Genomic DNA, 57,671 nt, shown 5'->3' with positions numbered 1-57,671 from the left:
TCGCGCTGGCGATGTACCGATGTGCGCGCCAAAGCGACGCGTTGGCGGTGCTGCGCCGGGTACGCACCGCGCTGCGGGAGGAGTTGGGGGTCGAGCCGGGGGCGCGATTGCAGCGCCTGGAGGCGGACATCCTGGCGCACGCCGTGGAGTTGGACGCGCCGGTGGCGGTGCCGAGCGCGGCCGGGGTCGGGGTGGGGGTCGCGGCAGGGGCCACGGCGGAGGCCGCAGTGGGGGTCGCGGTACCGCCGCTTCGGGAGGCGCCGGGTGTGGCGCGGATCCACCCCTCGACTTCGTCCGACCCGGTCGGCGGGCAGATTTCCGCGGATGGGTCCGACCCGGTCTACGGGCAGGTTTCCGCGGATGGATCCGATCGGGCCTACGGCCGGGTTCCCGCGGATGGGTCCGACCCGGCCTTCGGTCGGGTCCACGGCCAGGTTTCCGAGCATGTTTCCGGTGCTGCGACGGGAGGCGGATTCGTGGCGCGCACGACCACCTTGATCGGCCGGGCCGAGGAGACCGCGACGCTGTTGGCCGCGGCGAAGCGCGTCGACGGGCGGCTCGCGGTCGCCTTGGTCAGCGGCGATCCGGGCGAGGGCAAGACCGCGTTGACCGAGCACGTACGGGAGTTGCTGGCGGCCGAGGGTTGGCGGGCCGCATGGGGACGCTGCCCCGAGTCCGGCGGCGCGCCGGCCGGGTGGCCGTGGACCCAGATGTTGCGCACGCTCGCGGCGGTGAGCCCGCCGGACGAGGAGACCGCCCGGGTGCTGGCCCCGCTGCTCGCCGACTCGTTCGTCCCGGTGGGCGATCAGGCGGCGGCGAAGCTGAGGCTGCATCAGGCGGTGGTGGGGTACCTGGCCCGAGCCGGCGCCGAGACGCCGTGGCTGCTGGTCCTGGACGACGTGCACCGCGCGGACGAGGAGACGTTGGCGCTGCTGTGCCACCTGGCCACCGACCGGGACGCGGCCGGGCGGGTGCTGCTCGTGGTCACGTACCGGCACAACGAGGTCGGTGACCTGCTCGCCGACGCACTCGCCCGGTTGGCGCGCTGCGGCCCGGAACGCATCGAACTCACCGGCCTGGCCCCGGAGGCGGTCGCCGACCTGGTGCGCGGCGCGGTCTCGGCGCCGATCGACGCGGACACCGTGCGGGCGATCGTGGACCGCACGGCGGGCAACCCGTTCTACGTCCTGGAGACGGCGCGGGTGCTCGCGGCGGAAGGGGCACACGCGGCGGTGTCCGAGGTCCCGGTCGGGGTGCGGGACGTGATCCGGCGGCATGTCGCGGGATTGCCGAAGGCCGCCCAGGAGGTGCTCAAGCAGGCGTGCGTACTGGGTCGGGACGTCGACGTCGACGTACTGCTGGCGCAGGGCGGCACGGACGAGGACACGGTGCTCGACGCGGTCGAGTCGGCGCTGCTGACCGGCCTGCTCGTCGAGCCGGAGGCGGGCCAACTGCGGTTCACCCACGCGCTGGTCCGGGACACGCTGTACGAGGACCTGTCCCAGCTGCGCCGAGCCCGGATGCACGCCCGCACGGCCGAGGCGATCGAGGCCGTGCGGCCGCGGGACGTGGCGGCGCTGGCCCACCACTACCTGGCATCGGCATCGCGCGCCACGGCGGCGAAGGCCACCCACTTCGCGCGTCTTGCCGCACTCGACGCGGAAATCCACTTCGCGTACCGCGAGGCGGCCGAGCTGTGGCGCGGCGCCCTCGTGGCCTTCGACCGCTCGGGCGTCGCGGACGAGGCGGCCCGCAAGGAGATGGAAGCGGGAGTGGAACGCTCCCTCGCCCAGTCGGGCGACCACGGGTACGAGGCGGGCGCGTAGCGCGGGCGGGTGGTTGCGCGGTGGGTGGCGTGCGCGGGCGGGGGTGGTTCCGGCCCGGGTGCGGGTGGTGCGTCGGTAGGTGTGGTGCGGGTGGGCGGTCGCCTGGGTGGGTGTGGCGCGCCGGCGGTGTGGTGCTCGGGCGGGTGTGGTGCGTCGGTCGGTGTGTGGCGACGCTTGCCCGGGCGGGTGTGTGGCGCCGGTGGTGCGTGGTTCGGGTGGGCAGCGGGATTCGTGGGGCTTTCGGGTTGTCCGCCGGATCCCAGGGGTCGGCCGCGCGCCTCCGGAGGTCGGTGGCGCGCGGCGTGGGTGTGCCGGGGCGGGGGGTCAGGCGGGGATGTGGGTGGCGATGATCGTGGCGTAGTTGGCTTCGCCGCGGCGGTTGGGGTGCAGGGGGGCGGCCAGGTCGGTGGGCACGTAGCCCTCCACCCACTTGGCGGCGGGGGCCTGGCACGCATCGTGGCCTGCGCTGGGGCCCGCCACGTCCACGTAGTCGGCGCCGTGTGCCCCGGCCTGGGCGGCGATCGTCGCGTTGAGGCGGTTCACGCTGCCCTGGAGATAGTCCGCGTCGACTCCGAGGACCGGCTGGTACGGCCAGCAGCCGCCGGGCTTGATGTACAGGCCGTAGCCGGTGACCACGACCCGGGCGTGCGGTGCGCGCTGGTGGATGCCGGTCAGGACCGCGCCGAGTTTGGGCGCGAACGCGTCGATGCGCTGGGCGATTCGGTCGACCCCGCCGGCCGTCCACTCGTCCCGGCACGGGGTCGCGAACGGGTTGAGCGTCGCACAGCCCTGGGCCACGCCCACCAGACCCACATCGTTGCCGCCGATGGTCAGGGTGACGAGCGTGGTGTCCGTACCGAGCGCGTCGAACTGCGGCGGCGCCTCACCCATGTCGACGCCGGCCAGGGACAGGTGCTGCGGCGACGTCATGTCGTTGCTGTCCGCGCCGCTGCACGTAACATCCCGCAACTCGGCGACGTTCAGGCGCGCCGCGAGCAGGTGTGCGTAGTTGTTGGTGGACCGGCCGCACGCAAGCGGCCCGGTGACGTCCGGGATCAGCGGACCCGAGGCCATCGAGTCCCCGAGCGCGACGTAGACCTGACGATCCGCCGCGCCCGCCGGCGCAGTCCCGGCGACCAGGCCGGCCAGGACCAGTGCGCCGGCCGCGATCGCCGCCGCGGCGCCGCGAGCGAATCCGCGCAGACGACGGCTTGGCTTCCGGGGACTGCTGTGCAGCCGACTCCTCGTGCGTGCAGCAGAGTTCATGACGACTCCCGCCGGTCGTGGAATGTCCCACGCGTCATCATGCAGACTCGGACAGAGCGGCTTAACTGGTGAGTAACACAGACTTTCCGGAGGGTCCCTGTGACACGTGACAACTCGCCGCGTGACCGGACGCCCACCACACACGGCGCTCGGGCCGCGGCCGGCGCAAGGGCCTTGGCCGACGCGGCGGATGGGGCCGGTACGGCCGGTGGGCCGGGTAGGGCTGGTGAGCCGGGTACGGCCGGTGGGCAGGGTACGGCCGTTGGGCCCGGCGCGGCCCAAGCTCCCGGCGCAGCGGGCGCTTCGGCCGCTGCGCCCGCGTCCGCCACGTTCGCCGCTTCCGGTGCGCCCGCCGTGCGCTCGTGCTCGGATCGAACGCGCCCCGCTCCGCTGCGGATCGGCGGTCGGCCGGTGGCGGCCCGATTGCGGGCCGGCGCGCCCCGGTTGACCAGGGAGGTGCTGGATCGGCTGCCCGCCGAGTTGCCCGCGTACGCGGCGCTGCCCGCCGAGGAACTGGCCGGGGACATCGCCGAGATCGTGCAGCACACGGTGCGGCTGTTCGCCGACGTGGTCGAGGGCCGGCTGGCGGCGGGCGAGGCGAACCTCGCACCGCAGCGCGCCTCGGCAGCCCAGCGGGCGGAGGAGGGCGTACCGCTCGACGCGATCCTGACCGCGTATCAGATCGGCGTCGAGATGTGCTGGCGGGAGACCACCGGCCAGGCACGTCCGGAGGAACTCGCCGACGTACTCGCCCTGTTCGCGGATCTGCTCGGACTCCAGCGGGCCATCGTCGCAGCGGTCAGTTCGGCCTACCTGGAGACCCGCCGACTGCTGGAGGGGCCGGAACAGAGCGGCCGACACGCACTGTTGGCGGCCCTGCTCGCCGGCGAATCCGCAGACACGGTCGCCGGCCGGACGGGGGTACGGCCGGCCGCCCGCTACCTGGTCCTGACCCTCGTCCTGGCCGCGCATCCGGACGAGGCCCGCCCGGGCCCGTGCGCCGCCATCGCCGCGCGGCGCAAGCTACGCCGGATCCGGCAGGCCCTGGACGGCTTCACCGGCCGCCCCGCGCTGACCGCGCTCGACCCCGGCGGCGGGACCGCGCTGCTGCCGGCGGACGCCGCGCCCGACTGGCCCGACGTACGCGCCCTGATCGCGCACGCCGCCGACGCGGCCGACACCCCGATCACCGCCGCTGCCGCGCTCACCGAGCCGACCGGCATCCCGGACGCGGTGGACCGCAATACCGAGGTGCTCCGACTGATCCGCAGCAGTGGCCGCGGCCCCGGCCTGTACCTGCTCGCCGACGTCCTGCTCGACTACCAACTCAGCCGCCCCAGCGCCGCGTTGGCCGGTCTGGCCGGTCTCCTCGCGCCGCTCGACCGCAGACCCGAGCTGCTGCTGACGCTGGAGACGTACCTCACCCACGGCCGCGACCGCCGGGCCACCGCCGCCACCCTGCACCTGCACCCGAACTCCGTCGACTACCGCATCCGCCGGGTGACGGGCCTCACCGGCCTGTCCCCGAACCGTGCCGAGGACCTGCATCGACTGAACGCGGCCTTGGTGGCCCGACGCACGTTGGCACCGGGGCCGGTGGCCTGAGGGGGAGTTGGGCGGGGGCGAGTCGGGTCGCCTCGCCTCGCCTCGGGTCGGGTCGGGCGGGTGTCGGGCCGGGGCAGGGCAGCCCGGGCCGGGGCGGAGGTGCGCGATCCGGCCTCCGTCCGAGGGCTCGGCCGGGGGAGCGCGGTTTCATGCGCGGTCCTCCAACCCGCCGTGCCACCCCGCCCGGTCGTCGACTTCGCCGACCCCACCCCGCCCGGCGTCGCCTCCCGCTTGACCCTGACACCGTGTAAGGCTCTGCGCTGGGAGGCGTCATGTTCAGCATCGGAGACTTCGCCAGGCACGGTCGCGTATCGGTTCGCATGTTGCGGCACTACGACGCGATCGGGCTGCTGCGGCCCGCCCGGGTCGACCCGGACAGCGGCTATCGCTTCTACGAGGCCGGCCAACTTGCCCGGCTCAACCGGGTGATCGCGCTGAAGGACCTTGGCTTCACCCTTCACCAGGTCCGGAGCATCCTGGACGAGCGGGTGAGCGTCGAGGAATTGCGCGGGATGTTGCGTCTGCGGCGGGCCGAACTCGCCGCCACGGTGGCGGCGGACGCGCTGCGGCTGGCCCGGGTCGAGGCGAGGCTCCGGACGATCGAGGCCGAGGGACGAATGTCTGCCGACGACATCGTGGTCAAGCGCATCCCCGCAGTCCGGGTGGCCGAGTTGACCGCCACCACCCCTGCGAATGCCGACGGGCCGGAGGGGATCGGGCCGATCATCGACCCGCTGTACGACGAACTGTGTCGCCGATTGGAGGCCGCCGGAGTTGCTCCGACCGGGCCGGGCATCGCCTACTACGAGGCCGCGCCGGACCAGGACGACACCGTCGTCATCCACGCCGGAATGACGGTGGCGACGGGGCCCCGAGCCGAATTCGGCTTTGCGATCGTGGACCTGCCCGAGATCGAGTGTGCCGCGACGTACGTCCATCGGGGCTCCATGGACAACGTGATGGCCGGCGTCCAGGCGATGGCCAGGTGGATCGATGCCAACGGGTATCGCTCCCTGGGGTACGCCCGGGAGCTCTACCTCGAATGCCCGGACGATCCGGAAGAGTGGGTTACGGAACTCCAGGAGCCGATCGCCGCCGGTTGAACCGGGATGCCGGCCGGATGCGCGCACGGCGGCGGTGGTCGCGCGGGTGGCGAGTGGTGGTGCCGGCACGCCCAGGGTCGTCTCACAGGGGGCGGAACAGGCGGGCCAGGTCCGGGCCGGTGGATGTGGCGACCATCGCGGTCAATACCCGGCGTACGGCCGCTACTTCGTCTGCGCCGACTTCCTGCGTCAACCTGGCCTCGTACTCGGCGTGGAACTCGCGTACCACCGCCAACATCGCAGCCCCGCCCGGCGCCAGGTGCAATTGCTTCGCGCGTTTGTCCGCGGGGTCCGGGCGGCGTTCGACGTAGCCGAGGGCGACCATCTCATCGATTACCTTCGCCGCGCCCTGTGCCGTGATCCCGAGTCTTTCGCCGAGTTGTGTCGCGGTCACCGCCTCCCGGTCCAGAGTGCGGAGCACGAAGCCGTACGACGATCCCACCGCCGGGAATCCGCGTTCCGCCAAGTGTGCGTGCAGCTCTTGGACGAAGGCCTGGTAGGCGTGCCCCAACAGCAGTCCGAAATCCATGCTTGACGCTCTCCCGTCAGATATGCTCAACTCTGGTTGCACACTTCAGTTGTACACCCTGGTTTTCTACCTTGGTTGGGTACTCTAACGGAGGAACCTTGATGCCTCTCATCAAAGCGGCCGACGCGCCGGTCTTCGAAGCCCCGCTGATGACCGCCATCGGACTCGCCGCCCCAAGCCGCGGCTCGAAGGAGAACAGCCTCTGGCGCTTCACCATGCAGCCGGGCAACCCCGGCCGCGAACACGCCGTTACCCGCGAGGAGATCTTCATCGCGATCAGTGGCAAGGCCGTTGTCACTCTCGACGGCGAAACCCGCGACTTCCACACGGGTGACGCCCTCGTCGTCCCGGCACACGTGCTCTTCGGCATCGCCGTCTCGGGCGACGAGCCGTTCGAGGCGGTCGCGATCCTGCCCGTCGGCGGTCAGGCGGAGGTGGGCGGGGACCTGATCGATCCGCCGTGGGCCCAGTAGAGCCGTTGCGTCCGGATCCGCCCTGCCGTGGGCCCGGTAGGGCAGTCAGGTCTGGATTTGCCGTGGGTCCGAGACCGCAACACCTGCTTCTTTCCGCCTTTGCTCTGCCTCCGGGAGACGATTGCCATGCCGTTCATCGCCGCCGCCGAAGCGCCTGTCTTCGACAACCCGCACGCGACCTTCGTCGGCCTCGCCGCCCCGAGCCGTGGTTCCACCGAGAACGCCGCATGGCGGCTGACCCTCAAACCGGGTACGTCGTCCCCACCGCATGCGCTCACGCGCGAAGAGATCTTCGTCGCGCTGTCGGGTCGGCTCACCGTCACCATGGACGGCGACACGTTCGAGGTCGAACCGGGCGATGCGCTGATCGTCCCGGCCGACACTCCGTTCGCCCTGGCCAACCACGGCACCGACCCGTTCGAGGCCGTCGTGGTCCTTCCGGTCGGCGGCCAGGGACTCATCCCGGGCCAGGAGCCCTTCGTCGCCCCGTGGGCCCGGTAGCGCCGTGCGGTCCCAAGGATCGCGCTGACCTCGGCTTCATCCGTCTCCGGGTGCGGAGCATCGTGGACGATCGGGTGAGCGCCGAGGGCTGCGCGGGATGCTGTGGGGCCTGCCGCCGACCGGGACGAGGGTCGCCGATTGCGAGGCCGCACCGGACGAGGACGAGGCCGTGGACGACACCACCGTCACCCACGCCGGCATGAGCCGATTACGCCGACCTGGGCCGGGCGGACGGCCGGCCGGACGGCCCGGGCGCGCGTTGCGTCGGACGGTGGTCGTGGGGCGCTGTGCTCCAGTTCCTTCAGTCGGCGGGATTCGCCAAGCGCAGCGGTCGAGTTCGAGCGTCTCGACCCCTCGAAGTCTCGATCGCTCGCCCGGCACGCCGACTCGGGGGAATGGTCCCTCCAGGGAATGGCCCCGTCCAGGAACAATCCCGCCCGCGCCCCCGGCTGCCGAACGCCGACAGCGCCGGCCGAGGGGCCAATGACCGACGGGCCGACGGGTCGGCGAAAACGCCGATCCGCCGACCTCGACACTCAGCCCGGCCGGCTCCCACCGCACCGACACTCACCCGCGACCCGTATGTAAGTGCACACCCGCGCGCGTGAGAGCCGTCGGGACGATCGTGCTCACCCGAGCCGGCGGCCTCGTTCTCGTCCCCGCGTACCGGTCGAACGCCACAGTGCGGCCCATTGGGTCGCTGTCAGATCCTTGGGCAGTGCGTGTGCCGGGACGCGCTGCTCCCGGAACCACTCGCGCAGCGCCGGGCCTGCGAACCGACCCGTCCGGGGCAGGATTTCGCGCAAACCCCGACCCGGGCCGGTGAACACCTTTCGCACCAACTCCTGGTACGAGTCGCGGCGTTCCTCGATCAATGGCGCGTCTCGGCGGGTCATCGACAGCAGCCCGCCGTCCACCGACGGCATCGGTCGGAACGCCCGAGCCGGCACCCGTGCGTGCAGGGTGAACTCGTACCAGGGCCACCAGGCCGCCGTCAGCATCGTGGCCCCGCCCACCCCCGCCCGCCGCCGAGCCACCTCCCACTGCACCAGCAATACCGCGTGCTGCCAATGGTCGGTTTCCAACAACCGCCGCAGCAGCGGCGTGGTCAGGTGAAACGGCAGATTGCCCACCACGGTGTGCCGCTCGCGCGGAAACCGAAACCGCAGCACATCGGCGGCGACGACGTCGACATGGGCGGGCACTCGTCGCGCCAACCGTCGAGCCCGCTGCGGATCGAGTTCCACCGCGGTGATGGGTCGCCCGGCTCGGCTCAGCGGCAACGTGATGGCGCCGTCCCCGGGGCCGATCTCGACGATCGGCCCGGTGGTACGGGCGACAAGGTCCTCGAAGTGTGCGATCACCGCACGATCGACAAGGAAGTTCTGACCGAGCTCATGACGTCCACCATGAGTGGGATTGGGATAAGGCACGAGGGGGCTCCGCAAAGGCAGTTCGGAGCCGGGCAGCACGAAGGGCCGCACCGGCGAAGGGACCCGAAGTGCGGCGGAACCAGGAGGGAAAGGTTCTCGGCCCGCCGCTAGAAGCGGCGAGTCCTCGTGAAAGCGGAAGCGAACATCCCACAACCCTAGCCGGCCCACCCGACTCCCTTCACCTCATTTCCACTCCGCCGACGCCACGCGCCACGGCGCCAGGCACCGACCTCACCCAAGAGCCTCACCCCGAGCCCACACCCCGACCGCTTGCCCACACCCCGACCCCGCGCCCCGACCCCTGCGCACGGAGCCACGGCCCTGGCAACCACGCCCCTCGCACCACGCCCACGGTGCGAATGAACGAGGTCCTGGGATGTTGACGGTCCGGCCGCGGGATCTTCCCCTCGGCCGGTGGGCTGTTCGGCCGGCCTGCGCCGGTCATCCGGAGTGCCCACCAGTAGCGTGCGGGATCCGAGGGCGCGGGCGGCGGGGGCTGCGGGGCGGTGCTCATGGGCGGAATGCTCACGCGTCACCGCGCGGCGGACGAGCCAGGGAGTTCGGTCCCCCTCCAGGGGTGAGCGGGATTCGGGTGAGCCGACCTGCCGGGCGCTCCGATCAGGATGCGCCGACCAACGCCACGGACTGGAGGATGACGCCGATGGCCAGGACCGGCAGGCCGACTCGCCAACGGATGTGGCGGGGGAGGACCGCGGTGAGGAAGAGGCTCAGGAGGGCTGCGGCGCCGCTGAGTTTGGCCAGGAGGACCAAGCGGTCACTGCGAGCGGTGGTGTCAGTCGGGCACGAGTGCTCGCAGGTGTCGGCGTCGACGGCGAGGGTCAACAGTACGAACGCGTCGACCACGGCCATGGTGAGGATCGCGGCGACCACCAGGACGACGAACGCGACGATCGGCCCGCGGCCCGCCTTGTGGTCTTCGTATGTGGCTTGGGACATGGCTCGACGCTAGGGAGGGACGGGCTGCGCCGGCATGAGCGTCCGTACTCATTTTCGGCGGGATGAGTAGCGCAGGTGGCAGTGGTGGAGGTGTCCACCCGTTGACCGTGTGGGTGGTCGGACTCGGGTATCGGTGCCCCCCTTCAGGCCTGGCGCAGCTACAGGCCATGGCGCCGCCTGCACGACACATGTGCGATTGCTGTGGTGGATGGGGGAGTTGGTGCAGATGGGTAGGGCAGGCCGCGCTACCCACCTCTCGACTCGGGCCGGCACGAACCGGAACCCACGATCGCCCCCCGGTTCCCCGCCGCCCCGGCCCCACCCCACCCGGCCCCACCCCGGCCCCTTCGCGGCCGCTGCGCACCCGGCGACACCCGGCGCGTCAGCGCCCACGACTTGATCGTCGACAAGTGATCGACGAGCGGCAGCGAGGAGAGCGGCCGGAGGCCGCCGGCGGCGCAGCCGCCACCGCCCGAAGGGCGGTTTTCCAGTGACGCTCCGTGTGCAACCAGGCGGATCGATTATCACAACCGATCATGCTCGGCCAAATTTGGTACCCCTCCGGAACGGGTGGTATAGGCGGATCCCATGATCAACATCGTCAGTGAGCGGCGGATCGTTTAGTCGGCCGAATTTCTCACCCTGTGTGATTTTTGTCGGCACGCAACCGTTTCTGATCGATCATCAGGTGGGGAAGATCACACCATGATCGTTCCCTACCCGTGTCGCAGATCACATCGGAAGGGGCCTAGGATGGGCGCCGTTCCGGCAGCTTGTGAACCCGGTCACATGCGTGACTTCGGGGGACTGAGAAGGGAGATGGGAGCGCGGTGAACCTGTACGCGCCGATCCTCGTGCTCGGGGGCATTGCCCTGGCCTTCGGAGTGGTCTCCCTCGTAATGGGGGCGCTCACCGGGCCCAAGCGCTACAACCGGGCCAAGCTCGAAGCCTACGAATGCGGCATCGAGCCGACCCCGCAGCCGATCGGCGGCGGGCGATTCCCGGTCAAGTACTACCTGACGGCGATGCTCTTCATCGTCTTCGACATCGAGATCGTCTTCCTCTACCCGTGGGCCGTGTACTTCGACTCCCTCGGGATGTTCGGTCTCGTCGAGATGGTCATGTTCGTTGCCGCGGTCTTTGTCGCCTACGCCTACCTGTGGCGGCGCGGCGGCCTGGAGTGGGACTGACATGGGACCGATCAACACCGTGGGACCGATGAGCCGAGACGCCCAGGCTTCCCCACAGGCTTCCCCCAACGACTGACGGAGAGAGGGCATCCGCGTGGGTATCGAGGAGAAGCTGCCCAGCGGCTTCCTGTTGAGCACCGTGGAAGGGCTGGCCGGCTACTTCCGCAAGGGATCCTTCTGGCCGGCCACGTTCGGACTCGCGTGCTGCGCGATCGAGATGATGGCGACCGGCGCCGGCCGCTACGACCTGGCCCGGTTCGGCATGGAGGTGTTCCGGGCCTCGCCCCGCCAGGCGGACCTGATGATCGTCGCCGGCCGGGTCAGCCAGAAGATGGCGCCGGTCCTGCGGCAGATCTACGACCAGATGCCCAACCCCAAGTGGGTGCTGTCGATGGGCGTGTGCGCGTCCTCGGGCGGCATGTTCAACAACTACGCGATCGTTCAGGGCGTCGACCACGTGGTGCCGGTGGACATCTACCTCCCCGGCTGCCCGCCCCGGCCCGAGATGCTGATGGACGCGATCATCAAGCTCCGCGAGGAGATCCAGGCGATGCCGCTGGGCGTCAACCGCGAGAAGGCGGCCCGCGCCGCCGAACAGGCCGCCCTGAAGGCGCTGCCCACCATCGAGATGCTGCCCGCGAGCGCGCGCCGAGGCGCGCACGAACTCAACCCCGGCATCCCGGTCGGCCACGGACCCGAGGGAGGCGCCCGGTGACCACCCCCGGCAACAACACCCCGAGCCCCAAGCCCGACTCGAGCCCCAAGCCCGACTCGAGCCCCACGGCCACCCCGAGCCCCACGCCCGAGGAGAAGGCGCAACTGCCCGCCCCGCGCGACACGCACGGCGAACCGAGCGGCGAACCCATCGAGGTCCGGCACGGCATGTTCGGTGCGAGCGGATCGGGCGACACCTCCGGCTACGGCAAGCTGGTCCGCACCATCGCCTTCCCCGGCGCCGCCACCCGCCCGTACGGCGGCCCGCGCGGAACCGCGGAGGGCGAGGGCGAATTCGACCTGGTCGCCGACGAACTCTCCGGCGCCCTCGCGGAAGCCGGCATCGAGTTCGACGAGGCGATCGAGAAGGTCGTGGTCGACCGCGGCGAAATCACCTTCCACGTGCGGCGCGAGTCGTTGCCGCGGATCGCGCTGACCCTGCGCAACGACCCGGCACTGCGCTTCGAGCTGTGCACCGGCGTCTCCGGTACGCACTACCCCCAGGAGACCGGCCGCGAGCTGCACGCGGTCTACCACCTGCGCTCGATCACCCACAATCGGGCCGTCCGGCTCGAAGTCTCGGTCCCGGACGCGGATCCGCACCTGCCGTCCCTGGTGAGCGTGTATCCCGCGCTGGACTGGCACGAGCGGGAGACCTACGACTTCTTCGGCCTCGTCTTCGACGGCCACCCCGCGCTCACGCGCATCCTCATGCCGGACGACTGGCCCGGCCACCCGCAGCGGAAGGACTACCCGCTCGGCGGCGTGCCCGTCGAGTACAAGGGCGCCCAGATCCCGCCGCCCGACCAGCGGAGGTCGTACAACTGATGAGCGATCAGACAACGACACCCCCATCCGCCGCGCACGCGCGGGAGACCACCGAGGGCCGGGTCTACACGGTCACCGGCTCCGACTGGGACGAAGTGGTCCAGGCCGCGGCGGACGCCGAAGAGCGCATCGTCGTCAACATGGGTCCGCAACACCCGTCCACGCACGGCGTGTTGCGGTTGATCCTGGAGATCGACGGCGAAAGCGTCACCGAGGCCCGGTGCGGAATCGGTTACCTGCACACCGGCATCGAGAAGAACCTGGAGTTCCGCAACTGGACCCAGGGCGTCACCTTCGTGACGCGCATGGACTACCTGATGCCGCTGCACAACGAGACCGCGTACTGCCTCGCGGTGGAGAAGCTGCTCGGCATCACCGACGACATCCCCGAGCGCGCGCAGGTGATCCGGGTCCTGCTGATGGAGCTCAACCGGATCTCCTCGCACATGGTCTGCCTGGCCACCGGTGGCATGGAGATCGGCGCGCTCACCGTGATGACCTTCGGGTTCCGCGACCGCGAACTGATCCTCGACGTGTTCGAGATGATCACCGGGCTCCGGATGAACCACGCCTACATCCGCCCGGGCGGTCTGGCCCAGGACCTCCCACCGGGCGCCGTGGACAAGATCCGCGACCTGGTGAACATCCTGCCCGGCCGGATCCGCGAGTACGAGCTGCTGCTCAACGACAACGCGATCTTCAAGGGCCGCACCCAGGGCATCGGCTACCTCGACCTGGCCGGCTGCATGGCACTGGGCCTGACCGGCCCGGTGCTGCGCTCCACCGGGCTGCCGCACGACCTGCGCAAGACGCAGCCCTACTGCGGCTACGAGAACTACGAGTTCGACGTCGCCGTCGCCGACTCGTGCGACTCCTGGGGTCGGTACCTGATCCGCATCGAGGAGATGAAGCAGTCGCTGCGGATCGTCGAACAGTGCCTGGACCGACTGGCCCCCGGGCCGGTCATGGTCGGCGACAAGAAGATCGCCTGGCCCGCACAGCTCGCGCTCGGCTCGGACGGGCTGGGCAACTCGCCCGTCCACATCGCGAACATCATGGGCACCTCGATGGAGTCCCTCATCCACCACTTCAAGCTGGTCACCGAGGGCTTTCGGGTACCGCCGGGCCAGGTCTACAGCGCGATCGAATCGCCCCGCGGCGAACTGGGCGTACACGCGGTCAGCGACGGTGGCACCCGCCCCTACCGCGTGCACTTCCGCGACCCCTCGTTCAACAACCTGCAGGCCATGGCCGCGATGTGCGAAGGCGGTCAGGTGGCCGACGTGATCGTGGCAGTGGCGGGCATCGACCCCGTCATGGGAGGTGTCGACCGATGAGTACGGACCTGGGCATGCCGATGCCCCCGCCCAAGCCGGCTCCGCCGTTCCCGCCCGAGGTGCGCGCCCGGCTGGAGGTGGACGCGAAGGAAGTGATCGGGCGCTACCCACAGGCCCGCTCGGCGCTGCTGCCGCTGCTGCACCTGGTGCAGGCCGAAGAGGGCTACGTGACCGGCACCGGCATCGAGTTCTGTGCCGACATGCTGGGCCTGACCACGGCGGAGGTCTCCGCGGTCTCCACCTTCTACACGATGTACCGGCGCCGTCAGGGCGGCGACTTCCACGTCGGCGTCTGTACCAACACGCTGTGCGCGGTGATGGGCGGCGACGAGATCTTCGCGAGCCTGAAGGACCACCTCGGGATCGGCAACAAGGAGACCACCGCCGACGGCGTGATCACCCTGGAGCACATCGAGTGCAACGCCGCGTGCGACTACGCGCCCGTGGTGATGGTCAACTGGGAGTTCTTCGACGACGCGACCCCGCAGTCGGCCAAGGAACTCGTGGACGACCTGCGCGCGGGCAAGGACGCGGTGCCCACGCGCGGCGCACGCCTGTGCACCTTCCGGGACACCTCGCGGATCCTGGCCGGCTTCCCGGACGAGCGGCCCGGCGCGGTCGACGAGGGCGGCGCCGGCGGCGCCGCCAGCCTGGTCGGCCTGCGGATCGCCAACGGCACGCACGCCGACGAGCCGCCGCGCACCGACGAGCGGCCGCGCACCGCGCCCGCCCCCCGAGGCGCGGCCGGACGCGACGAGCAGCCGCCCGCGCCCAGCTCGCACGACGCCCCGGCGCGCACCGCCGAGTCCGACCCGGCCCACCCCGCGCCGCCCACCGGGGCCGCGACCGACCAGGACGGGGACCAAGCGCCGTGACCGAGCCCTCCCTCCTCACCCCCGTGCTCTCCGCGAACTGGGACGAGCACCAGCCGTGGACGCTGGACACCTACCGGCGCGGCGGCGGCTACGACGGCCTGCGCAAGGCGCTGGCGATGCACCCCGACGAGGTGATCCAGACCGTCAAGGACTCCGGTCTGCGCGGTCGCGGCGGCGCGGGCTTCCCCACCGGCATGAAGTGGGGATTCATTCCGCAAAACGACGGCAAGCCGCACTACCTCGTGGTCAACGCGGACGAATCCGAGCCGGGAACCTGCAAGGACATCCCGCTCATGTACGCCAACCCGCACGTGCTGATCGAGGGCGTGATCATCGCGTCCTACGCGATCCGCTCCGAGCACGCGTTCATCTACGTGCGCGGCGAGGTGGTCCCGGTACTGCGCCGACTGCACAACGCGGTCCGCGAGGCCTACGCCGCCGGCTACCTCGGCAAGAACGTGCTCGGCTCGGGCTTCGACCTCGAACTCACCGTGCACGCGGGCGCCGGCGCGTACATCTGCGGCGAGGAGACCGCGCTGCTCGACTCACTGGAGGGCCGCCGGGGTCAGCCCCGACTGCGCCCGCCGTTCCCCGCGGTGGCCGGCCTGTACGCCTCGCCGACCTGCGTGAACAACGTCGAGTCGATCGCGTCGGTGCCGCCGATCCTGAACAAGGGCGTCGAGTGGTTCCGCTCGATGGGCTCGGAGAAGTCGCCCGGCTTCACGCTGTACTCGCTGTCCGGACACGTCAAGCGGCCCGGGCAGTACGAGGCACCACTCGGGGTGACCCTGCGCCAACTGCTGGACCTGGCGGGCGGGGTGCGCGAAGGACACCGGATCAAGTTCTGGACGCCCGGCGGCTCGTCCACGCCGATGTTCACCGACGAACACCTGGACGTACCGCTCGACTACGAGGGCGTCGGCGCGGCCGGATCCATGCTCGGCACCAAGGCGCTGCAGATCTTCGACGAGACCGTGTGCGTGGTGCGTGCGGTGCTGCGCTGGACCGAGTTCTACGAGCACGAGTCCTGCGGCAAGTGCACCCCGTGCCGCGAGGGCACCTACTGGCTCACCCAGCTGCTCACCCGGCTGGAGCGCGGCGAGGGCACCGAGGAGGACTTGGAGACGTTGCTCGACGTCGCCGACAACATCCTCGGCAAGTCGTTCTGCGCGCTGGGCGACGGTGCCGCGAGCCCGATCCAGTCCTCGCTCAAGTACTTCCGCGACGAATACCTGGCGCACTTCGAGCACGGCGGCTGTCCGTTCGACACCGCGGCATCCACCGCGTGGGCGAACACAGCCCCCGCTTCAACCGGGGCAGGAGCGCACAGCTGACATGACAGTCACGACCAACACCCCCGCGGGTGGGCCGCCGGCCCCCAAGCCGGAGGACCTCGTCACCATCTCGGTGGACGGGATCGACGTCTCCGTGCCCAAGGGCACCCTGGTGATCCGGGCCGCCGAGCTGATCGGCATCCAGATCCCCAGGTTCTGCGACCACCCGCTGCTCGACCCGGTCGGCGCGTGCCGGCAGTGCCTGGTCGACGTCGAGGGCCAGCGCAAACCGCTCGCATCGTGCACCACCACCGTCACCGACGGCATGGTCGTACGCACCCAACTCACCTCCCCGGTCGCGAAGAAGTCGCAGGACGGGGTGATGGAACTGCTGCTGATCAACCACCCCCTGGACTGCCCCGTCTGCGACAAGGGCGGCGAGTGCCCGCTGCAGAACCAGGCGATGAGCGCGGGACGTTCCACCTCGCGCTTCGCCGAGGTCAAGCGGACCTTCCCCAAGCCGCTGCGGATCTCCTCCGAGGTGCTGCTGGACCGCGAGCGCTGCGTGTTGTGCGCGCGCTGCACCCGCTTCTCCGAGCAGGTCGCGGGCGATCCGTTCATCGCGCTGATCGAACGCGGCGCACTCCAGCAGGTCGGGATCTACGAGAAGCAGCCCTTCGAGTCCTACTTCTCCGGCAACACGATCCAAATCTGCCCGGTCGGCGCCCTCACCTCGACCGCGTACCGCTTCCGGGCCCGGCCCTTCGACCTGGTGTCCTCCCCGACCACGTGCGAGCACTGCGCGTCCGGGTGCTCGCTGCGCGCGGACCACCGGCGGGGCAAGGTGCTGCGCCGGCTCGCCGGCGACGAGCCCGAGGTCAACGAGGAATGGAACTGCGACAAGGGTCGCTTCGCGTTCCGTTACGCCACGCAGCAGGACCGGCTCACCTCCCCACTGATTCGGGACGAGGAGAGCGGCGAACTGGTTCCGGCGTCCTGGTCCGAGGCGCTGAGTGTGGCCGCGCGCGGGCTCGCCGCCGCACGCGGCAACGCCGGCGTCCTGGTCGGCGGCCGGGCCACGCTGGAGGACGCCTACGCCTACGGCAAGTTCGCCCGGGTCGCGCTCGACAGCAACGACATCGACTTCCGGGCCCGGGAGCACTCCGCCGAGGAGGCCGAGTTCCTCTCCGCCAAGGTGGCCGGCACCGGACTCGGCGTGACCTACGCCGACCTGGAGAAGGCCCCCGGCGTGCTCCTGGTCGGATTCGAGCCCGAGGACGAATCGCCGATCGTGTTCCTGCGGCTGCGCAAGGCCGCCCGCAAGGGCCTGAAGGTCTACGGCATCGCGCCGTTCGCCTCGCCCGGCCTGGTCCGGATGAAGGGCACCCTGCTGCGCGCGGCCCCCGGCACCGAGACCGAGTGGCTCTCCGCGCTCGGCGACCCGGCGGTCGAGGGCGAACTCGCCCGCGGCGCCGCCGACCTGCTGCGCACACCGGGCACCATCGTGCTCGTCGGCGAGCGCCTGGCGGGCGTGCCCGGCGCACTGGCCGAGGTCACCGCACTGGCCGCGAGCACCGGCGCCCGACTCGCCTGGATCCCGCGCCGGGCCGGCGAGCGCGGCGCACTCGACGCGGGTGCGCTGTACAACCTGCTTCCGGGCGGGCGACCGGTCGGCGACCCGGCGGCCCGCGCCGAGGTGGCCGCGGCCTGGGCGGTCGCCGACCTGCCCGGCGGCTACGGCCTGGACACCACCTCGATGCTCACCGCGGTCCGCGAACAGCGCCTGGCCGCCCTCGTGGTCGGCGGCGTCGACGTGGACGACCTGCCCGACCCGGCCGGCGCGATCGCCGCGCTGGACGCGGCCCGCTTCGTGGTCAGCCTGGAACTGCGGCACAGCGCGGTCACCGAACGCGCCGACGTGGTCTTCCCGGTCGCCGCGCCCGCCGAGAAGCCGGGCACCTTCGTCGACTGGGAGGGCCGGGAACGCCCGTTCGCCACCGTGCTGAAGAAGGACCAGCTCACCGGCGACCTGGCCGCGGTGATGTCCGACCTGCGGGTGCTCGACGCGATTGCCGAGGCGATGGCCGAGGAGCGCGAGGGCACCCCGATCGACCTGCCCTCGCTCACCGCCGCCCGCCGCGAACTGCGCCGGCTGGGCCGGTGGAGCGGCGACCGGGGGCCCGCCCCCGAGGGCCTGGCCCGCGAACTCCCGCGCCCCGGTGCGGGCGAAGCCGTACTCGCCACCTGGCGGCTGCTCCTGGACGAGGGCCGCGGGCAGGACGGCGAACCGCATCTGGCGGGCACCCGGCGTGCGCCGGTGGTCCGGCTGAGTGCGTCCACGGCCGCCGAGATCGGCGCCGAGGAGGGGGGTGGCGTCACCGTGACCTCGTTGCACGGGGAGGTCACGTTGCCGCTGCGCATCACCGACATGACCGAGCGCGTGGTCTTCCTGCCCGCGAACTCGCCCGGCTCCTCGGTGCGGCGCGCACTGCGGGTGGGCGCGGGCGAGGTGGTCAAGATCCGGCCGGCCGTGGTCGATCTCGCCCAGGCGGAGGGCCCCAACGGAAAGGGGCACGAAGTGCTTCCGAACAAGGGTGACGACGGGCGACGGGCGGGCGTCCCCGGCCTCAACGGTCGGACCGCACACGTTCATGAGGAGGAGCGGTGACGGACAGCGGCATGCAGCTCGCCGCCGTCGGGTTCGGCACCGACGTCTGGTGGCTGGTCCTGCTCAAGGCGGTGCTCATCTTCGCGTTCTGCGTCGTCATGACGCTGTTCGCGATCTGGTGGGAACGCAAGGTCGTGGCCTGGATGCAGATGCGCATCGGGCCCAAGTACACCGGCCCGCAGGGCCTGCTCCAGTCCCTCGCGGACGGCGTGAAGCTCGCGCTCAAGGAGGACATCACCGTCAAGGGCGCCGACAAGGCCGTCTACATCATCGCCCCGATCGTGGCGATGGTCCCGGCGTTCATGGCGTTCGCGGTGATCCCCTTCGGGCCCGAGGTCTCCATCTTCGGGCACCGCACGCACCTGCAACTGACCGACCTGCCGGTCGCGGTCCTCTACATCCTCGCGGTCGCGTCCGTGGGCATCTACGGCATCGTGCTCGCGGGCTGGTCCTCCGGCTCGACCTACCCGCTGCTCGGCGGGCTGCGCAGCTCGGCGCAGATGATCTCGTACGAGATCGCGATGGGCCTGTCGTTCGCGGCGGTGTTCCTCTACTCCGGCTCGATGTCCACCTCGGAGATCGTCGCCGCCCAGCAGGACACCTGGTACGCGGTGCTGCTGCCGGTCTCGTTCATCATCTACGTCGTCGCGATGATCGGTGAGACCAACCGCGCGCCGTTCGACCTCCCCGAGGCCGAGGGCGAGCTGGTCGGCGGATTCCACACCGAGTACTCCTCGCTGAAGTTCGCGCTGTTCTTCCTCGCCGAGTACGTGAACATGGTGGTGGTCAGCTCGCTGGCCACCACGCTCTTCCTCGGCGGCTATCTCGCGCCGTGGCCGATCACCGCGGTCTGGGAGGGCGCCAACTCCGGCTGGTGGCCGTTCCTTTGGTACTTCCTCAAGGTCCAGGCCTTCATCTTCGTGTTCATCTGGCTGCGCGGCACGCTGCCGCGGTTCCGCTACGACCAGTTCATGAAGATCGGCTGGAAGGTGCTGATCCCGCTCTCGCTGGTGTGGCTGATGCTGGTGGCCACCGTGCGCGCGCTCAAGAACGAGGGCTACGAGCAGTCCCGGATCGTGCTGTGGGTCGCCGGCGGCGTGGTCGCCCTGCTCCTGTTGTCGATCCTGTGGGACGCGGTCACGCCCAACCGGGACGAGGAGGCGGACGCCAAGGCGGCCGGACCCGAACCGTTCGACCCGATGGCGGGCGGCTTCCCCGTACCGCCGATGCCGGGGCAACAACTCCCGCCGGTGCCGCGCCGCAACGTGCGCAAACCCGAGCCGGTCGGGGTGCCGGCCGCGGCGGAGCCTCCGGCCGACCGCACTGAAGGAGAGGCATAGACCCGTGCCCAAGTTCCTCGGACCGGTCGCGGGGTTCGGTGTCACCTTCGCGACGATGTTCAAGAAGGCGAACACCGAGTACTACCCGTACGAGAAGAAGGTCACCGCACCGCGATTCCACGGCCGGCACCAGCTCAACCGGTACGCCGACGGCCTGGAGAAGTGCATCGGCTGCGAGTTGTGCGCGTGGGCGTGTCCCGCCGACGCGATCTTCGTGGAGGGTGCCGACAACACCGACGAGGAGCGCTTCTCGCCCGGTGAGCGGTACGGCCGCAACTACCAGATCAACTACCTGCGCTGCATCTTCTGCGGCCTGTGCATCGAGGCGTGCCCGACCCGGGCGCTGACCATGACCAACGAGTTCGAGCTCGCGGACACCAGCCGGGCGAGCCTGATCTTCACCAAGGAACAGCTGCTCGCGCCGCTGCACGAGGGCATGGTCCCGGCGCCGCACGAGATGTACCCGGGCACCACCGACACCGACTACTACCTGGGCAAGGTCACCGCGGCCGCGCCGGGCACGGTGACCCAGGGGCAGCCCCGCGAGGCGGCCGAGGTGCACGAGCAGGGGACGGAGGCGGGCCGATGAGTCCCGGAATCGACTTCGCGGCCGAGGTCACCAAGACCTCCACCGGCGAGGCGCTGCAGTTCTGGGTGCTCGCCGCCGTCGCGCTGATCGGCGCCCTGGCCACCGTCTTCATGAAGAAGGCGGTGCACAGCGCGCTCGCGCTGGTCACCACGATGATGTGCCTGGCGATCTTCTACCTGGCCCAGGGCGCGGTGTTCCTGGGCATCGTGCAGATCGTGGTCTACACCGGCGCGATCATGATGTTGTTCCTGTTCGTGCTGATGCTGGTCGGCGTCTCCTCGGTGGACTCGCTCAAGGAGACGCTGAAGGGTCAGCGGATCGCCGCCGCCGGGCTGGGCCTGGGCTTCGGCATCCTGCTGGTGTCGGCCATCGCCAACGCGTCCATCACGCACTTCACCGCGCTGGCCACCAAGACGCCGGGCAGCCGGCCGGTGTACCCGGCCGAGACGAACGACGAGGCGGTGCGCGCGGCGTCCGAGGGGAACGTGCAGGGCCTGGCGCACCAGATCTTCACCAAGTACATCTGGGCCTTCGAGATGACCAGCGCGCTGCTGATCACCGCGGCGGTCGGCGCGATGGTGCTCGCGCACCGCGAACGCCTGGTGCCGCGCAAGACCCAGCGCGAGTTGTCCGAGGAGCGCGTGCGCGAGAACAAGCAGGTCGCGCCGCTGCCCACGCCCGGGGTGTACGCCCGGCACAACGCCGTGGACGTGGCCGCGCTGCTGCCGGACGGCAGCGTCTCGCAGTTGTCGATCAACGGCACGCTGCGCGCACGCGGCCAGATCCGTGACGTCAGCGCCGAGGCGGTGCACAGCGTCGCCGAGTTGGAGACCGCCGGCGCGGACACCGACGACGAGGCGTGGCCGGACGAGTCGGACGGTCCCGCGTCCGCACCGGTGCCCACCGCCCGGCAGGAACACGACGACGCCGACTCTTCGTCGGGCGACGGCTCGGGCAACGAGGTTGCCGCCGGCGCAGGCTCCAAGGAGGGGCGCCCGTGAACCCGGTGAACTACCTGTACCTGTCCGCGCTGTTGTTCACGATCGGCGCGGCCGGGGTTCTGCTCCGGCGCAACGCGATCGTCGTGTTCATGTGCGTCGAACTCATGCTGAACGCGTGCAACCTCGCGTTCGTCACGTTCGGCCGCATGCACGACAACCTCGACGGCCAGATCATCGCGTTCTTCACGATGGTCGTCGCCGCATGCGAGGTCGTGGTCGGACTGTCCATCATCATCGCCATCTTCCGCAGCCGCCGTTCGGCCTCGGTCGACGACGCCAGCCTCATGAAGTGGTAGGTCGGAACCGGTGATCGAAACCTCCTCCCTGGCCTCCGGCGTCGTGCTCGCCAACGAGGGTGGCGGCGGGCTGCACTCCGTCGCGGCAAGTGGCGCGTTCTCGGCGCTGTGGCTGGTCGTCGGCCTGCCGCTGCTCGGTGCGCTGCTGCTGCTCGTCGGTGGCAAGCGCACCAACGCCTTCGGCCACATCCTCGGCACCGCGATGGCCCTCGGGGCGTTCGTGGTCGGCGTGCTGATGTTCGTGACCATGCTCGGCAAGGACGACGCGGACCGCTCGGTCGACCAGCACCTGTGGACCTGGGCACCGGTCAACGAGTTCCAGGCCGACATCGGCCTGCACCTCGACCAGTTGTCCATCGTGTTCGTGCTGCTGATCACCGGTGTGGGCTCGCTGATCCACATCTACTCGATCGGCTACATGGCGCACGACGAGAACCGTCGGCGCTTCTTCGGCTACCTGAATCTGTTCGTCGCGGCGATGCTGCTGCTGGTGCTGGCGAACAACTACCTTCTGCTGTACGCCGGTTGGGAGGGTGTGGGGCTTGCCTCCTACCTGCTGATCGGCTTCTGGCAGCACAAGCCCAGCGCTGCGACGGCCGCCAAGAAGGCGTTCATCATGAACCGCGTCGGCGACTTCGGTCTGGCCGTGGCGATCTTCCTGATGTTCACCACGTTCGGCACCTTCGACTTCGCCGACGTGCTCGGCGGCAGCGCGAGCGCGAGCGACGGCACGATGACCGCGATCGGCCTGATGTTGCTGCTCGCCGCGTGCGGCAAGTCGGCCCAGTTCCCGCTCCAGGCCTGGCTCGGCGACGCGATGGAGGGTCCGACCCCGGTCTCCGCGCTGATCCACGCGGCGACCATGGTCACCGCCGGCGTGTACCTGATCACCCGGTCGGCGGAGATCTTCAACGCCTCGCCGGACGCACAACTGGCGGTCACCGTCGTCGGCGCGATCACCGTGCTGTTCGGGGCGATCGTGGGTTGCGCCAAGGACGACATCAAGAAGGCGCTGGCCGCCTCCACGATGAGCCAGATCGGTTACATGATCCTGGCCGCGGGCCTGGGCCCGATCGGCTACGCGTTCGCGATCATGCACCTGGTCACCCACGGCTTCTTCAAGGCCGGGCTGTTCCTGGGCGCGGGTTCGGTCATGCACGGCATGAACGACGAGGTCGACATGCGCCGCTACGGCGGCCTGCGCAAGTACATGCCGATCACCTTCGTCACCTTCGGCCTGGGCTACCTGGCGATCATCGGCTTCCCGCTGCTGTCCGGGTTCTTCTCCAAGGACAAGATCATCGAGGCGGCGTTCGCCAAGGGCGGCACCTCGGGGTGGATCCTGGGCGCGGTCACCCTGGTGGCGGCCGGACTCACCGCGTACTACATGACGCGCGTGATGCTGATGACCTTCTTCGGCAAGGAACGCTGGAAGGAGGCGCCTGCCGGCGCCCCGGCCGACTGGCACGAGCCGCACCCGCACGAGTCGCCGGTCTCGATGACCGGCCCGATGATCCTGCTCGCGTTCGGATCGGTGTTCGCGGGTGGCCTGTTCGTGCTCAACGAGTCCTTCGTGAAGTGGCTGACGCCCGTCACCGGCTTCTCGCACGGCGACCTGCCGATGAGCGAGTGGGCGATCACCGGTCTGGCGCTCTCGATGGTCGCGCTCGGCTCGGCGGTGGCCTACGTGCAGTACGCCCGCCGGGACGTGCCCGCGGTGGCACCGGCCGCGAGCCTGGTCACCGTCGCGGCGCGGCGGGACCTGTACCAGGACGCGGTCAACGAGGGTTTGGTGATGCGGCCCGGCCAGTACCTGACCCGCCTGCTCGTGTGGTTCGACAACCGCGGCGTGGACGGATTCGTGGGCGGACTCGCGGCGTTCTTCGGCGGCACCTCGGCGCGTGTGCGCAAGGTGCAGACCGGATTCGTGCGTTCGTACGCGCTGTCCATGTTCGGCGGCACGCTGCTGGTCGTGGCCTGCACGCTGATGGCTCGGATGGCCTGAACATGACCATCCGGACACGACCCCAGATCGCCCACCCCGTAGGCGCCTTGGCGGAGGGACTTCGATGAACGGCCACTTTCCCTGGCTGACGACGCTCGCGGCGCTGCCGTTCGTCGGCGGGCTGTGCGTCGCCGCCGTGCCGGCCGGCAAGCGCAAGCTCGCCAAGAACGTGGCGCTGCTGTTCAGCCTGCTCACACTCGCCGTCGCGATCGTGGTCGCGACCAAGTTCGACAATCACGGCGACCGCTTCCAGATCACCGAGAGCTACAGCTGGATCTCCTCGTTCGGGGTGCGCTGGTCGCTGGGCGTGGACGGGATCGGCCTGGTGCTGATCCTGCTCACCGCGGTGCTGATGCCGCTGCTGATCCTGGCCTCGTGGCACGACGCGGACGACGCCCCGGTGGGTGCCGACGGCGTGGTCGGCACCGGCAAGGCCGCGCCGCGCAGCACGCACGCGTTCTTCGCGCTGATGCTGCTGGTCGAGGCCATGGTGGTGGTGTCCTTCGCGGCCACCGACGTGTTCATGTTCTATGTCTTCTTCGAAGCCATGCTGATCCCGATGTACTTCCTGATCGGCGGCTACGGCGGCGCGCAACGCTCGTACGCGGCAGTGAAGTTCCTGCTCTACAACCTGCTCGGCGGACTGGTCATGCTGGCCGCCGTGGTCGGTCTGTACGTGGCCACCGCCAACCAGGGCATCGGGATCGACGGGAACGGCACCTTCGACTTCGTGAAGATCTCGCAGGCCGTGGCCACCGGTCAGCTGGACATCGACCCGACCGCGGAGAAGGCGCTGTTCCTGGGCTTCATGTTCGCGTTCGCGGTCAAGGCCCCGCTGTGGCCGTTCCACACCTGGCTGCCGGACACCATGACCGAGGCCACGCCCGGCATCGCGGTGCTGGTCACCGCGATGGTGGACAAGGTCGGCACGTTCGCGATGTTGCGGTTCTGCCTGGAGATCTTCCCGAACGCCTCGAAGTTCTTCGCCCCCGTGGTGATCACACTCGCGGTGATCGGGATCATCTACGGCGCGCTGCTCGCGGTCGGCCAGACCGACATCAAGCGGCTGATCGCGTACACGTCCATCTCGCACTTCGGTTTCATCATCCTGGGCATCTTCGTGATGACCAGTCAGGGCCAGTCGGGCGCGACGCTGTACATGGTCAACCACGGCTTCTCCACCGCGGCCCTGCTGCTGATCGCGGGCTTCCTGATCACCCGCCGCGGCAGCAGGACGATCGCCGACTTCGGCGGCGTGCAAAAGGTCGCCCCCGTTCTCGCGGGTACGTTCCTGGTGGCCGGACTCGCGACCCTCTCGATGCCGGGGCTCGCCCCGTTCGTGAGCGAATTCCTGGTGCTGGTGGGCGCGTTCGCGAAGTACAAGGTGGCCGCGATCTTCGCCACCACCGGCATCGTGCTCGCCGCCCTGTACGTGCTGGTGCTGTACCAACGCACGATGACCGGCCCGCTGCGGCCGGGCAATGAAAAGCTCCGCGACCTGGTGCCGCGCGAACTGGCGGTCGTGGTACCGCTGATCGCGTTCCTGCTCGTGCTCGGCGTCTATCCCAAGCCGGTGCTCGACGCGGTGAACCCGGCCGTGGACCACACGCTCAGCCGGGTGGAGCAGAAGGACCCGGCGCCCACCAAGCCCATCGAACAGGCCGCGGGCACCGAGGCGCACACCACTGGAGGCTCCAAGTGAGCATGAGCACCGCCGCAACGGCAACGCTCGCCGTGACGAAGGTGGACGCGCCCACCATCGAGTACGGCAAGCTCTCGCCGATCCTGATCATCGCGGGCGTCGCCGTGGTGGGCGTGCTGATCGAGGCGTTCCTGCCCCGACCGGCCCGCTACCGCGCGCAGCTCACGGTGGCCCTGGTCGGCATGATCGCCGCGTTCGGCGCGGTCGTCTGGCTCGCCCGGGACCTGCCGGACGACCACCGCGGCAGCATCACCGCGATGGGTGCGGTCGCCGTGGACGGCCCGTCGCTGTTCCTCCAGGGCACGCTCCTGCTGATCGGCATCGCCTCGGTGCTGCTGATCGGCGAGCGCAGGCTGGAACCGGCCGGCGGCGACGCGTTCGCCCCGCAGGCCGCGGCGGCGCCCGGCAGCCAACAGGAGAAGGACGCGGCGGCGGCGGGCTGGACGCAGACCGAGGTCTACCCGCTGACCATGTTCTCGCTGGTGGGCATGCTGCTCTTCCCGGCGGCGAACGACCTGCTGATGATGTTCGTCGCGCTGGAGATCCTGTCCCTGCCGCTGTACCTGCTGTGCGGGTTGGCCCGGCGCAACCGGCTGCTCTCCCAGGAGGCCGCGCTCAAGTACTTCCTGCTCGGCGCGTTCTCCTCGGCGTTCTTCCTGTTCGGCGTGGCCATGCTGTACGGCTACTCGGGCAGCGTCTCGCTGGACAAGATCGGGGTCGCCTCGGCGGGCGCGATGGACAACGACGCGCTGCTGCTGATCGGGCTCGCGATGGTCGCCGTCGGCCTGCTCTTCAAGGTCGGCGCGGTGCCGTTCCACTCCTGGACGCCGGACGTGTACCAGGGCGCGCCGACCCCGATCACCGGGTTCATGGCGGCGGCCACCAAGGTCGCCGCGTTCGGCGCGATGATGCGCTTCTTCTACGTCGCGCTGCCGGGCATGCGCTGGGACTGGCGGCCGGTGATGATCGGCGTCGCGATCCTGACCATGGTCGCCGGTGCGATCATCGCGATCACCCAGACCGACGTGAAGCGGCTCCTCGCCTACTCCTCGATCGCCCACGCGGGTTTCATCCTGACCGGAATGATCGCGATGAACGACGCGGGCGTGTCGTCCACGATGTTCTACCTTGTGGCCTATGGGTTCGTCACCCTGGGTGCGTTCGCGGTCGTCACATTGGTCCGCGACGCCCGCGGCGAGGCGACCCACCTGTCCCACTGGGCGGGTCTGGGCAGGCGTTCCCCGCTGGTCGCAGGAGTGTTCGCACTGTTCCTGCTCGCCTTCGCCGGCATCCCGCTGACCAGCGGTTTCGCCGGAAAGTTCGCGGTCTTCCAGGCGGCGGCGCGAGGCGGTGCGGGCAGCCTCGTGGTGGTCGGTGTGCTGTGCAGTGCGATCGCCGCGTTCTTCTACGTGCGGGTGATCGTGTTGATGTTCTTCTCGGAGCCCAAGGCCGACGGTCCGACGGTTGTCGTACCGAGCGTGATGACCACCGCTGCCATCGCGCTCGGGGTAGCCGTTACCGTGGTCCTTGGCATCCTCCCGCAGCCGGTACTGGACCTCGCGGACAAGGCAGCCTTGTTCGTCCATTAAGCAAGACGCAGAGACTCTGCGTGATCGACAGGAGAGAACCGTCATGGCGATCGTGGGGCCCTTCGGGCTGAGCGTCACGGACGAGACTCTCGACGCCGAGATCAGGGCGGGGATGGCCGCCGTGGAGCAGGAGCTCCTGGCGGCCACCAAGAGCGAGTTCCCCTACCTGACGCAGACCTCGCGGCATCTGGTCGAGGCGGGCGGCAAGCGGTTCCGGCCTCTGCTGGTGCTGCTCGCCGCCCAATTCGGCGACTGGCAGGCTCCGGGCGTGGTGCCGGCGGCGGTGGTGTGCGAGCTGACCCACCTGGCCACGCTGTACCACGACGACGTGATGGACGAGGCCCCGCTGCGGCGCGGCGCACCCAGCGCCAACTCCCGGTGGGACAACTCGGTGGCGATCCTGACCGGCGACTTCCTGTTCGCCCGGGCCTCGGAGATCGTCGCCGACCTGGGCAACGAGGCGGTGCGGATCCAGGCTCGGGCGTTCGCTCGGCTGGTGACCGGCCAGATCCGCGAGACGGTCGGCCCGGGCCCGGGCGACGACCCGGTCGAGCACTACCTGTCGGTGATGGCGGACAAGACCGGCTCGCTGATCGCGGCATCCGGCCAGTTCGGCGCGATGTTCGCGGGTGCGGACGAGCACGTGGTGGACATCCTGACCCGGTACGGCGAGCGGTTCGGCGTCGCGTTCCAACTGGCCGACGACGTGCTCGACATCGCCAGCGAGGCGACCGAGTCCGGCAAGACGCCGGGTACCGACCTGCGCGAGGGCGTGCCCACGCTGCCGGTGCTGCACCTGCGGGCGGGGGTGACCGGTTCGTCGCCGGCGGCCGACCGACACCTGCTCGAACTCCTGGACGGGCCGATCACGGACGACGACGAGCACGCGGAGGCGCTTTCGCTGCTGCGTGGGCATCCGGCGCTGGCGAAGGCCCGCGAGGACACTCGGCGCTATGCCGAAGCCGCTCGGGAGGTTCTGGCACCGCTGCCGGAGTGCAGTGCGAAGCAGGCGTTGGCCTCGCTGTGCGAGCTGGTCGTGGAGCGCAGCGCTTAGTTTTCGGTGCCGGCCCGCCCACCCGTGACCCCGGGTGGGCGGGCCGCGGCCTTCTGCGGGAGTGCTCGGCGGCTGCTCCCCCGGGAGTAGCGCGTGGGGTGGCGAGTCACCATCAAGTCCTGTGCTCGGGCGTACCGCACGTCTTGAGGTGGACGTTTTCCGGTGACGTTCGGCGGACGCCGAGTGGCCGGTACCGATGATCCCCTTGTGGTGTCGCATTCGACACTCGAATCAGGGGGCAAGCTCCATGACTCGCACCACCCGCCGTTCCGTTCCGTGGCGCTTCGCGGTGCCGGCCGCGATCGCGGCGGCAACCGTCGGTGCCGTGACATTCGGCCCGACCGCATTCGCCGACGACTCGCATCCGGGGCTACCGGAGCAGACCGCCGACCAACTCGTGGCCAAGGTGGCCGCCGCCCGGGCCGACGCGCTCACCGGCACCGTCCGCATCGACACCGACCTGGGTCTGCCCGCCCTGCCCGGCAAGGCAGGCGGCAACGGCCCGCAGGCACTGCTGTCCGGCACCAACAGGCTCCAGGTGGCCCTGGACGGCCCGGACCGGCAGCGCATCGGCCTCATGTCCGACCTGGCCGAGTACAACGTCATCCACAACGGCCGCGACGTGTGGACCTACGACAGCCGCGCGCACGCGGTGACGCACGGCACGGTCGACCAGGGCCGGCCCGACGTCGCCTCGCTGGTGCCGACCACGCCGCAGGACGTGGCCCGGCAACTGCTCGACCTGGTCGGCCCGACCACCGACGTCCGGGCCGACGGGACCGGCCGGGTCGCCGGGCACGACGTGTACAAGCTCCGCTTCGCACCCAGGGCCCAGGGCAGCCTGATCGCCGCCGCGACGGTGTTCGTGGACGCCAAGACCGGGGTGCCGCTGCGGGTGACGGTGGACACCGTCAAGGGCGGCAAGCCCGCGATCGACATCGGCTTCGAACAGATCTCGTACGACAAGCCGGCGGCCGGCACCTTCGACTTCAAGCCGCCGGCCGGGGCGCAGGTCAAGGAGGTGGCACCGAACGAGGCACGGCCCCCGGCAACCGGCACGCCGAGTGCGCCGGCGGCGCCGACCGGGGGGCATGCCGCCCCGGGCCTGCTCGGTGAGGGCTGGGCGACCGTGGTCGAACTGCCCGCCGGCGGCGACGCCAAGGACGCCACCCGGCTGTTGGGCAAGCTGGGCAAGCCGGTTCCGGGCGGGACGCTGATCAACACGCGTCTGGTGAACGTGCTGAGCACCGACTCGGGCCGGGTCTTCGCCGGCGCGGTCGACGCCGACACGCTCCAGCGGATCGCGGCACAGCGATGACCGCGTCCACGGCGGTCGGCACCGCCGCGATCCGTACCGAGGGGCTGTCCAAGCGCTACGGCCGGGACCGGCTCGCCGTGGACGGACTCGACCTGACCGTGCCGGCCGGCTCCGTCTTCGGGTTCCTCGGGCCCAACGGTTCCGGCAAGACCACGACCATCCGGATGCTGCTCGGCCTGATCCGGCCGACCGGCGGTTCGGTCACCCTGCTCGACGGCCCCATGCCCGGGGCCGTCGGGCAGGTGTTGCCCAGGGTCGGCGCGCTGATCGAAGGCCCGGCCCACTACGGTTTCCTGACGGGTCGGCAGAACCTGGACCGACTGGACGCCGCCGACCCCACCTCGGACTCGCGCACCCGCGCCGCCCGGGTGGACGAGGCGCTGGCCAAGGTCGGCCTGACGGCGGTGGCCGGGCGCAAGGCGCGGGCCTACTCGCTGGGCATGAAGCAGCGGCTGGGCATCGCGTCCGCGCTGCTGCGACCGCGCGACCTGCTGGTGCTCGACGAGCCGACCAACGGCCTGGACCCGCAGGGGATGCGTGAGATCCGGGCGCTGATCCGCGGGTTGGCCGCGGACGGCACGACGGTGTTCCTGTCCTCGCACCTGTTGGACGAGATCGAGCAGGTGTGCACGGACGTGGCGGTGATGAGCCACGGCAGGCTGATCACCCAGGGCACGGTGGAATCCCTGCGCGCCGGCACCCGGGCCCGGCTGGTCGTCACGACTCCCGACGCGGAGGCGGCGGTCGTGGTGCTGGACAGGCTCGGCGCGACCGACATCGTCACCACCCGCGACGGCGTCGAGGCCGACCCGGCGCCGCTGGAGCCCGACGAGGTCTGCGCGGCGCTGGTCCGCGCCGACGTGCGCGTGCGTTCGTTCACCCTGGCACGACCGTCCCTGGAGGACGCGTTCGTCGCCCTGACCGGAGAAGGCTTCGATGTCACCGACTGACGCACTGCCCAAGACGGGTGTCCTGTCGCCCGCGTTCCGGTACTCGGCGGCGAACGAGACGTTCGGGTCCGAGCGGGCGCCGCGGCTGCGCGGGCTGATGCGCAGCGAGTTGCGCCTGGTCTTCCTGCGCCCGCGCACGGCCGCGATGCTGGGCTTCCTGGCCGTCGTACCGGTCATCCTCGGGGTGGCTCTGCGCTACTTCCACGACGGCGGCTCCTCGGGCGGGGGCGGTGGCGGCGGGTCGATGGACTTCGTGAACCAGGTGACCGGCAACGGGTTGTTCCTGGTGTTCGCGTCCCTGGCCGCCGCGCTGCCGTTCTTCCTGCCGATGACGGTCGGCGTGGTGGCGGGCGACTCGATCGCGGGCGAGGCGCACGCGGGGACGCTGCGCTATCTGCTGGTCGCGCCGGCCGGCCGCACCCGGTTGCTGGTGGTGAAGTTCGCCGGTGTGCTGGCGTTCTGCCTGGCCGCGACGCTCACGGTCGCGCTGTCCGCGCTGGTGGTGGGCGCCGCGCTGTTCCCGATGGGCGACGTGCCGCTGCTGACCGGCGACACCATCTCGATGGGCGAGGCGTCCTGGCGGGCGTTGTTGATCGCACTGTGCGTGGCGGCCTCGCTGGTGGGCCTCGCGGCGATCGGGTTGTTCGTCTCGACGCTGACCACGGTGCCGGTGGCGGCGATGGCCACCACGGTCGGCGTGGTCGTCGTGACCGCGATCCTGACCGGCATCCCGCAGTTGTCGGCGCTGCACCCGTGGTTGTTCACCGACGGCTGGATGAGCTTCGGCGACCTGCTGCGGAACCCGATCCCGACCGACGAGATCATCCGCAACCTCGGTATCCAGACGGCGTACACGGCCATCTTCGGTGCGGCGGCCTGGGCCCGAATGACCGAGCGCGACATCACCACGTGAGCCGAACCGGGCAGGGCATGGCGGCGACGTCGCGGCGGGCGGGGAGAGCGTGTTGTCCACGTCGGGCGAGAGCGGCCGGTCTCGGTCGTCGGCCGGGAGCGGGCCAGGCTTTCGCGCACACACGTTCTCCCCGTACGGCTTCTCGGGTGCGTCGACAACCGTCGTCGACGCACCCCGGTCGTCACTGCGCCTCGACCGGCGGTCGATGGGTGCGCAGGGCGGTGATGTGGGTGTCGCGGGAGACGGGCCCACCGAAGCGGAGGCGGTCGTAGTCGGTGAAGTCCGGCTCCAGGGCGTCGAGTTCGTCGACCAGGGCGGACAGCGACGCGGCCGGTGCGGGGGAGTCCGAGTCGGCTGCGGCCAGGGCGGCCTCGATCGCGGCGACCAGTTCGCCCTTGCGGCGGATGGTGGCCGGGGACACCGTGTGCAGGCAGACGTATCGGCCGCTGAGGTAGGCGTCCCACTCCTGTTCGCCCTCGTCCGGATCGGACCAGTGCCCAACGAACCAGGCCCGCAGCCGATCCGGGCCGCCGGCCGCGTCGGCGAGGGCGAACAGGTCGGCGGGCACCATCTCGGCGCCGTCCGAGCGCAGATAGGAGGGCAGCGGCAACAATCGGGCCGACATCAGTTCGCGTACCTCGTCCGGATCGCGCCCGACCTTGTGGCACAGCGCGCCCAACTCGACGAACTGCCGATTCACGTACGCGTCGTCCGCCGGCGTCATCGCGTGGTCCCCATTGACCTCCCGAAACCGCGCCGCCACGGCCCGCACCGCCGCCCCTTCGGCACGCTGCCCCGCCATCGCCCACCTCCCACTGCGCCCTCGTCGCCGAAGGCCCTCCGTCGTACGCCCCGGACGCTAGACCCCCGACCCTTCGCCGCGCACCGAAGCGTCCGAGTGCCACCGGGGCCGACCTGCCACAGTGGTGAGGTGAGTGCCTCCATGCGCGACTACGGGTATGTCGGACCGGCGGACATCCGGGCCGAGGTCGTGCGGGCCGATACCGCGGGCCGGCCGATCCGATCGGCGACCGACTTCGCGACCTGGGTCGAGGCGCGGGAGCACGACGAGCCCTTCACGTATGTGGTGGGGCTGGACGGGGTGTTGCGGCTCGCGCCGCGGCGCAGTGAGCATGTGGCCTGCGCGGGTGGCGAGCGGGTGCTCGGCGCGGGGGAGATCGCGTTCGGGATCGAGGCCGGGGCGTGGGCGGTGGTCGAGGTCGGCAACCAGTCGACCGGCTACTGCCCGGAGCCGGGCTCGTGGCCGGCGGTGGCCGAGGCACTCGCGCGGATCGGGGTGGCGCACCCCGAGGGCTTCACCCACGAGTTCGTCTTCCGTCGGTGCCCGGGTTGCGGTGAGCGCAACGTGGTCAAGGAGGGCGACTTCGTCTGTGCGTGTTGCGAAGCGGAGCTGCCGGCAGACTGGAACTTCGAGTGAATGCCCAGGTCACAGGAGTACGCTGACAGGCTGACGGGAGTCGGGGCCGGCGCTGACAGCGGGTTGTGGGGTTGGTCAGCGGTCTGTGCGGGGGCTGCCGGCGGTGCGGCGGATGCTCGTGGACATGGACACCACGAGCACCACCACCGCCAAGGCACCCGGAGTGATCGGCTCCTTCGTCCGCTTCGTCGTCTTCGGCGGCGGTGTCGGTCTCGCGAGCAGCGCGACGCTGGTCCTGCTGTCCGGCCACGTGCCGTTCGCCGCCGCCAACGCGCTGGTGACGGTGGGCTCGACGCTGATCGCGACCGAGCTGCACAGCCGGTTCACCTTCGGCCGGGACAAGCCCGGCAAGAGCGACCACGTCAAGGCGGCGCTGACGGTGTTGGTCTGCTACCTGTTCACCACGGCCGCGATGCTGATCCTGCGCGCGATCGAGCCGAACGCGGGTGTCCTGGTCGAGCAGGTGGTCTACCTCTCGGCCTCCGGCCTCGCCGGCATCGGCCGGTTCACCTTCATGCGGCTGGTGATCTTCGCGAAGAAGAGCCCGAAGGCCACGCCGCGCGTGCTCGCCCGCGAAGCGGTCGTGACGGCCGCCTGACCGGCCCGGCGACAACCGCGACGACCGACGGGTCGGCTCGCGGGGAACGGCGACCGTGTCCCGCCGATTTCCCGTTCGAGCCGACCCGTCGTCGCGTCAGCCGACGAAGCAGAACTCGTTGCCCTCCGGATCGAGCATCACCCGGAACGACCCCTGCTCGTCGGTGACCACGGGTCCGCGCGCACTCGCCCCGAGGGAGATCGCCAGTGCCACCGCCTCGTCCAGGTCGGCCACCCGCAGGTCCAGATGCAGCCGGTTCTTCCCGGCCTTGTCCTCCGACACCGGCTGGAACGCCATCCGCGCCGAGCCGGGCGGTTCGACGTGCGACCAACCCCGCTCCCGATCCACCGGCTCCCCACCCAACAACCCGGCCCAGAACCGGACCAACGCCCCCGGCTCCCGGGCATCCACGACGATCTGATGCAGGTCTATGCGCATACGCGAGAGCCTAGGACCTGCCCTCACTTCCCCACCGCTGCCCGATCGGGTGAACCGGATCGGGAGGGGGGCTGCGGGTCGGTGGGCGAAACCAGGCTGAAGGTGTTGCCTCGGGGAGGGGAGGAGCGGGTGTGATGTCCGTCGAAGCTGTGTACACACATGATGTGGAAACCGACGACGATGCGATGCCGGATCCGCGGGCGCTCGCGTCATTCCGGACATCACCGTGACGCTGTCCGGCGGGATGCGAGAAGCCGAGCCCTGGATGCCTTCCGCCGACGTGCTCATGGTGGTCGAGGTGACGTCGACCGCCCCCGGACGGGATCGGTTCACCAAACGGCAGGTCTATGCCGAAGCCGCGATTCCGCTCTACCTCCTGATCGACCGTTCCGAGGCCAAGGTCACGCTGTTCACCGATCCGGAGAAGGGTAGCTATTCCGGCCGTGTCGAGGTCGGTTTCGGTAAACGGCTGTCGATGCCGGATCCGTTCGGGTTCGTGCTGGACACCGCCGCGATCGTCGACTGAACCGTGGGGACGTGATCCCGTGTCGGATGTTGCGGACGAGGGCCTCAGCCCGTTGGCTCGGCGGGTGCTTGCGTGCATGTTGGCGGTGCCGGAGGGGATCAGGTTCACCGGCAAGGACGTGGCCGACGTGATGCCCGAGGGGCCGTATCGGGTGCAGAAGGCGCTGCGCGAGCTGGGCGCCACGGGGCATCGGACCGTGCGGCGGCTGAAGCGGGCCAACGGCCGGTTCTATGTCGAGGTCGAGTACCACGCGATACCCGTCCGGGTCGACGACACGTCGCTGGATTGAAGTGATTACGTAACTGCGTAACAATCGCGACGTGCCGAATCGACCGGACGATCACGATGACGACGCCGCCGAGCGAGCCGCCTTGGCCGCGCGCGTGGATGCCTTGACCGAGCGGGTGGCGGCGCTGGAGGCCGCGGCCGACGCCCCGGCGCGGACCGGACCGGCCGACTCGCCCGCAGCGGGCCGGGACGAGCAGATGTTCTGGGCGCTGGAAGGGCTCAAGCAGCACTACGGGATCGGTTCGCTGCTCTACACCGGCGCACTGCAACTGCCCCAGGGCACCCCCATCGAGTGGCAACTGGCCGCCGACGCGGACGAGTTGCTCGCCGAGGATTGGGCCCCCTTCGCGGAACACCTGGCCGCACTGGGCCACCCCGTACGGCTGTCCCTGCTGCGCGAGATCCTGCGCGGTACCGACACCGCGGCCGAACTCGGCGCCCTGGAGGGCATGGGCACCAGCGGGCAGGTCTACCACCACCTGCGCCAACTGGTCGCCGCGGGTTGGCTGCGTACCGTCGGCCGGGGCCACTACGAGGTGCCCGCGATGCGGGTCGTACCGCTCCTGGTCGTCCTGTTCGCCGCCCGCTCCTGACCCGCACCGGCCGCCCCGATCACGACGCCACGCCCGACACGACCACGGCCCCGACGCGGCCCGTGGCCACCCGACCCCGGCCCCGGTCTCGACCACCGGCGAGGCTCGCGAACACGCGCCCTAGGATCCCGATCATGGGGCGAACGACGGTCGAGACGATGCGAGGCCACTTCCACGCAGCTGCGAACACGCGCGGTTTCGTGCTCGATTCGGCCCAGGAAGAGGCCGTCGATCGGCTCGCCGAACTCGGCGTGACACTGAGCCGAGGGCGCGGGCACGGCCCGTTCCGCCGCCGGCCGGCCGCGGGGCTCTACCTGTGGGGCCCGGTCGGCCGGGGCAAGACCTGGCTGCTCGACGCGTTCTTCGCGGCCGTACCGCTGCCCGCCGAGCGTCGCACCAGGGTGCACTTCCATGCGTTCTTCCGCCGTCTGCACGAGGCGGTCGACCGGCACCGCGACGACCACGGCCCCGAGCACAGCGCCGTCGACGCGGCGGTCTCCGAGTTGGTCGGCGACGTGGACCTGTTGTGCTTCGACGAGTTCCACGTGCACGACCCGGGCGACGCGATGCTGGTGACCCGGCTGCTGCGGGAGGTGCACGCACGCGGCGTCGTCCTGGTCTGCACGTCCAACTATCCGCCCGCCGGACTGCTGCCCAATCCGCTCCACCACCACCTGTTCGAGCCGACGATCCGCGAGATCGAGGAGCGGATGGCCGTGGTCACCGTGGCCGGTCCGCAGGACTATCGGGCCCTGCCCCGGGGCGGGACCGTGGTCACCGGGTTCGGTCGGGGCGCGGTGTTGTGGCCCGGCGACCCCGAGCAGTTGCGCGGCCAGGGTCTGCTGCCACCCACCCCCGACGAGGCGGTCACGCTGCGGGTGAACCGCCGCGACCTGGCGGTCGAGGCGGCCCGGTCGGGGGAGCTGTGGGGCGGGTTCGCCGCGCTGTGCGAGGGCCGGACCTCGCCGCTCGACTATCTCGTGCTCGCCGAGACGTACCCGACGTGGGTGATCGGCGCGCTGCCGCCGCTGAAGACCGCGACCGCCGAGGCCCGGCAGCGCTTCGTGAACCTGGTCGACGTCTGCTGCGACGCCGACGTACGACTCTTCCTGTGCAGCGACCACCCCCTGGCCGAACTCCTCGCCGGCGACGACCTGCCGACCGACATCGCCCGCACCGCCAGCCGACTCGGCCTGCTCCGTCGCGTGGGCCGGTCCGACGCTCCCGAGAGCACGTCGCAGTCGTCGAGCACGTCCTGATCCCGGCTGTCGAGTCGTCCGCAGGCGGCCGCACCCGTTCTCACCCGACCTCACCCGACCTCACCCGAGCCGGCCCGTTCTCACCCGACCTCAGTCGTCCTCCGGAAGCAGTTCATAGTTCGGATCCGACATCGCCAAGTGGCCCTCGGCCTCGCCGACCACGCCCCTGACCCGCATTCGGCGGCCCGGTTCCACGCCGGCGAGGTGCCGGCGGCCGTGGAAGAGCAGCCGAAGGCCGCCGGTGCGGTCGTACAGCTCGACCTCCAGGGCCGGTCGGGCGGTCTCCGGCGACGGGGAGACCGACCGGACCCGGCCGACCACCTCGGCCCGCTGCCGCCACTTGAGTTCGGCTACCGAGGCGGGCCCGGTCGTGGGGGTGATCGGCTCGGGTTCCGCGTCCCTCGCCGGCAACAGCCGGGGCACACACCTGGCCGCCGAGTCGGCGGAGGCGGGCGGTCGATGCGCCATCGCCGCGGCCATGTCGAACGGCACGACGGTGGCGATCGCGTGCGGCACCCGGGTCAGTGCGGACGCGATCGAGTCGGTGGTCCGGCCGTGCAGGAGGCGGCCGATCACCGGCGGATAGGTGTGTCGAGGCAGCAGCAGGGTGATCCCGGACGCGCCGTCCGCCACCTCCCGCGCGGCCAATTCCAGCACCGCGCGGGCGAGCCGCCGATCCGGGCACTCGATCAGCTCCAGCGGGATGTCGGCGGCCCGACTCGCCTCCCAGCGTTTGCGCAGCACCCTGGCATGCCGGCTGTCCAGCACGAAGTGCGCCGCGCGCAGATCGTCGGCCCGCAGGGCGCGGGCATAGCGCACCGCCTGGAGCACCGCGACGTCGAGCGAGTCGACCAGCACCACCACCACCGAGCGGTCCCGAAGGCCGAAGTCCGCCGTGGCCGGCGCCGCCGCGAGCGCCGCCGCCTCCTCCCGGTAGCGCCGGTTGACCCCGATCAACGCCCACACGCCCAGCGGGAAGAGCGCCACCACCAGCCACGCGCCCTCGGTGAACTTGGTGATCGCGAAGATCAGCACCACCACGCCGGAGACCACCGCCGCGAGCGCGTTCACCGCGACCCCGGCCCGCCATCGGCCGCTGCGGTGCGTCCAGTGATGCCTCGTCAGTCCCGAACCGGCCATCATGAAGCCGGTGAACACGCCGATCGCGTACAGCGCGACCAGCGAGTCCACACTCGCCCCGGTCACCAGCAGCAGCGCGACGGCGGCCACCGCGAGCAGGATGATCCCGTTCGAGAAGGCCAGCCGGTGTCCGCGCCTGCGCAACATCTTGGGCAGGAACGCGTCCTCGGCGACGAAGTCGGCCAGGAACGGGAAGCCGTTGAACGGCGTGTTCGCGCCGGTGTACAGGATCAGCGCGGTGGCCAGTTGTACGAAGATCAGCCCGGCCCGACCGAATACGCCCCCACCCAGCACCAGGTGCGCCTCCTGCGCGATCACCGTGGGATCGCCGTCCGTGTAGGGGAGCGCGTGGGTGGCCCGCGCGAGCAGCGAAATGCCCAGCACCAGCACCGCGAGCACCAGCGACATCGCCACGAGGGTCCTGCGCGCGTTGCGGCCCTGCGGTTCGCGGAAGGTGGACACGCTGTTCGAGAGCGCCTCCAGGCCGGTCAACGAGGACCCGCCGTTGGCGAACGCCCGCAGCACCACGAACAGCGAGGCGCCGTACAGCAATCCGCCGCCCGAATCGCCCAGCGGCACCGCCCCGGCCGCGTGCACGTCCGCCTGCGGCAACGAGCCCTCGCTCGCCCAGCGCACCAGCGCGACCGCGAACACGACCGCCATCGCGCCGATGAACAGGTACGCCGGCAGCGCGAACGCCCGCCCGGCCTCCTTGACCCCGCGCAGGTTGCCGTAGAACAGCACCGCGACCACACCGACGCAGATCTCCGGCTTCCAGCCGCTGATGTCGGTCCCCCACACCAGGTGCAGCAGCGAGGCGATCGCGTCGGTGCCGGCCGCCGTCTGCACCGCGACGGTGACCACGTAGTCGATCAACAGCGCGACCGAGGCGACCTGCGCGACGCGCGGCCCGAAGTTGTCCCGGGCGACGATGTACGAGCCGCCGGCCTTGGTGTACAGGCCGACCACGTCCCAGTAGGACAACGTCAGCAACAGCAGCACCGCGAGGATCGCGTAGGTGACCGGCAGCAGCAGGGTGAAGGCGGCAATGCCGATGTAGGGCACCAGCGCACGCAACATCTGCTCGGTGCCGTACGCCGAGGAGGAGATGCAGTCCGAGGCCAGCACGCCCAGCGCGGTCGGATTGGACAACTTCTCGCCACGCAGTCGCGAACCGACCAGCGGCGGGCCGAGCAGTCGCTTCTTGACGCGGTATCCGACCGTCTCGGGAATCCGAACGTCCACACTCAGCGGAGCGGGCGGGCCGGTGGGTGGCTGCATACCCCTCGGCTGCCCGTCCGCCTCGCCGCACATACCCGCGCTCGGCCGAACAGGGGCCGCAACGCGCCTGGGGCCCGACGGGATGTCCGCCGGGCCCCACGTGGTCTCGCCGGACTCGCTACCTAGTTGATCGTCCAGGTGTCGTTGCCCCGGATCAGCGAGGACAGGTCACCGGCGCCGCCGCTGCTCGCCGCCTCGGCCATCTGCGCCGACATCAACCGGTCGTAGACCGGGCGCTCGATGTCGCGGAAGACGCCGATGGGGGTGTGCGTGTTGCTGGTCAGGTCACCCAGCCGGGTCAGCGCGAACGCCAACTCCGGGTTGTCCGCGTGCGCGTCGTGCACCAGCAGCGCGTCCTCGCCGACCTGGGCCACCTCGGCCACGTCCAGCGAGCCGCGCGCGCCGCGGATGACGCCGAACTGGCCCTGCGAGCCGAACCGGATCGGCTGCCCGTGCTCCAGCCGGATGGTCACGTCGTCGCGCTTGTCGGGGTCCTTGAGCAGCTCGAACGCGCCGTCGTTGAAGATGTTGCAGTTCTGGTAGATCTCCACCAGCGCGGTGCCCTCGTGGGCCGCCGCGGCGCGCAGCACCGAGGTCAGGTGCTTGCGGTCGGAGTCGATCGACCGGGCCACGAACGACGCCTCGGCGCCGATGGCCACCGACAGCGGGTTGAACGGGTGGTCGAGCGAGCCCATCGGGGTGGACTTGGTGATCTTGCCGGTCTCGGAGGTCGGCGAGTACTGACCCTTGGTCAGACCGTAGATCCGGTTGTTGAACAGCAGGATCTTCAGGTTGACGTTGCGTCGCAGCGCGTGGATCAGGTGGTTGCCGCCGATCGAGAGCGCGTCGCCGTCACCGGTGACCACCCACACCGACAGGTCCTCGCGCGAGGTGGCCAGACCGGTCGCGATGGCCGGGGCACGTCCGTGGATCGAGTGCATGCCGTACGTGTTCATGTAGTACGGGAAGCGGCTGGAGCAGCCGATGCCCGACACCCACACGATGTTCTCCTTGCGGAGACCGAGCTCGGGCATGAAGCCCTGCACCGCCGCCAGGATCGCGTAGTCCCCGCAACCGGGGCACCAGCGCACCTCCTGGTCCGACTTGAAGTCCTTCATGGACTGCTTGCCGTCGGCCTTCGGGATCAGCGACAGCGAAGGGAAGCCGCCGGCGCCGTTCGCAGACTCAAACACTCTCGATCACTTCCTGGATCACGTGAGCCAGCTCCTCGGACTTGAACGGCAGGCCGCGAACCTGGTTGTACGACATGGCATCCACGAGGAACTTCCCGCGCAGGAGCAGGGCGAGCTGACCCAGGTTCATCTCCGGGACGATCACCTTGTCGTACGACTTGAGGACCTCGGCCGTGTTGGCCGGGAACGGGTTGAGGTGGCGCAGGTGGGCCTGCGCGACCTTGCCGCCCGCCGCCCGGACCCGACGCACGCCGGCGGCGATCGGACCGTAGGTGGAACCCCACCCGATCACGAGCACCTTGGCGTCACCGGTCGCGTCGTCGACCCACAACGGCTCGATGTCGTTCGCGATGCCGTCCACCTTGGCCTGCCGGGTGCGCACCATCAGGTCGTGGTTGGCCGGGTCGTAGGAGATCGAACCGATCCCGTCGGCCTTCTCGATCCCGCCGATGCGGTGTTCCAGACCCGGCGTGCCGGGCACCGCCCACGGGCGGGCCAGCGTCTCGGGGTCGCGCTTGTACGGCCAGAACTCCTTGGTGCCGTCCGGCATCTCCTGGTTCGGCTCGGTCGCGAACTCGACCCGCAAGTCCGGCAGTTCGGACGTCTCCGGGAGTCGCCAGGGCTCCGAGCCGTTGGCCAGGTAGCCGTCGGACAGCAGGAAGACCGGGGTGCGGTACTTCAGCGCGATCCGGGCCGCTTCGATGGTGGCCGCGAAGCAGTCGGACGGGGTCTGCGGGGCCACGATCGGCACCGGCGCCTCGCCGTTGCGGCCGAACATGGCCTGGAGCAGGTCGGACTGCTCGGTCTTGGTCGGCAGACCGGTCGAGGGTCCGCCGCGCTGCACGTCGATGATCAGCAGCGGCAGCTCCAGGGAGACCGCGAGGCCGATCGTCTCGGACTTGAGCGCGACACCCGGACCGGAGGTGGTGGTCACGCCGAGCGCGCCGCCGAAGGACGCGCCGAGCGCGGCGCCGATGCCCGCGATCTCGTCCTCGGCCTGGAACGTGCGCACGCCGAAGTTCTTGTGCTTGGCCAGCTCGTGCAGGATGTCCGAGGCCGGGGTGATCGGGTACGAACCGAGGTAGACCGGCAGCTCGGACAGCTGCCCGGCGGCCACCAGGCCGTAGGACAGCGCGAGGTTGCCGGTGATGTTGCGGTACGTCCCGGCCGGCAGCTTGGCCGGGGCCACCTCGTAGGAGACCGCGAAGTCGTCGGTGGTCTCGCCGAAGTTCCAACCCGCCTTGAACGCCGCCACGTTCGCCTCGGCGATCACCGGCAGCTTGGCGAACTTCCTGCGCAGGAACGCGATGGTCGCGTCGGTCGGCCGGTGGTACAGCCACGACAGCAGACCGAGCGCGAACATGTTCTTCGCCCGCTCGGCGTCCTTCTTGGAGATCTCGAACTCGGCCAGCGAGCCGACCGTCAGCGTGGTCAGCGGGATCGCGTGCACGTTGTAGGCGTCCAGCGAGCCGTCGTCCAGCGGACTGGTCGCGTAGCCGACCTTGGCCATCGCGCGCTTGGAGAACTCGTCGGTGTTGACGATGATCTCGGCCCCGCGCGGCAGGTCGCGGATGTTGGCCTTGAGCGCGGCCGGGTTCATCGCGACCAGGACGGTCGGGGCGTCGCCCGGCGTCAGGATGTCGTGGTCGGCGAAGTGGAGTTGGAAACTCGACACACCCGGCAGGGTGCCCGCGGGTGCCCGAATCTCGGCGGGGAAGTTGGGAAGGGTCGACAGATCGTTTCCGAACGTCGCCGTCTCGGACGTGAAACGGTCGCCCGTCAGCTGCATTCCGTCACCGGAATCGCCGGCGAACCGGATCACTACCCGGTCGAGCTGCTTGACCTGCTTGGTCACGGGGAAGGACCTCCTCGGCGCTGCGGCGGTTGGTCCGCGCACCGCGCGGATGTCGCAGTTTTCATCGTACGGCGGTACAGATGGGGGCCGTGGCGCCCCCCGGAGCGGGCGAGGATCCGCCCTGGCGCGCGACGTGAGCGGCGTCACGCCTCGGACATGGCCCACCGGGGGCGCATATCCGGCTGTATCCGAACAAAACTACAGTCCGCCCCGGTATGGGACGGCTGCTCCGATCGACCGGATGATTGCATGGGTCCAGTAATTCGATCCCTACGATGTCAGGATCCGAGATACGCGAGTACCGCGAGGACCCGTCTGTGATCGGTGTCACTGGGTGCGAGACCGAGCTTCCCGAAGATGTTGCTGACGTGCTTCTCCACCGCGCCGTCCGACACCACCAGCGCCTGTGCGACCGCCGCATTCGTGCGTCCCTCGGCCATCAGGCCGAGCACTTCGCGCTCGCGCGGTGTGAGCTTTTCCACCACGTCGCGCTTGCGGGAACGGCCGAGCAGCTGGGAGACCACCTCGGGGTCGAGCGCGGTGCCGCCGCCCGCGACCCGCTCGACCGCCGCGACGAAGTCGCCGACGTCGGCGACCCGGTCCTTGAGCAGATAGCCGACGCCACTGGTGTTGCCCGCGAGCAGTTCCGTCGCGTACTGCTCCTCGACGTACTGGGACAGGACGAGCACGCCCACCTCGGGCAGGGTCGCCCGCATCCGCACCGCCGCCCGGATGCCCTCGTCGGTGTGTGTGGGCGGCATCCGCACGTCCACGACGCAGACGTCGGGGCGCAGTCGCCCCGCGACGGCGACCAGTTGCTCGGCGTCCCCGACCTCGCCGACGACCTCGTGGCCGCGAGCGGTCAACAGGCGGGACAAACCGTCCCTGAGTAGTACGGAATCCTCAGCGATGACGACGCGCACAGCGTTCACATCCCCCAAATCCGGTAGCCGCACCCGGAGAGCGGGTGCGGCTACAGTCTTCCGGATTCGAGTCGCTGCGGCGTACCGCGGGCGGGTCGGATCTCAGCTCCGGCGGATCCTCACAGCGGCAGCCACACGGTGACCCGGGTGGGCCCGCCCTCGGGGCTGTCCACGGTGAGCGTGCCGTCCACACCGCGCACCCGCTCGATCAGTCCGGCCAGGCCGGACCCCTTGCCCGTCGAGGCGCCGCCCGCACCGTCGTCGGCGACGATCAGGTACATCCGGCCGTCCTGCCGGCCCACCGTCACCCACGCGTGCGAGGCACGAGCGTGCTTGGAGACGTTGGTCAGCAGCTCGGACGCGCAGAAGTAGGCGACCGACTCGATCGGGGCGGGTGGGCGATCGGGCAGGTCCACCTCGACCCGGACCGGGACCGTGCAGCGCGCCGCGATCGAGGACAGCGCCGCGTCCAGACCCCGGTCGGTGAGCACCGCGGGGTGGATGCCCCGGGCCAGGTCGCGCAACTCCTGGAGGGCGAGCTTGACCTCGTCGTGCGCGGAGGAGACCATCCGCGCGGTCTCGGTGTCCCGACTCGTGCTCAGGTTCTCCTTCGCCATGCCCAGGTCCATCGCCAGCGCCACCAGTCGGGCCTGCGCACCGTCGTGCAGGTCGCGCTCGATCCGGCGCAGGTCGGACGCGGCGGTGTCGACGGCGGCACCCCGGGACACGGTCAGGTCGCGCACCTGCTCGGACAACAAGGCCGGACCGAGCAGGCCGCGCACCATCACCCGATCCACATTGGCCATCCCGCGCACCAGCCACGGGGTAGCGAAGAACAGCACCACGCCCAACGCCACGGTCAGCGACACCGGGCCCGGCCCGGCCAGATAGTGGTCGGCGCCGCTCTCGTGCGGCCCGTCGCCCGAGAGCATCGCGCCGGGCATGTCGGCCCGGCGATACAGCGGCTGGGTGAGCGGATAGGTGATCGCGCTCAGCGAGGTCGCCCACAGCACCGTCGTCGCGGCGAAGGTGAAGACGCCCCAGGGCAGTTGCAGGAACAGGTAGAGACTGGCCCGCCACCCGATCCGGTCGGTCAGGCCGGACCTGATCCACCCGGTGGGACCGGGCCGGCGCCGAAGCGGCGCGGGCGCCCGTACGTGCTCGTCCAGCAGCGCACTCGCCCGGGCCCGTTCCACCCGGCCGAACGCCCGGCTGCCCATCAGGGTCAGCGCCAGCAGCGGCAACCCCAGCAGGAACAGCGGGGTCAGGCCGACGCCGAGCGCGATGAACACCGCGACATAGGTGAAGCCGACGATGCCGATGGGCAGGTTGAGTACCAGATGGATCGTGTCGGTCCACGTGCGCACCGTGAACGGCGCGCGCAGGATGCCCGGCCGCGTTCGGGCCGGGACATCACCTGTGGACCCGTCGTAGGCAGTCGCGGGTGAGGGCATGGACATGGAGTTGCCTCGCTGGGAGAGAAGCCGATCCGTTGGGTCAACTCTGCCGGGTGACCCGGGCGGGTCCCATGGCGCGGGTCGGTGTCTTGGGGGTGGGGTTGTCCCTACCACCTTCGGCTCGGGAGCGGTATCGCCGATCCGGCCGGTCGACCGGACTGGACACCGGGGACAGGTCCGGCGCAACCCCCCTAGACTCCCGTGCCACAAACGTACGCAACGACCACGCAACGTTCGGGCAATGTCGATCAGGAGGCGGGCACCGGGTGGAGGGCTACTACGGAACGTACGCGCTCGTGGGTCTGGTGCTTCTCGTCGCGTCGGCCTTCGTCGCGGTGGCGTTCGCCGGCGGGCGACTGCTGCGACCGAGCGTGCCCACGCACGAGAAGCTCACGACCTACGAGTGCGGCGTCGATCCGGTGGGAGTGGGGTGGGCACAGGTCCACATCCGCTACTACCTCTATGCCTATCTGTACGTCATCTTCGCGGTCGACGTGATCTACCTGTTCCCCTGGGCGACGGTGTTCGACGCGCCGGGCTTCGGCGCCACGACCCTGGTGGAGATGTTCGTGTTCGTCGGCTTCCTGGCCACCGGACTGTTGTACGCGTGGCGGAAGGGCGTGCTCGCATGGACCTGACACCTGCACCGGTGGAGCGCACACCGGTCGACCTCCCACCGCCCCGCCTCGGGGTGCTCTCCCGGCTCGCGCCGGACCCGGTGCGGCTGGTGCTGAACTGGGGACGGCGCTACTCCCTCTGGGTATTCAATTTCGGCCTGGCCTGCTGCGCGATCGAGTTCATCGCGTCCTCGATGGCCAAGCACGACTTCATCCGGCTCGGCGTGATCCCGTTCGCGCCCGGCCCCCGGCAGGCCGACCTGATGGTGGTGTCCGGGACGGTCAGCGACAAGATGGCGCCCGCGATCAAGCGGCTGTACGAGCAGATGCCCGAGCCCAAGTACGTGATCTCGTTCGGGTCCTGCGCGAACTGCGGCGGGCCGTACTGGGATTCGTACTGCGTGACCAAGGGCGTCGACCAGATCGTGCCGGTGGACGTGTACGTGCCCGGCTGCCCGCCGCGGCCGGAGGCGCTGCTCCAGGGGATCCTCAAGCTCCAGGAGCGGATCGCGGTGGAGAACCCGGCCGCGCGGTACGCCCGCAAGCTGCCCGCCGCCGCGCTCGGCCGGCCGCTGGTTGCGCCGCCCACGCCTCCCGCGGGGGATCCCCGATGACGCCGGAGGAGATCCGTACGGGCCTGGGCGAGGACCTGGTGCTCGCCGTGTCGGACGCGTACGGGTTGGTCACCGTCGACGTCGCGCCGGAGCACTGGGTCGCCGCCCTGACCGCCGCGCGGGACGGGCTCGGCTGCGCGTTCTTCGACTGGCTCACCGGGGTGGACGAACTCGCCGACGGGTTCGACGTGGTCGCGCACGTGTGCGCGATCCCGACCGGGCCCAGGTTGTTGCTGCGCACGCGCGTGCCGCGCGAGGCCGCGGTGCTCGCGACCGCGACCGGCGTGTACGCCGGGGCTCGCTGGCACGAGCGCGAGACGCACGAGATGTTCGGCATCGACTTCACCGACCACCCGGGCCTGGATCCGTTGTTGTTGCCGGACGGCTTCGAGGGACACCCGCTGCGCAAGGAGTTCGTGCTGGCCTCGCGGGTGGCCAAGGCATGGCCGGGTGCGAAGGAGCCGGGCGAGTCCGATCACGGCGCCGGGCCGGGCCGCGCCCCCGGCCGCCGCCGCACCCTGCCTCCCGGGGTGCCGGATCCGGCGACGTGGGGCCCGCACAAGGAGGAGGCGGCGGCCGAGGCCGCAGCCGCCGCCGAGGAACGCCCGCGCCGCGCCCGCAGTGCCGCGGCCGGCTCGGCAGGCCGGGCCGCGACCGACGGACCACCGGCCCGCCGTACCCGCAGCGCCTCCGCGGGCTCGGCGAGCCAGGCCGCCGAGGGCGCACCGCCCGCGCGCCGCACCCGCAGCGCGTCCGAGGGGTCGGCGAGTCAAACCCCGGCGACCCCTGCGGTCGAGCCCGAATCGCCCGCGCATCCCGAGCCGGCGCCCCCCGCCGGATCACCCGAGGAACCCGAGTCCGCCGCGTCGGCTTCGCCGCCCGAGGCGCCCACACCCCGCGAAAGCGGTCCGCCCGACCCGTCCACCGAAGGGGACACCCCGTGAGTCTCCTCGACGTGTGCCTCCGGCTCGTTCTCGTGCTCGGGGCTTTCCTCGTGCTGCCCCTGCTGATCGGGCAGACCGAGCACAAGGTGATGGCGCACATGCAGGCGCGGGTCGGCCCGATCTACGCGGGCGCCTTCCACGGCTGGGCCCAGCTGGTCGCCGACGGCGTCAAGTTCGCGCAGAAGGAGGACATCGTCCCGGCCGGGGCCGACCGCAAGGTCTTCAAGCTCGCCCCGGCCGTCGCGCTGATCCCGTACTTCGTGGTGCTGATCGCGATCCCCATCGGGCCGAACGGCCTGGTCGGCCGCACCGTCGACGCCGGCATCGTGTTCGTGCTCGCGGTGATGGGCGTCGGCGTGCTCGGCTCGCTGATGGGCGGCTGGGCCTCGGCCAACAAGTACTCGCTGCTCGGCGGCATCCGCTCGGCCGCCCAGCTGATGGCGTACGAACTGCCGATGCTGCTGGCCGCGGCCTCGGTCGCGATGGCCGCCGGGACCGTGTCGCTGACCGGGATCGTCGAGGGCTTCGAGTGGTGGTGGCTGCCCTGGCAGGCGATCGGCGGCGTGGTGTTCTTCACCGCAGGCCTGGCCGAGATCCAGCGCCCGCCGTTCGACATGCCGGTCGCCGACTCGGAGATCATCTTCGGCGCCTACACCGAGTACTCCGGCCTGCGCTTCGCGCTGTTCCTGCTGTCCGAGTACGCCGGGATCCTGATCGTGTGCGCGCTGACCACCGTGCTGTTCCTGGGCGGTTGGCACGGACCGTGGTCGGACTCGGTCGGCTGGTTGTGGACCCTGCTCAAGACCGGCGTGCTCGCGTTCGTGGTGATCTGGCTGCGGGTCAGCTATCCGCGACTGCGCGAGGACCAACTGCAAAAGCTCGCGTGGACGGTGCTCGTCCCGCTCGCGCTCGGCCAACTCGTCCTGACCGGCGTGGTAAAGGTGGCGACCTGATGAAGGGCCTGGCCAAGGGCCTCGCGGTGACCCTCAGGACCCTCACCAAGAGGTCCGTCACACAGTCCTATCCGGAGGTCCTGCCGGAACTGCCGCCCCGCTCCCGCGGGGTGATCGCGCTGTTCGAGGAGAACTGCACGGTCTGCATGCTGTGCGCGCGCGAATGCCCGGACTGGTGCATCTACATCGACTCGCACAAGGAGGTCGTGCCCGCCCGCGAACCCGGCGCGCGCGACCGCACCCGCAACGTGCTCGACCGCTTCGCGATCGACTTCGCGCTGTGCATGTACTGCGGGATCTGCGTCGAGGTGTGCCCGTTCGACGCGCTGTTCTGGTCGCCGGAGTTCGAGTACGCGACCGGCGACATCCACGAACTCACGCACGAGAAGGACAAGCTGCGCGAGTGGATGTGGACCGTCCCGCCGCCCCCCGCGCTGGACGAGCACGCCGAGGACCCCAAGGAACTGATCCAGGCCCGCAAGGCCGTCGAGAAGGCGGAGAAGGCCGCTGCGGCGGCCAGGGCCGCCGCAGCGGAAGCGGAGGAGACCCCGTGAACCTCGCCGCCACCGAGCACGGCTTCCTCTCGCCCACCGGCGCCGAGATCGCCTTCGTCCTGATCGGCCTGATCGTGCTCGGCTCCGCGCTGCTCGTGGTGAGCACCCGCCAGGTCGTGCACGCCGCGCTGTGGCTGGTGGTCACGCTCGGCGGCCTGGCCGCCGAGTACCTGCTGCTCACCGCCGAGTTCATCGCCTGGGTCCAGGTGCTGATCTACGTCGGCGCGGTCGTGGTGCTGTTGCTGTTCGGCCTGATGTTGACCAAGGCGCCGATCGGCTACTCCGAACCGCCCGACCCCGCCGCCCGAATCCCGGCCGCCGTGGTCGCGCTGGGCGCCACCGCGACCCTGCTCACCGTGATCGTGGACGCGTTCCGTACCGCCTACCTGCACCTGGGCGACGACACCGTGGGCAGCACCGAGGTCACCGGGCAGAGCCTGTTCAAGGTGTGGGTCTTGCCGTTCGAGGTGTTGTCCGTGCTGCTCCTGGCCGCACTGATCGGCGCCATCGTGCTGTCCCGCTCCCGTTCCCGCTCGCGCGCGCACTCGGGCCGGAAGGACTGACCCCGCGATGCATCTGGTCTATCCGCTCGTCCTCGCCGTCCTGTTGTTCGGCATCGGGCTCTACGGGGTGATCGCGCGCCGCAACGCGATCCTCGTACTGATGTCGATCGAGCTGATGCTCAACGCGGTCAACATCAACCTGGTCGCGTTCGACATGTACCTGCGCGACACGCTGCACGCCGGTCAGGCGCTGACCCTGTTCGTGATCACCATCGCCGCCGCCGAGATCGGCCTGGGCCTGGCGATCGTGCTGATGGTGTTCCGCAACCGGGCCACCACCGACATCCCCGAACTGCACGAGCTCGCCGAGCACAAGGAGGGATCGGTATGACGGTCGCCGCCGCGACGGCCACCGGCCTGCCCGCGCTCGCCGCCCTGCTCGGGCTGTTCCTCGGTCGCCGGGTGCGCCCGGTCCTGATCGCCGTGCCCGCGGCCCTGGTGGCCACCGGACTCGCGATCGCCGTGGCCGTCGGCATCGGCGACGACACGCGCGAATCGGCGGTGCGGCTGACCCCCACCGGCGCCCTGGACATCACGCTGGGACTGCGGGTGGACGGACTCGCGGCGCTGTCCGCGGTGCTGGTCACCGTGGTCGCGCTGCTGGTGCAGATCTACTCGGCCGCCTACCTGCGCGAGGATCCGCGCTACTCGTCCTACGCCGCGCTGGTGTCGCTGTTCACCGCCGCGATGTTGCTCGTCGTGTACACCGGCGACCTGATCGTGCTCCTGGTCGGCTGGGAGGTGATGGGCGTCTGCTCGTACTTCCTGATCGGCCACCACTGGGAGACCGAGGCGGCCCGCTCGGCCTCGATCAAGGCGTTCGTGGTCACCAAGTTCGGCGACGTGCCGTTCCTGATCGGCATCCTCGTGCTCGCCGCGGGCGCCGACTCGTTCCGGATCCGCGACGTGCTGGCCGCGGTGCCCGAGGGCGGCGCCGGGTGGGTCACCGCGGGCACCCTGCTGCTGCTCGGCGGCGTCGCGGGCAAGTCCGCGCAGGTACCGCTGCAGACCTGGTTGCCGGACGCGATGGCCGGCCCGACCCCGGTGTCCGCGCTGATCCACGCGGCCACCATGGTCGCCGCCGGCGCCTACCTGGTGGCCCGCCTGTATCCGGCCTTCCTGGCCGCGCACGCGACGCTGATCGTGCTCGCGGTGCTGGCCGCGGCGACCATGATCGGCTCGGCCCTGGCCGCGCTCGCCCAGGAGGACCTCAAGCGGGTGCTCGCGTGGTCGACGGTCGGCCAACTCGCCTACATGACCGGCGGCCTCGCGGTCGGCGGACGCGACGCGGCGGTGTTCCATCTGCTCTCGCACGGCGCGTTCAAGGCGCTGCTCTTCCTCGGCGCCGGGGTGGCCATCCACGTCGCCGGGACCGGCGCACTGGCCGGCATGGGCGGACTGCGGCACCGCGCGCCGATCGCGTTCTGGACGATGACCGCCGGACTCGCCGCGCTCGCGGGTGTGCCGCCGTTCGCCGGCTTCTTCAGCAAGGAGGCGGTGCTCGGCGCGGCCGAGCACACCGCCGCCGGACACGGCCCGGTACCGCAGTCGGCCGGCTGGCTGGTCCTGGTGGCCGGGCTGCTCACCGCCGCGTTGACCGCGGCCTACGCGACCCGGGTGTGGCTGCGGGTGTTCCTCGGACCGGCGCGCGAGAGTGCGCCCGGCGCGGAGGTGCCCGCGCACGCGGACGCGGCGGACTACGGCAAGCCCGCGCACACGGGCGAGGCGCCCGCCGCGATGGTGTGGCCGCTGATCGTGCTCGCGGTGCCCACGGTGCTGTTCGGCTTCGTGGCCTTCCCGGGTCTGCCGTCCCTCGGCAGCGACCTGGGCTACGCCGAACTGACCCCGCAGCTGTCGACCACGGTGCTCGCGCTGGCCGCGTTCGTGCTCGGAGCCGGCGTGGTCGGCGCGCTGTGGCGGCGCGACCCGGCCGGCGATCCGGCCCGGGTACTGGGTCCGCTGCGCGGCCCGGCGCTGCGCGGGTTCGACGTGGACGGGCTGTACGCGGCGCTGATCCTGACCCCCGTCCGACTCGCCGCCAAGGCAAGTCGGTTCAGCGACGGCGCCGTCGTCGACACCTACGTCAAGGGCGCCGCGCAGAGCGCGTGGCTGCTCGGCGGCGGGATCCGCCGGGGCCAGAACGGCAACGCCCGGCTCTACCTGACCGGCCTGTTCGCGGGCGTGGTCGTGCTCGCCGTCGCCGTGGCGGTGGGCTCGTGACCCGCCGTCGCATGTCGCCCCCGACGCCCTCTCATGCCCAGGAGACCTTGCGGTGAGCGTCGTGCTGATCCTCGTCGTGGCCGTGCCGCTGCTCGGCGCCGCCCTGCTCCTGCTGCCCGGGATCACGGACCGCACGGCCCGGCTGGTCGGCGTCGGCGCGAGCGCGGCGACCCTGGTCGGTGCCGTGGCGCTCGCGTGCGGCTTCGACCGCGGACGCGGGATGCAGTTCGAGACCGACGCGTCCTGGGCGCCCTCGCTGGGCCTGCGCTTCCACCTCGGCATCGACGGCATCTCGCTGCCGCTGCTGCTGCTCACCGCGCTGCTCACGCTGCTGGTCGCCGTGCACAGCCTGTGGAACATTCCGCCCGGCGGCGACTCCCGCGCGTTCGTCGCGCTGTTCCTGCTCCTGGAGACCGGCACGCTGGGCACCTTCGCGGCGCTCGACCTGATCCTGTTCTTCCTTTTCTTCGAGGTCGTACTGGTCCCGATGTACTTCCTCATCAACCGCTGGGGGAGTCCGGGCGAACGCGGCCCGGCCTCGTACAAGTTCATCCTGTACACCCTGCTCGGCTCGGCCGTGATGCTGCTCGGCTTCCTGCTGATCCAGGCGAAGACCGGCACCTTCGACATGGTCGAACTCGCCGACCGGCACGGCGCGGGCATGTCGCACGGCGTCCAGGTGCTGGCGTTCCTGGCGATCGGCCTGGGCCTGGCGGTCAAGGTGCCGATGTGGCCGCTGCACACCTGGCTGCCGGACGCGCACACCGCCGCGCCGACGGCCGGCTCCGTGCTGCTGGCCGGCGTACTGCTCAAGATGGGCACGTACGGCCTGATTCGGATCGCGGTGCCGATGTTGCCGGAGGGCGCCGAGACGTTCGCGCCGTATCTGGCCGCGTTCGGCGTGGTCGGCATCGTGTACGGCTCGCTGGTGTGCCTGGCGCTGCTGCGCGACCCGGACGGCGACCTCAAGCGCATCATCGCCTACTCCTCGGTGGGCCACATGGGCTTCGCCCTCCTGGGCATCGCGACGCTGACCCCCCAGGGCATCAACGGCGCGCTGTTCGTCAACATCGGCCACGGCCTGATCACCGGCCTGCTGTTCTTCCTGGCCGGCGCGGTCAAGGACCGACACGGCACCGCCCTGCTCGGCCGACTCGGCGGCGGGATGTACGGACGCACACCCCGACTCGGCGCGCTCGTCGCGTTCGGCGCGGTGGCCGGACTCGGGCTGCCCGGGCTGGCCGGCTTCTGGGGCGAACTGCTCGCGATGTACGGCGCGTACGAGCCCGCGGCCGGGTTGTCCACCGGCGGCTACCGGACCTTCCTGGTCCTGGCCGGCCTGGGCACCGTGCTGACCGCGGCCTACATGCTCGGCCTGGTCCGCCGGTTGTGCATGGGCCCTGCGGGCGAGGCCCCGACAGGTCGCCCGGAGGTCGACGTGACCGGCCGCGAAGTCGTGGTGTGGACCCCGCTCGTCGCGCTGACCCTGCTCGCCGGACTGTGGCCGGCCACCGTGCTCGCGATCACCGACCCGGCCGTGCGCGCCCTCATGGGAGGCAGCTGACATGCCGTTCGACGTCCAGTCGATCGACTGGCTCGCGATCGGGCCGGTGGTCGCCGTCGCGGTCGCCGCGCTCGTGGTGCTGCTCGCGGACCTGTTCCTGGAGGGCCCGCGCAAGGCCGTGCTGCCCTGGCTCACGCTGGCCGGACTCGGCACGGCGCTGGTGCTGTTGGTGCCGCTGCGCACGGACGACTCCGAGGCGCGCGGCACGTTCTGCTCGCCGTCGGGGTGCTCGTACGTGGTCACCGACCTGACCCTGGTGCTCCAGCTGGTGCTGCTCGGCTCGGCGGTCGTGGTCGTGCTGTTGTCGATGCCGATGTTGTCGGTGCCGAGGACCGGGCCGACCGAGGGCGGCGAGGAGAGCGACGAGAGCGAGGTGCCCGGCGGTGAGTACCAGTTCCTGCTGCTGTCCTCGGTGACCGGCGCGGTCGCCCTGGCCGGCGCGCGTGACCTGCTGACCCTGGTGGTCGCCCTGGAGACGTTGTCGCTGCCCGCGTTCGCGCTGGTGGGCCTGCGTCGGGACGGCCCGGGCGGCGAGGCCGCACTGAAGTTCTTCCTGCTGTCCGTGGCCGCCACGGCGGTGATGTTGTTCGGCGTGAGCCTGGTCTACGGGAGCACCGGCAGCGTGCACCTGGCCAGGATCGCGGGCGACCTGGAGCACCTGGACCCGCGGTTGACCACGGTGGCCGCGACCGGTGCGGTGCTGACCATGGTCGGATTCGCGTTCAAGGTCGCGGCGGTGCCGTTCCACTTCTGGGTGCCGGACACCTATCGCGGCGCGCCGATCCCGGTCGCCGCCTACCTTTCCGTGGTCTCCAAGACCGCCGGATTCGCCGGACTGCTGCTGGTCGCCGGCATCGCGTTCCGGCCGTATGCGCACATCTGGGGTCCGGCGCTCGCGGTGCTCGCCGCCGTGACGATGACCGCCGGCAACGTGGCGGCACTGCGACAGACCGACGCGGTGCGCCTGTTGGCGTGGTCCTCGATCGCCCAGTCGGGTTACGTGCTGGTCCCGTTCGGGACCGCCGCCGGGCACGGCGAGGACCTGGCCGACACGCTGCCGGCGTCGGTCGCCTACCTCGCGGTGTACGCGGTGATGAACCTGGGCGCGTTCGCGGTGGTGACCCTGGTGACGCGCGAGCGCGGAGGCCTGGTCTCGGATCACCGCGCGCTGTTCCGCTCGCGTCCGGTCGGCGCCGCGGCGATGGCGTTCTTCCTGCTGTGCCTGGCCGGCATCCCGCCGGGTCTGGCCGGACTGTTCGCGAAGGTGACCGTGTTCCAGGCGGTGATCGACTCCGGCACCGGCTGGCTGGCGGTGGTGATGGCGGTCAACGTGGTGATCGCCCTGTACTACTACCTGGCCTGGACCGCGCAGCTGTTCGCTCCCGCCGTGCCGGGGCTGCCGAGCCCGTCCGGCGGCGCGTCCGGCCCGGACGGCGGGCTCCTCGGCGCCGCCCGGACACCGGTTCCGGTGGTTGCCGCGCTGGTGCTCACCGGGGCACTCGGGGTGCTGCTCTCGGTCGCTCCCCAGGTGGTGCTGCACGTGCTCACCGTGCCGGGTCTGCTCGGCTGACCTGCGGTTCCGGTCCCGGGGCGGGGCTCGCGGCGGGGGGTTACGCCCGCTCCGGGAGGGAACTCTGCGAGGCGTTGTCCCGTTGCGAAAGAAGAGACAACGGGCAGAGGGCGACAACCCGGCGGATACCCCGCACGGGCCCGCATTGTCACCCCTGGGACGCTTGCGAGAGGACTCTGCCGTGCACGGCCAGCACAACGGACTGAAGACCGCCGTACTGCTCGGCGGCATGTCGGCGCTCATCCTGGTCGTCGGCAGCTTCTTCGGTCGGACCGGGTTGATCATCGCCCTGTTCGTGGCCCTGGCCACGAACGGCTATGCCTACTTCAACAGCGACAAGATCGCGCTGCGCTCGATGCGCGCGCGCCCGGTCAGCGAGGCGGAGAACCCCGAGCTGTACCGGATCGTGCGCGAGCTCTCCAACGACGCCCGGCAGCCGATGCCGCGCCTGTACATCTCGCCCACCGAGGCCCCCAACGCGTTCGCCACCGGCCGCAACCCGCGCAACGCGGCGGTGTGCTGCACGACCGGCATCCTGCGCATCCTGGACGCGCGCGAACTGCGCGGGGTGATCGGACACGAGCTGTCGCACGTCTACAACCGGGACATCCTGATCTCGTCGGTGGCCGGTGCGCTGGCCAGCGTGATCATGTTCCTGGTCAACTTCGCGTGGCTGATCCCGTTCGGCCGCAGCAACGACGACGAGGGTCCGGGTCTGTTCGGCATGCTGGCGATCATGATCCTGGGGCCGTTGGCGGCGAGTGTCATCCAGTTGGCGGTCAGTCGTTCGCGTGAATACCAGGCGGACGCCTCCGGGGCCCGGCTCACCGGCGACCCGATGGCGTTGGCGAGCGCGCTGCGCAAGCTGGACGCGGGCACCCAGGCGCTGCCGCTGCCGCCGGAGCCGAAGTTGCAGACCACGAGCTCGCTGATGATCGCCAACCCGTTCCGGCGCGGCGCGGGCGGGATGAGCAAGCTGTTCTCGACGCACCCGCCGATGGCGGATCGGATCGCCCGGCTCGAGGCGATGGCGGGGCACTGAGGCTCGGGGTCGGTCGGGGGCGGGGCGGTCCGGCTCCGGGCGGTGCGTGCGGCTCGGGTCGGCCGGCGCGTTTCGGCCCGGCGCGTCGGGAGCGGCGGGGTTCGGCCAGGTGGGTTCTGCTCTCGCAGTCAGTCCTGCGGGGGACGTCAGCGGGCCCGGGGCGGGGTAGAACAAGTCCGTGAAAACTGTCCTGAACATCATTTGGCTCGTGTTCTCCGGCCTGTGGCTGGCCATCGGCTACGCCATCGCCGGCATCGTCTGCTTCCTGTTGTTCTTCCTCGTCGTGACCATCCCGCTGGGCATCGCGTCGTGGCGGATCGCGGTCTACGCCCTGTGGCCGTTCGGCCGCCGAGTGGAGTGGCGGCGCGACGCGGGCGCCGGGTCGATGCTCGGCAACATCCTGTGGATCGTGCTGTTCGGCTGGTGGCTGGCGCTCGCGCACCTGGTCACCGGCCTGATCCTGTGCATCACCATCATCGGCATCCCGCTGGGGCTGGCGAACTTCAAGCTCATCCCGGTCTCGCTCACCCCGCTGGGCCGGGAGATCGTCTCGACCGACGACCCGATGCACGTGGGCGTCTGAGCCAGACGGACGGGTCGACGGGCTCGGTGCCGGCCGGTCGGTGTGCCGGCCGGTCGGGATGCTCGCCGGTCGAGGTGCCGACCGGTCGGATCACGGCCGCTCGGGCGGCCGCTGGACCCGGACAGGCCAATCGCGTGATCTCGTACGAGGGAGACCCGAGCCAACCGCTGTAGCCGCGCCCCCGGTGTGTCGATATGTCCCGGTAGGCCCGGGTAGAGGCACTACACCCCATACCGGGAAGCAGACCCCACACCGGGAAGCGCGGAGGTTGCCGTGGCGGCGACGGTCAGTGTCATCGTTCCGACCCGCGACCGCACGGCCCTGCTGGCCGATGCCCTGCGCAGCGTCGCCCTCCAGGGCATGCGGGACATCGAGGTCGTCGTGGTCAACGACGGCGGCGCGGACGTCGCGGGTGTGCTGCCGCTGGGCGTCCGGGGGATGACCGTGCGGCTGCTCTCCTTCCCGCGCTCGCGCGGCCCGGCGGCGGCGCGCAACGCCGGCCTGGAGATCGCCACCGGGCGATTCGTCGCCTTCCTCGACGACGACGACATGTACCTGCCCGGCCACCTGGACCGGGCCCTGGCCGCGCTGGAGAACACCGGCTCGGACGCGATCTACGCGGACTGCATCCTCAGCGGCGACCGGGCGAAGCCGGGTGAGACGCCGGGCAGCCCGTACCACTACGACTTCCCCTACGACCCGGACATGCTCTCGGTGGCCAACTTCGTACCCACCACCGCCGTGGTCGCGCGCAATCCCGCGCACACCGCGCCCGCGTCCTGGTTCCGCTTCGACCCCGAATTGCCGCTCCTGGTCGACTGGTCGTTGTGGCTGCGCCTGGTGCACGACCGGGGCTGGTCGTTCGCCCGGTTGTCCCAGCCCGGCGTGGTCTACCACCGGGAACCCGTCGACTCGCGGCTGTCCGGCGGCGCGGCGGCCCAACTCGACTCGCTGGGTCGGTACGAGGACACCTACCGAACGATCGTCGCCCGCTGGCCCGTGCCGCCCACCGGCCGCGTGGCCCGCTTCCGCCGACACGCCCTGACCATGTTCGCGATCGCCCGGGAACAACTCTCCACCGGTGCCCACCTGGCCCCGTTCGCCTACGAGGACGCCCTCCGCGTCCTGCACGCGGGCTTCACCGGCCGCCTGGAGGAGGACACAGTGCCCACCCGCCTGTCCGCAGCCCTGACCGGCGCCGACACCCCGACCATCGACGCCTGCGGGCCGCTGGTGGAGCGGGTGCAGCAGTAGGGCCCGCCCGGTGATCGGCCGACCGTGTGCTCGTGGGTACGCGGCCGGTCGCGGGCCCGGCCGTCCTCGGGAGCGGCCGCCGCCGGTGGCCGCCGGTGGCCATCGCGGCCGGGCGGCGGAACGCGGCATGCACAGCCGGACAGCGGCATGCCCGCGACATACATGAAGGGCACAGCGAGGACCCTGAACCACCGTCGCCGGCGATCCGTCCTCGCTGTGCCCTCGAACCCGGGTACCCCCGAGCCTGCCGCCGCCGCGCCGCCGCGCGTGACCGCAGGCCGACGGCCTCGGTCAGCGGTAGTTCACGAACTGGAGCGCGAAGTCCAGGTCCTTGCCCTTGAGCAACGCGATGACCTCCTGGAGGTCGTCCCGGTTCTTGGACGAGACCCGCAGCTCCTCGCCCTGGATCTGCGCCTTGACGCCCTTGGGCCCCTCGTCGCGGATGATCTTGGAGACCTTCTTCGCGTTCTCCTGGGAGATCCCCTCCTGGATCGACGCGAAGATCTTGTACTCCTTGCCGGACGCCTTCGGCTCACCGGCGTCGAGCGACTTGAGCGAGATGCTGCGCTTGATCAGCTTGCCCTGGAACACGTCGAGGATCGCGTTCACACGCTCCTCGGAGTTGGCGCGCATCTCGATCTGCTCGCCGGTCCAGCCGATGTGCGCGCCGACGTTCTTGAAGTCGAACCGCTGCGCGATCTCCTTCGAGGTCTGGTTCAGCGCGTTGTCGACCTCCTGACGGTCGACCTTGGACACGATGTCGAAAGAGGAGTCAGCCAAGGCTCGGAATCGCTTTCTGTGGGAACTGAGTGGGAGGGAAGGCAACCCCTCCAGCCTAGAGCGTCCCCCACGACCCCGACTCCGACCG

At 70.7% G+C, this 57,671-nt stretch carries 52 protein-coding genes and 2 pseudogenes (1 of these 54 running past the window's edge); 42 read left to right on the top strand and 12 right to left on the bottom strand.

Annotated features, from left to right (window positions below; all coding sequences use genetic code 11):
* Positions 1–1,826: the 3' portion of a BTAD domain-containing putative transcriptional regulator gene (locus ACFZBU_RS23020; protein WP_391585469.1), read on the top strand. Its footprint begins 610 nt before the window's first position; the window shows 1,826 of its 2,436 coding nt (coding positions 611–2,436); its start codon lies off the left edge, out of view; the stop codon is at positions 1,824–1,826.
* A 324-nt stretch (positions 1,827–2,150) separates the two neighbouring features.
* On the opposite strand, the gene ACFZBU_RS23015 is transcribed toward ACFZBU_RS23020, so the two are convergent.
* Positions 2,151–3,092: an SGNH/GDSL hydrolase family protein gene (locus ACFZBU_RS23015; RefSeq protein WP_391585468.1), complete on the bottom strand. Its 942-nt coding sequence runs from the start codon at positions 3,090–3,092 to the stop codon at positions 2,151–2,153.
* Between the two features lie 411 nt (positions 3,093–3,503).
* Between ACFZBU_RS23015 and ACFZBU_RS23010 the strand changes: the two genes are divergently transcribed.
* Entirely contained in the window at positions 3,504–4,697 is a 1,194-nt protein-coding gene (locus ACFZBU_RS23010; RefSeq protein WP_391585467.1) for a helix-turn-helix domain-containing protein, read from the top strand.
* Positions 4,698–4,969: 272 nt separating this feature from the next.
* Positions 4,970–5,800: a MerR family transcriptional regulator gene (locus ACFZBU_RS23005; protein WP_391585466.1), complete on the top strand. Its 831-nt coding sequence runs from the start codon at positions 4,970–4,972 to the stop codon at positions 5,798–5,800.
* An 82-nt stretch (positions 5,801–5,882) separates the two neighbouring features.
* On the opposite strand, the gene ACFZBU_RS23000 is transcribed toward ACFZBU_RS23005, so the two are convergent.
* The gene (locus tag ACFZBU_RS23000) at positions 5,883–6,329 is read right to left on the bottom strand and encodes a MarR family winged helix-turn-helix transcriptional regulator (RefSeq protein ID WP_391585465.1); all 447 of its coding nucleotides are present in this window, start codon (positions 6,327–6,329) and stop codon (positions 5,883–5,885) included.
* Between the two features lie 101 nt (positions 6,330–6,430).
* Between ACFZBU_RS23000 and ACFZBU_RS22995 the strand changes: the two genes are divergently transcribed.
* Both ACFZBU_RS22995 and ACFZBU_RS22990 read left to right on the top strand, forming a co-directional pair.
* Entirely contained in the window at positions 6,431–6,802 is a 372-nt protein-coding gene (locus tag ACFZBU_RS22995) for a cupin domain-containing protein (protein ID WP_391585464.1), read from the top strand.
* 126 nt (positions 6,803–6,928) lie between these two features.
* Positions 6,929–7,303 carry a cupin domain-containing protein gene (locus ACFZBU_RS22990; protein ID WP_391585463.1) on the top strand — a complete coding sequence of 125 codons (375 nt, stop codon included), beginning with the start codon at positions 6,929–6,931 and terminating at the stop codon, positions 7,301–7,303.
* Positions 7,304–7,932: 629 nt separating this feature from the next.
* On the opposite strand, the gene erm is transcribed toward ACFZBU_RS22990, so the two are convergent.
* Together erm and ACFZBU_RS22980 are read right to left on the bottom strand one after the other, a co-directional pair.
* Positions 7,933–8,736 carry a 23S ribosomal RNA methyltransferase Erm gene (erm, locus tag ACFZBU_RS22985; RefSeq protein ID WP_391585462.1) on the bottom strand — a complete coding sequence of 268 codons (804 nt, stop codon included), beginning with the start codon at positions 8,734–8,736 and terminating at the stop codon, positions 7,933–7,935.
* Positions 8,737–9,354: 618 nt separating this feature from the next.
* A complete protein-coding gene (locus ACFZBU_RS22980; RefSeq protein WP_391585461.1) occupies positions 9,355–9,693 on the bottom strand; it encodes a hypothetical protein in 339 nt (112 codons plus the stop codon).
* An 830-nt stretch (positions 9,694–10,523) separates the two neighbouring features.
* Here ACFZBU_RS22980 and ACFZBU_RS22975 point away from each other — a divergent pair.
* From ACFZBU_RS22975 to ACFZBU_RS22890, 18 genes are all read left to right on the top strand, one after another.
* Positions 10,524–10,883, top strand: coding sequence for an NADH-quinone oxidoreductase subunit A (locus ACFZBU_RS22975; protein ID WP_391585460.1), 360 nt, complete (start codon positions 10,524–10,526; stop codon positions 10,881–10,883).
* Between the two features lie 94 nt (positions 10,884–10,977).
* The gene (locus ACFZBU_RS22970) at positions 10,978–11,598 is read left to right on the top strand and encodes a NuoB/complex I 20 kDa subunit family protein (protein ID WP_391585459.1); all 621 of its coding nucleotides are present in this window, start codon (positions 10,978–10,980) and stop codon (positions 11,596–11,598) included.
* 104 nt (positions 11,599–11,702) lie between these two features.
* The gene (locus ACFZBU_RS22965; RefSeq protein WP_391585538.1) at positions 11,703–12,425 is read left to right on the top strand and encodes an NADH-quinone oxidoreductase subunit C; all 723 of its coding nucleotides are present in this window, start codon (positions 11,703–11,705) and stop codon (positions 12,423–12,425) included.
* Positions 12,425–13,762: an NADH-quinone oxidoreductase subunit D gene (locus ACFZBU_RS22960; RefSeq protein ID WP_391585458.1), complete on the top strand. Its 1,338-nt coding sequence runs from the start codon at positions 12,425–12,427 to the stop codon at positions 13,760–13,762. The genes ACFZBU_RS22965 and ACFZBU_RS22960 overlap by 1 nt, the downstream gene beginning before the upstream one ends.
* A complete protein-coding gene (gene nuoE / locus ACFZBU_RS22955; RefSeq protein WP_391585457.1) occupies positions 13,759–14,637 on the top strand; it encodes an NADH-quinone oxidoreductase subunit NuoE in 879 nt (292 codons plus the stop codon). The genes ACFZBU_RS22960 and nuoE overlap by 4 nt, the downstream gene beginning before the upstream one ends.
* Positions 14,634–15,971, top strand: coding sequence for an NADH-quinone oxidoreductase subunit NuoF (gene nuoF / locus ACFZBU_RS22950; RefSeq protein ID WP_391585456.1), 1,338 nt, complete (start codon positions 14,634–14,636; stop codon positions 15,969–15,971). The genes nuoE and nuoF overlap by 4 nt, the downstream gene beginning before the upstream one ends.
* 1 nt (position 15,972) lies before the next feature.
* Positions 15,973–18,579, top strand: coding sequence for an NADH-quinone oxidoreductase subunit G (locus ACFZBU_RS22945; RefSeq protein ID WP_391585455.1), 2,607 nt, complete (start codon positions 15,973–15,975; stop codon positions 18,577–18,579).
* A gap of 11 nt (positions 18,580–18,590) precedes the next feature.
* The gene (gene nuoH, locus ACFZBU_RS22940) at positions 18,591–19,919 is read left to right on the top strand and encodes an NADH-quinone oxidoreductase subunit NuoH (protein ID WP_391585537.1); all 1,329 of its coding nucleotides are present in this window, start codon (positions 18,591–18,593) and stop codon (positions 19,917–19,919) included.
* Positions 19,920–19,923: 4 nt separating this feature from the next.
* On the top strand, positions 19,924–20,508 hold the full coding sequence (nuoI, locus tag ACFZBU_RS22935) for an NADH-quinone oxidoreductase subunit NuoI (protein WP_391585454.1): 585 nt from the start codon (positions 19,924–19,926) through the stop codon (positions 20,506–20,508).
* Positions 20,505–21,509: an NADH-quinone oxidoreductase subunit J gene (locus tag ACFZBU_RS22930; protein WP_391585453.1), complete on the top strand. Its 1,005-nt coding sequence runs from the start codon at positions 20,505–20,507 to the stop codon at positions 21,507–21,509. Before nuoI ends, ACFZBU_RS22930 begins: the two co-directional genes overlap by 4 nt.
* Positions 21,506–21,805 carry an NADH-quinone oxidoreductase subunit NuoK gene (nuoK, locus tag ACFZBU_RS22925; RefSeq protein ID WP_020549317.1) on the top strand — a complete coding sequence of 100 codons (300 nt, stop codon included), beginning with the start codon at positions 21,506–21,508 and terminating at the stop codon, positions 21,803–21,805. Before ACFZBU_RS22930 ends, nuoK (ACFZBU_RS22925) begins: the two co-directional genes overlap by 4 nt.
* 70 nt (positions 21,806–21,875) lie before the next feature.
* Positions 21,876–23,810, top strand: coding sequence for an NADH-quinone oxidoreductase subunit L (gene nuoL / locus ACFZBU_RS22920; protein ID WP_391585536.1), 1,935 nt, complete (start codon positions 21,876–21,878; stop codon positions 23,808–23,810).
* Positions 23,811–23,874: 64 nt separating this feature from the next.
* Complete coding sequence (locus ACFZBU_RS22915; RefSeq protein WP_391585452.1) at positions 23,875–25,512, top strand: NADH-quinone oxidoreductase subunit M; 1,638 nt, start codon at positions 23,875–23,877, stop codon at positions 25,510–25,512.
* A gap of 2 nt (positions 25,513–25,514) precedes the next feature.
* Positions 25,515–27,101, top strand: a complete 1,587-nt coding sequence (gene nuoN / locus ACFZBU_RS22910) for an NADH-quinone oxidoreductase subunit NuoN (RefSeq protein WP_391585451.1) — start codon at positions 25,515–25,517, stop codon at positions 27,099–27,101.
* Positions 27,102–27,144: 43 nt separating this feature from the next.
* Complete coding sequence (locus ACFZBU_RS22905) at positions 27,145–28,155, top strand: polyprenyl synthetase family protein (protein WP_391585450.1); 1,011 nt, start codon at positions 27,145–27,147, stop codon at positions 28,153–28,155.
* 247 nt (positions 28,156–28,402) lie between these two features.
* Complete coding sequence (locus ACFZBU_RS22900) at positions 28,403–29,473, top strand: outer membrane lipoprotein carrier protein LolA (protein WP_391585449.1); 1,071 nt, start codon at positions 28,403–28,405, stop codon at positions 29,471–29,473.
* Complete coding sequence (locus tag ACFZBU_RS22895) at positions 29,470–30,423, top strand: ATP-binding cassette domain-containing protein (protein ID WP_391585448.1); 954 nt, start codon at positions 29,470–29,472, stop codon at positions 30,421–30,423. Before ACFZBU_RS22900 ends, ACFZBU_RS22895 begins: the two co-directional genes overlap by 4 nt.
* Positions 30,410–31,336, top strand: a complete 927-nt coding sequence (locus ACFZBU_RS22890; RefSeq protein WP_391585447.1) for an ABC transporter permease — start codon at positions 30,410–30,412, stop codon at positions 31,334–31,336. The genes ACFZBU_RS22895 and ACFZBU_RS22890 overlap by 14 nt, the downstream gene beginning before the upstream one ends.
* Before the next feature lie 181 nt (positions 31,337–31,517).
* On the opposite strand, the gene ACFZBU_RS22885 is transcribed toward ACFZBU_RS22890, so the two are convergent.
* Positions 31,518–32,138, bottom strand: coding sequence for a DUF6058 family natural product biosynthesis protein (locus tag ACFZBU_RS22885; protein WP_391585446.1), 621 nt, complete (start codon positions 32,136–32,138; stop codon positions 31,518–31,520).
* Between the two features lie 141 nt (positions 32,139–32,279).
* Here ACFZBU_RS22885 and ACFZBU_RS22880 point away from each other — a divergent pair, with 141 nt between their 5' ends.
* A complete protein-coding gene (locus ACFZBU_RS22880) occupies positions 32,280–32,774 on the top strand; it encodes a hypothetical protein (RefSeq protein ID WP_391585535.1) in 495 nt (164 codons plus the stop codon).
* 124 nt (positions 32,775–32,898) lie between these two features.
* Complete coding sequence (locus ACFZBU_RS22875) at positions 32,899–33,372, top strand: hypothetical protein (RefSeq protein WP_391585445.1); 474 nt, start codon at positions 32,899–32,901, stop codon at positions 33,370–33,372.
* A 96-nt stretch (positions 33,373–33,468) separates the two neighbouring features.
* Here ACFZBU_RS22875 and ACFZBU_RS22870 read toward each other — a convergent pair whose 3' ends face one another.
* Positions 33,469–33,810, bottom strand: a complete 342-nt coding sequence (locus tag ACFZBU_RS22870; RefSeq protein ID WP_391585444.1) for a VOC family protein — start codon at positions 33,808–33,810, stop codon at positions 33,469–33,471.
* 202 nt (positions 33,811–34,012) lie between these two features.
* Here ACFZBU_RS22870 and ACFZBU_RS22865 point away from each other — a divergent pair.
* The 4 genes and pseudogenes from ACFZBU_RS22865 to zapE form a co-directional block, all read left to right on the top strand.
* Positions 34,013–34,336, top strand: a pseudogene (locus ACFZBU_RS22865) (Uma2 family endonuclease); the annotation flags it as partial.
* Positions 34,337–34,355: 19 nt separating this feature from the next.
* Positions 34,356–34,625, top strand: coding sequence for a hypothetical protein (locus ACFZBU_RS22860; RefSeq protein ID WP_391585443.1), 270 nt, complete (start codon positions 34,356–34,358; stop codon positions 34,623–34,625).
* A 31-nt stretch (positions 34,626–34,656) separates the two neighbouring features.
* Positions 34,657–35,217 (top strand): ArsR/SmtB family transcription factor, encoded by a 561-nt coding sequence (locus ACFZBU_RS22855; RefSeq protein ID WP_391585442.1) that lies wholly within the window; start codon positions 34,657–34,659, stop codon positions 35,215–35,217.
* Between the two features lie 134 nt (positions 35,218–35,351).
* Positions 35,352–36,476, top strand: coding sequence for a cell division protein ZapE (zapE, locus tag ACFZBU_RS22850; RefSeq protein ID WP_391585441.1), 1,125 nt, complete (start codon positions 35,352–35,354; stop codon positions 36,474–36,476).
* Positions 36,477–36,941: 465 nt separating this feature from the next.
* On the opposite strand, the pseudogene ACFZBU_RS22845 reads toward zapE, so the two are convergent.
* The 5 genes and pseudogenes from ACFZBU_RS22845 to ACFZBU_RS22825 all read right to left on the bottom strand — a co-directional run.
* Positions 36,942–38,897: pseudogene (locus tag ACFZBU_RS22845) on the bottom strand (APC family permease); the annotation flags it as partial.
* A 122-nt stretch (positions 38,898–39,019) separates the two neighbouring features.
* Positions 39,020–40,015, bottom strand: coding sequence for a 2-oxoacid:ferredoxin oxidoreductase subunit beta (locus ACFZBU_RS22840; protein ID WP_391585534.1), 996 nt, complete (start codon positions 40,013–40,015; stop codon positions 39,020–39,022).
* A 67-nt stretch (positions 40,016–40,082) separates the two neighbouring features.
* A complete protein-coding gene (locus ACFZBU_RS22835) occupies positions 40,083–41,945 on the bottom strand; it encodes a 2-oxoacid:acceptor oxidoreductase subunit alpha (protein ID WP_391585440.1) in 1,863 nt (620 codons plus the stop codon).
* Between the two features lie 278 nt (positions 41,946–42,223).
* Positions 42,224–42,868 carry a response regulator transcription factor gene (locus tag ACFZBU_RS22830; protein WP_026217954.1) on the bottom strand — a complete coding sequence of 215 codons (645 nt, stop codon included), beginning with the start codon at positions 42,866–42,868 and terminating at the stop codon, positions 42,224–42,226.
* Between the two features lie 119 nt (positions 42,869–42,987).
* A complete protein-coding gene (locus ACFZBU_RS22825; RefSeq protein ID WP_391585533.1) occupies positions 42,988–44,322 on the bottom strand; it encodes a sensor histidine kinase in 1,335 nt (444 codons plus the stop codon).
* A 269-nt stretch (positions 44,323–44,591) separates the two neighbouring features.
* Between ACFZBU_RS22825 and ACFZBU_RS22820 the strand changes: the two genes are divergently transcribed.
* From ACFZBU_RS22820 to ACFZBU_RS22760, 13 genes are all read left to right on the top strand, one after another.
* Positions 44,592–44,963 (top strand): NADH-quinone oxidoreductase subunit A, encoded by a 372-nt coding sequence (locus ACFZBU_RS22820; RefSeq protein ID WP_391585439.1) that lies wholly within the window; start codon positions 44,592–44,594, stop codon positions 44,961–44,963.
* Positions 44,954–45,556: an NADH-quinone oxidoreductase subunit B gene (locus ACFZBU_RS22815; protein WP_391585438.1), complete on the top strand. Its 603-nt coding sequence runs from the start codon at positions 44,954–44,956 to the stop codon at positions 45,554–45,556. The genes ACFZBU_RS22820 and ACFZBU_RS22815 overlap by 10 nt, the downstream gene beginning before the upstream one ends.
* On the top strand, positions 45,553–46,500 hold the full coding sequence (locus ACFZBU_RS22810) for an NADH-quinone oxidoreductase subunit C (RefSeq protein ID WP_391585436.1): 948 nt from the start codon (positions 45,553–45,555) through the stop codon (positions 46,498–46,500). The genes ACFZBU_RS22815 and ACFZBU_RS22810 overlap by 4 nt, the downstream gene beginning before the upstream one ends.
* Entirely contained in the window at positions 46,497–47,453 is a 957-nt protein-coding gene (locus ACFZBU_RS22805; RefSeq protein WP_391585435.1) for an NADH-quinone oxidoreductase subunit H, read from the top strand. The genes ACFZBU_RS22810 and ACFZBU_RS22805 overlap by 4 nt, the downstream gene beginning before the upstream one ends.
* Positions 47,453–48,007: a NuoI/complex I 23 kDa subunit family protein gene (locus tag ACFZBU_RS22800; protein WP_391585434.1), complete on the top strand. Its 555-nt coding sequence runs from the start codon at positions 47,453–47,455 to the stop codon at positions 48,005–48,007. Before ACFZBU_RS22805 ends, ACFZBU_RS22800 begins: the two co-directional genes overlap by 1 nt.
* Positions 48,004–48,570: an NADH-quinone oxidoreductase subunit J gene (locus ACFZBU_RS22795; RefSeq protein ID WP_391585433.1), complete on the top strand. Its 567-nt coding sequence runs from the start codon at positions 48,004–48,006 to the stop codon at positions 48,568–48,570. Before ACFZBU_RS22800 ends, ACFZBU_RS22795 begins: the two co-directional genes overlap by 4 nt.
* Positions 48,571–48,577: 7 nt before the next feature.
* On the top strand, positions 48,578–48,901 hold the full coding sequence (gene nuoK / locus ACFZBU_RS22790) for an NADH-quinone oxidoreductase subunit NuoK (RefSeq protein ID WP_391585432.1): 324 nt from the start codon (positions 48,578–48,580) through the stop codon (positions 48,899–48,901).
* Positions 48,892–50,790, top strand: coding sequence for an NADH-quinone oxidoreductase subunit L (locus ACFZBU_RS22785; protein WP_391585532.1), 1,899 nt, complete (start codon positions 48,892–48,894; stop codon positions 50,788–50,790). The genes nuoK (ACFZBU_RS22790) and ACFZBU_RS22785 overlap by 10 nt, the downstream gene beginning before the upstream one ends.
* 52 nt (positions 50,791–50,842) lie before the next feature.
* Entirely contained in the window at positions 50,843–52,354 is a 1,512-nt protein-coding gene (locus tag ACFZBU_RS22780) for a NuoM family protein (protein WP_391585431.1), read from the top strand.
* A gap of 1 nt (position 52,355) precedes the next feature.
* Positions 52,356–53,924, top strand: a complete 1,569-nt coding sequence (locus ACFZBU_RS22775) for an NADH-quinone oxidoreductase subunit N (protein ID WP_391585430.1) — start codon at positions 52,356–52,358, stop codon at positions 53,922–53,924.
* Between the two features lie 181 nt (positions 53,925–54,105).
* Positions 54,106–54,966: a zinc metalloprotease HtpX gene (gene htpX / locus ACFZBU_RS22770; protein ID WP_391585429.1), complete on the top strand. Its 861-nt coding sequence runs from the start codon at positions 54,106–54,108 to the stop codon at positions 54,964–54,966.
* Positions 54,967–55,144: 178 nt separating this feature from the next.
* Positions 55,145–55,549, top strand: a complete 405-nt coding sequence (locus ACFZBU_RS22765) for a YccF domain-containing protein (protein WP_391585428.1) — start codon at positions 55,145–55,147, stop codon at positions 55,547–55,549.
* A gap of 273 nt (positions 55,550–55,822) precedes the next feature.
* On the top strand, positions 55,823–56,803 hold the full coding sequence (locus ACFZBU_RS22760) for a glycosyltransferase family 2 protein (protein ID WP_391585427.1): 981 nt from the start codon (positions 55,823–55,825) through the stop codon (positions 56,801–56,803).
* Positions 56,804–57,094: 291 nt separating this feature from the next.
* On the opposite strand, the gene ACFZBU_RS22755 is transcribed toward ACFZBU_RS22760, so the two are convergent.
* Positions 57,095–57,583 (bottom strand): YajQ family cyclic di-GMP-binding protein, encoded by a 489-nt coding sequence (locus ACFZBU_RS22755; RefSeq protein WP_026217952.1) that lies wholly within the window; start codon positions 57,581–57,583, stop codon positions 57,095–57,097.
* Between the last annotated feature and the right edge of the window lie 88 nt (positions 57,584–57,671).

It is taken from the genome of Embleya sp. NPDC008237, from assembly GCF_042956465.1.
GTDB lineage: Bacteria > Actinomycetota > Actinomycetes > Streptomycetales > Streptomycetaceae > Embleya.
The sequence above is the reverse complement of the archived record's forward strand: the minus strand, read 5'-3'. Positions and strand labels throughout refer to the sequence as shown.

Bases quoted from the DNA above. Each gene is read 5' to 3' on its own strand.
- ACFZBU_RS22995 (WP_391585464.1), top strand. From the start codon at position 6,431: ATGCCTCTCATCAAAGCGGCCGACGCGCCGGTCTTCGAAGCCCCGCTG.
- ACFZBU_RS22800 (WP_391585434.1), top strand. From the start codon at position 47,453: ATGAAGGGCCTGGCCAAGGGCCTCGCGGTGACCCTCAGGACCCTCACC.
- ACFZBU_RS22885 (WP_391585446.1), bottom strand. From the start codon at position 32,138: ATGGCGGGGCAGCGTGCCGAAGGGGCGGCGGTGCGGGCCGTGGCGGCG.
- nuoK (WP_391585432.1), top strand. From the start codon at position 48,578: ATGCATCTGGTCTATCCGCTCGTCCTCGCCGTCCTGTTGTTCGGCATC.
- ACFZBU_RS22980 (WP_391585461.1), bottom strand. From the start codon at position 9,693: ATGTCCCAAGCCACATACGAAGACCACAAGGCGGGCCGCGGGCCGATC.
- ACFZBU_RS22825 (WP_391585533.1), bottom strand. From the start codon at position 44,322: ATGCCCTCACCCGCGACTGCCTACGACGGGTCCACAGGTGATGTCCCG.
- ACFZBU_RS22815 (WP_391585438.1), top strand. From the start codon at position 44,954: ATGGACCTGACACCTGCACCGGTGGAGCGCACACCGGTCGACCTCCCA.
- ACFZBU_RS22810 (WP_391585436.1), top strand. From the start codon at position 45,553: ATGACGCCGGAGGAGATCCGTACGGGCCTGGGCGAGGACCTGGTGCTC.
- ACFZBU_RS23015 (WP_391585468.1), bottom strand. From the start codon at position 3,092: ATGAACTCTGCTGCACGCACGAGGAGTCGGCTGCACAGCAGTCCCCGG.
- nuoN (WP_391585451.1), top strand. From the start codon at position 25,515: ATGAGCACCGCCGCAACGGCAACGCTCGCCGTGACGAAGGTGGACGCG.
- ACFZBU_RS22905 (WP_391585450.1), top strand. From the start codon at position 27,145: ATGGCGATCGTGGGGCCCTTCGGGCTGAGCGTCACGGACGAGACTCTC.
- ACFZBU_RS22840 (WP_391585534.1), bottom strand. From the start codon at position 40,015: ATGAAGGACTTCAAGTCGGACCAGGAGGTGCGCTGGTGCCCCGGTTGC.
- nuoE (WP_391585457.1), top strand. From the start codon at position 13,759: ATGAGTACGGACCTGGGCATGCCGATGCCCCCGCCCAAGCCGGCTCCG.
- ACFZBU_RS22875 (WP_391585445.1), top strand. From the start codon at position 32,899: ATGGACACCACGAGCACCACCACCGCCAAGGCACCCGGAGTGATCGGC.
- ACFZBU_RS22870 (WP_391585444.1), bottom strand. From the start codon at position 33,810: ATGCGCATAGACCTGCATCAGATCGTCGTGGATGCCCGGGAGCCGGGG.
- ACFZBU_RS22945 (WP_391585455.1), top strand. From the start codon at position 15,973: ATGACAGTCACGACCAACACCCCCGCGGGTGGGCCGCCGGCCCCCAAG.
- nuoH (WP_391585537.1), top strand. From the start codon at position 18,591: ATGCAGCTCGCCGCCGTCGGGTTCGGCACCGACGTCTGGTGGCTGGTC.
- ACFZBU_RS22895 (WP_391585448.1), top strand. From the start codon at position 29,470: ATGACCGCGTCCACGGCGGTCGGCACCGCCGCGATCCGTACCGAGGGG.
- ACFZBU_RS22960 (WP_391585458.1), top strand. From the start codon at position 12,425: ATGAGCGATCAGACAACGACACCCCCATCCGCCGCGCACGCGCGGGAG.
- ACFZBU_RS23000 (WP_391585465.1), bottom strand. From the start codon at position 6,329: ATGGATTTCGGACTGCTGTTGGGGCACGCCTACCAGGCCTTCGTCCAA.
- ACFZBU_RS22930 (WP_391585453.1), top strand. From the start codon at position 20,505: ATGAGTCCCGGAATCGACTTCGCGGCCGAGGTCACCAAGACCTCCACC.
- zapE (WP_391585441.1), top strand. From the start codon at position 35,352: ATGGGGCGAACGACGGTCGAGACGATGCGAGGCCACTTCCACGCAGCT.
- ACFZBU_RS23005 (WP_391585466.1), top strand. From the start codon at position 4,970: ATGTTCAGCATCGGAGACTTCGCCAGGCACGGTCGCGTATCGGTTCGC.
- ACFZBU_RS22880 (WP_391585535.1), top strand. From the start codon at position 32,280: ATGCGCGACTACGGGTATGTCGGACCGGCGGACATCCGGGCCGAGGTC.
- ACFZBU_RS22990 (WP_391585463.1), top strand. From the start codon at position 6,929: ATGCCGTTCATCGCCGCCGCCGAAGCGCCTGTCTTCGACAACCCGCAC.
- ACFZBU_RS22775 (WP_391585430.1), top strand. From the start codon at position 52,356: ATGCCGTTCGACGTCCAGTCGATCGACTGGCTCGCGATCGGGCCGGTG.
- ACFZBU_RS22890 (WP_391585447.1), top strand. From the start codon at position 30,410: ATGTCACCGACTGACGCACTGCCCAAGACGGGTGTCCTGTCGCCCGCG.
- ACFZBU_RS22900 (WP_391585449.1), top strand. From the start codon at position 28,403: ATGACTCGCACCACCCGCCGTTCCGTTCCGTGGCGCTTCGCGGTGCCG.
- ACFZBU_RS22915 (WP_391585452.1), top strand. From the start codon at position 23,875: ATGAACGGCCACTTTCCCTGGCTGACGACGCTCGCGGCGCTGCCGTTC.